Annotated in this window: 45 protein-coding genes and 3 pseudogenes (1 of these 48 running past the window's edge); 24 read left to right on the top strand and 24 right to left on the bottom strand. The window is 71.3% G+C overall.

What is annotated here, in order from left to right:
• Window positions 1–631, bottom strand: partial view of a glycoside hydrolase family 48 protein gene (locus AB0B89_RS07035; RefSeq protein WP_358549331.1) — the beginning only. The gene continues 2273 nt to the left of window position 1, outside the view; 631 of the gene's 2904 nt are visible here — the first part of the coding sequence; the start codon lies at window positions 629–631; the stop codon falls past the left edge of the window.
• 474 nt (window positions 632–1105) lie between these two features.
• Here AB0B89_RS07035 and AB0B89_RS07030 point away from each other — a divergent pair, with 474 nt between their 5' ends.
• Window positions 1106–1357 (top strand): DUF6158 family protein, encoded by a 252-nt coding sequence (locus tag AB0B89_RS07030; protein ID WP_358549329.1) that lies wholly within the window; start codon window positions 1106–1108, stop codon window positions 1355–1357.
• A gap of 187 nt (window positions 1358–1544) precedes the next feature.
• Here AB0B89_RS07030 and AB0B89_RS07025 read toward each other — a convergent pair whose 3' ends face one another.
• Entirely contained in the window at window positions 1545–2864 is a 1320-nt protein-coding gene (locus AB0B89_RS07025) for an ice-binding family protein (RefSeq protein WP_358549326.1), read from the bottom strand.
• A 354-nt stretch (window positions 2865–3218) separates the two neighbouring features.
• A complete protein-coding gene (locus AB0B89_RS07020) occupies window positions 3219–4814 on the bottom strand; it encodes a cellulase family glycosylhydrolase (RefSeq protein WP_358549323.1) in 1596 nt (531 codons plus the stop codon).
• A 448-nt stretch (window positions 4815–5262) separates the two neighbouring features.
• Between AB0B89_RS07020 and AB0B89_RS07015 the strand changes: the two genes are divergently transcribed.
• Window positions 5263–7716 carry a glycoside hydrolase family 9 protein gene (locus AB0B89_RS07015; protein ID WP_358549321.1) on the top strand — a complete coding sequence of 818 codons (2454 nt, stop codon included), beginning with the start codon at window positions 5263–5265 and terminating at the stop codon, window positions 7714–7716.
• 65 nt (window positions 7717–7781) lie between these two features.
• Here AB0B89_RS07015 and AB0B89_RS07010 read toward each other — a convergent pair whose 3' ends face one another.
• Window positions 7782–8438, bottom strand: a complete 657-nt coding sequence (locus tag AB0B89_RS07010) for a ThuA domain-containing protein (protein ID WP_358549318.1) — start codon at window positions 8436–8438, stop codon at window positions 7782–7784.
• Between the two features lie 121 nt (window positions 8439–8559).
• Between AB0B89_RS07010 and AB0B89_RS07005 the strand changes: the two genes are divergently transcribed.
• Both AB0B89_RS07005 and AB0B89_RS07000 read left to right on the top strand, forming a co-directional pair.
• Window positions 8560–9621, top strand: coding sequence for an LLM class flavin-dependent oxidoreductase (locus AB0B89_RS07005; RefSeq protein WP_358549316.1), 1062 nt, complete (start codon window positions 8560–8562; stop codon window positions 9619–9621).
• A gap of 19 nt (window positions 9622–9640) precedes the next feature.
• Window positions 9641–11251, top strand: coding sequence for an AMP-binding protein (locus AB0B89_RS07000; protein ID WP_358549313.1), 1611 nt, complete (start codon window positions 9641–9643; stop codon window positions 11249–11251).
• Window positions 11252–11287: 36 nt separating this feature from the next.
• Here the strand turns inward: AB0B89_RS07000 and AB0B89_RS06995 are convergent, their stop codons facing one another.
• Window positions 11288–12223 (bottom strand): cyclase family protein, encoded by a 936-nt coding sequence (locus tag AB0B89_RS06995; RefSeq protein ID WP_358549310.1) that lies wholly within the window; start codon window positions 12221–12223, stop codon window positions 11288–11290.
• A 31-nt stretch (window positions 12224–12254) separates the two neighbouring features.
• On the opposite strand from AB0B89_RS06995, the gene AB0B89_RS06990 reads away from it, so the two are divergent.
• Entirely contained in the window at window positions 12255–13460 is a 1206-nt protein-coding gene (locus tag AB0B89_RS06990; RefSeq protein ID WP_358549308.1) for a serine hydrolase domain-containing protein, read from the top strand.
• Between the two features lie 32 nt (window positions 13461–13492).
• Here AB0B89_RS06990 and AB0B89_RS06985 read toward each other — a convergent pair whose 3' ends face one another.
• Complete coding sequence (locus AB0B89_RS06985) at window positions 13493–14233, bottom strand: SDR family NAD(P)-dependent oxidoreductase (protein ID WP_358549338.1); 741 nt, start codon at window positions 14231–14233, stop codon at window positions 13493–13495.
• Between the two features lie 276 nt (window positions 14234–14509).
• On the opposite strand from AB0B89_RS06985, the pseudogene AB0B89_RS06980 reads away from it, so the two are divergent.
• Window positions 14510–15241, top strand: a pseudogene (locus AB0B89_RS06980) (serine/threonine-protein kinase); the annotation flags it as partial.
• Between the two features lie 1415 nt (window positions 15242–16656).
• Here the strand turns inward: AB0B89_RS06980 and AB0B89_RS06975 are convergent.
• Window positions 16657–16797, bottom strand: coding sequence for a hypothetical protein (locus tag AB0B89_RS06975; protein ID WP_358549336.1), 141 nt, complete (start codon window positions 16795–16797; stop codon window positions 16657–16659).
• Here AB0B89_RS06975 and AB0B89_RS06970 point away from each other — a divergent pair.
• The 6 genes and pseudogenes from AB0B89_RS06970 to AB0B89_RS06945 all read left to right on the top strand — a co-directional run.
• Window positions 16757–16891: pseudogene (locus tag AB0B89_RS06970) on the top strand (PT domain-containing protein); the annotation flags it as partial. The gene AB0B89_RS06975 and the pseudogene AB0B89_RS06970 sit on opposite strands and share 41 nt — an antisense overlap.
• Before the next feature lie 121 nt (window positions 16892–17012).
• A complete protein-coding gene (locus tag AB0B89_RS06965) occupies window positions 17013–17378 on the top strand; it encodes a Zn-ribbon domain-containing OB-fold protein (RefSeq protein ID WP_358549305.1) in 366 nt (121 codons plus the stop codon).
• The gene (locus AB0B89_RS06960; protein ID WP_358549303.1) at window positions 17375–17728 is read left to right on the top strand and encodes a VOC family protein; all 354 of its coding nucleotides are present in this window, start codon (window positions 17375–17377) and stop codon (window positions 17726–17728) included. Before AB0B89_RS06965 ends, AB0B89_RS06960 begins: the two co-directional genes overlap by 4 nt.
• Before the next feature lie 71 nt (window positions 17729–17799).
• Window positions 17800–19389, top strand: a complete 1590-nt coding sequence (locus AB0B89_RS06955; protein WP_358549300.1) for a class I adenylate-forming enzyme family protein — start codon at window positions 17800–17802, stop codon at window positions 19387–19389.
• A 58-nt stretch (window positions 19390–19447) separates the two neighbouring features.
• Complete coding sequence (locus AB0B89_RS06950; protein ID WP_358549297.1) at window positions 19448–21502, top strand: acetate--CoA ligase family protein; 2055 nt, start codon at window positions 19448–19450, stop codon at window positions 21500–21502.
• A 59-nt stretch (window positions 21503–21561) separates the two neighbouring features.
• On the top strand, window positions 21562–22308 hold the full coding sequence (locus tag AB0B89_RS06945) for a glucose 1-dehydrogenase (protein ID WP_358549294.1): 747 nt from the start codon (window positions 21562–21564) through the stop codon (window positions 22306–22308).
• Between the two features lie 2 nt (window positions 22309–22310).
• Here the strand turns inward: AB0B89_RS06945 and AB0B89_RS06940 are convergent, their stop codons facing one another.
• On the bottom strand, window positions 22311–22817 hold the full coding sequence (locus tag AB0B89_RS06940; RefSeq protein WP_358549291.1) for an ATP-binding protein: 507 nt from the start codon (window positions 22815–22817) through the stop codon (window positions 22311–22313).
• A 335-nt stretch (window positions 22818–23152) separates the two neighbouring features.
• Here AB0B89_RS06940 and AB0B89_RS06935 point away from each other — a divergent pair, with 335 nt between their 5' ends.
• Entirely contained in the window at window positions 23153–24715 is a 1563-nt protein-coding gene (locus tag AB0B89_RS06935) for a hypothetical protein (RefSeq protein WP_358549288.1), read from the top strand.
• Here the strand turns inward: AB0B89_RS06935 and mptB are convergent.
• A complete protein-coding gene (mptB, locus tag AB0B89_RS06930; RefSeq protein WP_358549285.1) occupies window positions 24705–26174 on the bottom strand; it encodes a polyprenol phosphomannose-dependent alpha 1,6 mannosyltransferase MptB in 1470 nt (489 codons plus the stop codon). The genes AB0B89_RS06935 and mptB overlap by 11 nt on opposite strands.
• Before the next feature lie 614 nt (window positions 26175–26788).
• Window positions 26789–28564 carry a phosphatidylglycerol lysyltransferase domain-containing protein gene (locus tag AB0B89_RS06925; protein WP_358549283.1) on the bottom strand — a complete coding sequence of 592 codons (1776 nt, stop codon included), beginning with the start codon at window positions 28562–28564 and terminating at the stop codon, window positions 26789–26791.
• Between the two features lie 301 nt (window positions 28565–28865).
• On the opposite strand from AB0B89_RS06925, the gene AB0B89_RS06920 reads away from it, so the two are divergent.
• Window positions 28866–29933 carry an alpha/beta hydrolase-fold protein gene (locus tag AB0B89_RS06920; RefSeq protein ID WP_358549280.1) on the top strand — a complete coding sequence of 356 codons (1068 nt, stop codon included), beginning with the start codon at window positions 28866–28868 and terminating at the stop codon, window positions 29931–29933.
• Window positions 29934–29966: 33 nt separating this feature from the next.
• On the opposite strand, the gene AB0B89_RS06915 is transcribed toward AB0B89_RS06920, so the two are convergent.
• Window positions 29967–30626 carry a PaaI family thioesterase gene (locus AB0B89_RS06915; protein WP_358549277.1) on the bottom strand — a complete coding sequence of 220 codons (660 nt, stop codon included), beginning with the start codon at window positions 30624–30626 and terminating at the stop codon, window positions 29967–29969.
• Window positions 30627–30914: 288 nt separating this feature from the next.
• On the opposite strand from AB0B89_RS06915, the pseudogene AB0B89_RS06910 reads away from it, so the two are divergent.
• Window positions 30915–31283 (top strand): annotated as a pseudogene (locus AB0B89_RS06910) (CHAP domain-containing protein); the annotation flags it as partial.
• Between the two features lie 371 nt (window positions 31284–31654).
• On the opposite strand, the gene AB0B89_RS06905 reads toward AB0B89_RS06910, so the two are convergent.
• Genes AB0B89_RS06905 through AB0B89_RS06895 form a run of 3 tightly spaced genes read right to left on the bottom strand, consistent with a single transcriptional unit; the run spans window position 31655 to window position 34678 of the window.
• On the bottom strand, window positions 31655–32509 hold the full coding sequence (locus AB0B89_RS06905; RefSeq protein ID WP_358549274.1) for a TIGR03619 family F420-dependent LLM class oxidoreductase: 855 nt from the start codon (window positions 32507–32509) through the stop codon (window positions 31655–31657).
• Window positions 32510–32525: 16 nt separating this feature from the next.
• Window positions 32526–33536: an acyl-CoA dehydrogenase family protein gene (locus tag AB0B89_RS06900; RefSeq protein ID WP_358549271.1), complete on the bottom strand. Its 1011-nt coding sequence runs from the start codon at window positions 33534–33536 to the stop codon at window positions 32526–32528.
• Window positions 33533–34678, bottom strand: a complete 1146-nt coding sequence (locus AB0B89_RS06895; protein WP_358549268.1) for an acyl-CoA dehydrogenase family protein — start codon at window positions 34676–34678, stop codon at window positions 33533–33535. The genes AB0B89_RS06900 and AB0B89_RS06895 overlap by 4 nt, the downstream gene beginning before the upstream one ends.
• Window positions 34679–34875: 197 nt before the next feature.
• Between AB0B89_RS06895 and AB0B89_RS06890 the strand changes: the two genes are divergently transcribed.
• Both AB0B89_RS06890 and AB0B89_RS06885 read left to right on the top strand, forming a co-directional pair.
• Complete coding sequence (locus AB0B89_RS06890) at window positions 34876–35979, top strand: Zn-dependent alcohol dehydrogenase (RefSeq protein ID WP_358549265.1); 1104 nt, start codon at window positions 34876–34878, stop codon at window positions 35977–35979.
• Window positions 35980–36053: 74 nt separating this feature from the next.
• Complete coding sequence (locus AB0B89_RS06885; protein WP_358549262.1) at window positions 36054–36335, top strand: hypothetical protein; 282 nt, start codon at window positions 36054–36056, stop codon at window positions 36333–36335.
• Between the two features lie 47 nt (window positions 36336–36382).
• Here the strand turns inward: AB0B89_RS06885 and AB0B89_RS06880 are convergent, their stop codons facing one another.
• Complete coding sequence (locus AB0B89_RS06880; protein WP_358549259.1) at window positions 36383–38638, bottom strand: MMPL family transporter; 2256 nt, start codon at window positions 38636–38638, stop codon at window positions 36383–36385.
• Between the two features lie 138 nt (window positions 38639–38776).
• Between AB0B89_RS06880 and AB0B89_RS06875 the strand changes: the two genes are divergently transcribed.
• Together AB0B89_RS06875 and AB0B89_RS06870 are read left to right on the top strand one after the other, a co-directional pair.
• Window positions 38777–39343, top strand: coding sequence for a helix-turn-helix domain-containing protein (locus AB0B89_RS06875; RefSeq protein WP_358549257.1), 567 nt, complete (start codon window positions 38777–38779; stop codon window positions 39341–39343).
• A gap of 3 nt (window positions 39344–39346) precedes the next feature.
• Window positions 39347–42022, top strand: a complete 2676-nt coding sequence (locus AB0B89_RS06870) for a LuxR C-terminal-related transcriptional regulator (RefSeq protein WP_358549254.1) — start codon at window positions 39347–39349, stop codon at window positions 42020–42022.
• A 72-nt stretch (window positions 42023–42094) separates the two neighbouring features.
• On the opposite strand, the gene AB0B89_RS06865 is transcribed toward AB0B89_RS06870, so the two are convergent.
• The gene (locus AB0B89_RS06865; RefSeq protein ID WP_358549251.1) at window positions 42095–42835 is read right to left on the bottom strand and encodes a hypothetical protein; all 741 of its coding nucleotides are present in this window, start codon (window positions 42833–42835) and stop codon (window positions 42095–42097) included.
• A 209-nt stretch (window positions 42836–43044) separates the two neighbouring features.
• Between AB0B89_RS06865 and AB0B89_RS06860 the strand changes: the two genes are divergently transcribed.
• Window positions 43045–44376 carry an alkyl sulfatase dimerization domain-containing protein gene (locus AB0B89_RS06860; protein WP_358549249.1) on the top strand — a complete coding sequence of 444 codons (1332 nt, stop codon included), beginning with the start codon at window positions 43045–43047 and terminating at the stop codon, window positions 44374–44376.
• Here AB0B89_RS06860 and AB0B89_RS06855 read toward each other — a convergent pair.
• A complete protein-coding gene (locus AB0B89_RS06855; RefSeq protein ID WP_358549246.1) occupies window positions 44358–45185 on the bottom strand; it encodes an LLM class F420-dependent oxidoreductase in 828 nt (275 codons plus the stop codon). The two genes, AB0B89_RS06860 and AB0B89_RS06855, sit on opposite strands and share 19 nt — an antisense overlap.
• A 121-nt stretch (window positions 45186–45306) precedes the next feature.
• Here AB0B89_RS06855 and AB0B89_RS06850 point away from each other — a divergent pair, with 121 nt between their 5' ends.
• The 3 genes from AB0B89_RS06850 to AB0B89_RS06840 are packed head-to-tail and all read left to right on the top strand — an operon-like array spanning window position 45307 to window position 48307.
• Window positions 45307–46149 (top strand): alpha/beta hydrolase, encoded by an 843-nt coding sequence (locus AB0B89_RS06850; RefSeq protein ID WP_358549244.1) that lies wholly within the window; start codon window positions 45307–45309, stop codon window positions 46147–46149.
• Window positions 46150–46162: 13 nt separating this feature from the next.
• Window positions 46163–47410 (top strand): LLM class flavin-dependent oxidoreductase, encoded by a 1248-nt coding sequence (locus AB0B89_RS06845; protein ID WP_358549241.1) that lies wholly within the window; start codon window positions 46163–46165, stop codon window positions 47408–47410.
• Window positions 47411–47422: 12 nt separating this feature from the next.
• On the top strand, window positions 47423–48307 hold the full coding sequence (locus AB0B89_RS06840) for a TIGR03619 family F420-dependent LLM class oxidoreductase (RefSeq protein WP_358549238.1): 885 nt from the start codon (window positions 47423–47425) through the stop codon (window positions 48305–48307).
• On the opposite strand, the gene AB0B89_RS06835 is transcribed toward AB0B89_RS06840, so the two are convergent.
• The 7 genes from AB0B89_RS06835 to dxr form a co-directional block, all read right to left on the bottom strand.
• Window positions 48291–48686, bottom strand: a complete 396-nt coding sequence (locus AB0B89_RS06835; protein ID WP_358549235.1) for a DUF3037 domain-containing protein — start codon at window positions 48684–48686, stop codon at window positions 48291–48293. The genes AB0B89_RS06840 and AB0B89_RS06835 overlap by 17 nt on opposite strands.
• On the bottom strand, window positions 48683–49435 hold the full coding sequence (locus AB0B89_RS06830) for a HipA family kinase (protein ID WP_358549232.1): 753 nt from the start codon (window positions 49433–49435) through the stop codon (window positions 48683–48685). The genes AB0B89_RS06835 and AB0B89_RS06830 overlap by 4 nt, the downstream gene beginning before the upstream one ends.
• Before the next feature lie 44 nt (window positions 49436–49479).
• A complete protein-coding gene (locus AB0B89_RS06825) occupies window positions 49480–50322 on the bottom strand; it encodes a GNAT family N-acetyltransferase (RefSeq protein WP_358549334.1) in 843 nt (280 codons plus the stop codon).
• A gap of 47 nt (window positions 50323–50369) precedes the next feature.
• On the bottom strand, window positions 50370–51938 hold the full coding sequence (locus AB0B89_RS06820; protein WP_358549230.1) for an alpha/beta hydrolase: 1569 nt from the start codon (window positions 51936–51938) through the stop codon (window positions 50370–50372).
• Window positions 51939–52104: 166 nt separating this feature from the next.
• Window positions 52105–53166 (bottom strand): PP2C family protein-serine/threonine phosphatase, encoded by a 1062-nt coding sequence (locus AB0B89_RS06815; protein ID WP_358549227.1) that lies wholly within the window; start codon window positions 53164–53166, stop codon window positions 52105–52107.
• Between the two features lie 159 nt (window positions 53167–53325).
• Window positions 53326–54498, bottom strand: a complete 1173-nt coding sequence (gene ispG, locus AB0B89_RS06810) for a flavodoxin-dependent (E)-4-hydroxy-3-methylbut-2-enyl-diphosphate synthase (RefSeq protein ID WP_358549224.1) — start codon at window positions 54496–54498, stop codon at window positions 53326–53328.
• Between the two features lie 198 nt (window positions 54499–54696).
• Window positions 54697–55944: a 1-deoxy-D-xylulose-5-phosphate reductoisomerase gene (gene dxr, locus AB0B89_RS06805; RefSeq protein ID WP_358549222.1), complete on the bottom strand. Its 1248-nt coding sequence runs from the start codon at window positions 55942–55944 to the stop codon at window positions 54697–54699.
• Window positions 55945–56248: 304 nt separating this feature from the next.
• Here dxr and AB0B89_RS06800 point away from each other — a divergent pair, with 304 nt between their 5' ends.
• The gene (locus tag AB0B89_RS06800; RefSeq protein WP_358549219.1) at window positions 56249–57364 is read left to right on the top strand and encodes a trypsin-like peptidase domain-containing protein; all 1116 of its coding nucleotides are present in this window, start codon (window positions 56249–56251) and stop codon (window positions 57362–57364) included.
• Window positions 57365–57530 lie beyond the last annotated feature (166 nt).

Genomic DNA, 57530 nt, shown 5'->3' with positions numbered 1-57530 from the left:
TGGCGGTGAGCGAGTAGCTGCCCGCCGCGACTCCGGTCCAGCTGTAGGTGTACGGAGCGGTGGTGTCCGTGCCCAGCAGCGTGGTGCCGTTGTAGAAGTCGACCTTGGAGACCGTGCCGTCGCTGTCGGCGGCCGTCGCGGCCAGGTTGACCGTGGCGGGCGCGGTGAAGGTCTGGCCGGCGGTCGGTGAGGTCAGGCTCACGGTGGGCGGCTGGTTGACGGGGGTGCCGCCGTTGCAGGCGACGCCGTTGACCGTGAAAGCGGTCGGCTTACCGGCGTAGGTGCCGGTGTAGGAGCCGTTGAAGCCGATGTCCGTCGACTGGCCGTTGCCGAGGGCGCCGTTCCAGCTCAGGCTCTTGGCCGTCACGTTCTGGCCACTCTGTGTCCAGTCGGCGCTCCACCCCTGGGAGACCTTCTCGTTCCCGGGGAGGGTGAAGGTCAGGGTCCAGTTGGTCCAGGCGTCGCCCTTGTTGGTGACCTTGAGGCTGGCGCCGAAGCCGCCGCCACCCCAGTTGTTGTCGACATAGTCGACCGTGCAGGCTACGGCCGCGGAAGCCGGTACGGAGGCCAGGACGGTGAAGAGGCCGGCCGCCAGGCTGGTCAGCGCGACCCACACGCCACGTCTTTTCATCCGTGAACGTGGGAGCGCTCCCGCCCCTAACGATGATGTTGACATTCTGGACGTACTCCAAAGTGATGAAAGGCGATGGATGGTACAGAAGTTGGCGCAGCGTCGGTCTCGTACCGGGTGAGGATGGTGGTGTGATATGGGAGCGCTCCCACATCGGATTCTGGTGAGTACGACAAAGATGTCAATGACGTGTCAGGCAGATTTCAGCCCGTGGACACGCCTGGCCTCGCCAGCCTGCCCGTTCTTACGCGGGCCTTAGGCCTGGCGCCCGTCCGCTCCTGAAACTTTCAGGTCGATGATCCTCGGTCCGGGAAGCCCGCGCGGGCCCGGTCGCAGGTCGGTGGATCATGACAGGCCACCTGGTGGTGGCGGGGGAAGGACGTCCGGTGACCCCCTCCGGTTACGCAGCGAGTGTGAGATATGCCGCTTTGTCAGGAGGTGACTGATTCGGGTCCATGGGTACAAGGTGGTGTCATGAACAGAGTCGATCCGAGAAACCTGAGCGTGCGAGATCTGCGCGACGAGCTGAGAGAGCTCGAGGAGTCATGGACGGAGACGCTGCTGCGCGGTTCGGAGGACGCCCTGGACGACTTCGCGTCCCGCACGAGCGAGCTGGAGGAGGAGTTCGACCGCCGGCAGAGGGAGGACGCCCCGGCCGTGCCGGAGGAGACGGCCTCGGAGCGGACCGAGGGCGACGGCCCCGGCTCACCGCCGGCCCTCACCTGAGCCGGGCACAGGCGAATCCGAACACGAGAAAGCGGAAATCCGGGCGGCGGCGCCACGCCGGCGAAATAGCCGGGAAAAATGCCCTCGTAAGCGAGAGCCGTAACCCTCTGAGAATCACAGGCCCGGAAATGCGTGGGGCCCGTCCGGCGAAAGCGGACGGGCCCCACGGCTGTTTCAGGACCTCACGTCATCCGGTGACGCCGGCGTGCGGGCGCGGCTTGTAATAGTGGTGGTGCACGCGAGGCTTCTTGTGAGCCTTGTAATGCACCTTGTGGTGAACGGGATGGTGCCCGGACCCCGCGTGGTAGGTGGAGTGGTGCCCGCCGCCCCCGCCCTCGTGGATCACGCCGTGGAGCGTGTGCAGGGTCTGGACGGTGACGAGGCGACCGTGCTTCCTGTGATGGTGCTCCCGGTCCCCGCGATGGTTGAGGAGCGTCTTGTCAGGCTCGGCGTTCTCGGCCCCCTCCTTCGCCCCCTCCTTCGCCTTCTCCACACACTTCGGGCACGCGCTGTCGGGACCCACCCGCAGGACCAGCGGTGCCGAGTGGCTGGGGCTCAGCGTGGCCGTGCCGAGGTAGCTGGCGACGATCCGGCGCGCGCCTTCCGCCAGGTTCGGCTTGAGCGTGGCCTGCCCGCTCGCGTTGAGCGTCATCGTGCCCAGGCTGACGCCGTCGCTGGTGAAGATGACCTGGCCCGTCGGAATGGTCCCCCTGGCCGTTCTCACCGTCACGGTCAGGGTGATCGGCTTACCCTGGGACCCGGGGGTCGCGCACGACGAGGTCACGGTCGTGGTGGTGGGGATGATGGTCACAACCGGGCAGGCGGGCACGGTGATCGCGTCCGTGTCCAGGGTGACGGCGCCGTTGCGGGCAAGGACGCGGCCGTTCACGGTCACGCCGGTGGTCACGGTGATCGAGGTCAGCGCGAGGATGTTCCCGGCGAAGCTGGAGTTGGTCCCAAGAGTGGCAGAGCTGCCGACCTGCCAGAAGATGTTGCACGGCGAGGCGCCGTTGACGAGGGTCACCGTGCTCGCGGACGCGGTGACCAGCGTTGAGGCCGTCTGGAAGATGAAGACCGCGTTCGGGTCGCCTTGCGCGTCCAGCGTCAGCTTCCCGGTGATCTGGAAGGTGCCCGAGGCGGAGTTGTAGACACCGGGCGTCAGGGTGGTCCCACCCAGCTCCGTCGGCACCGTCGTGGCGGGAGTCCGCGAGGCGGCGTCGTTGTAGGCGGCGGTCAGGGAGACCTGCGCCGCGGCGGCGGCCGGGTCGCCCGCGTGCCTGGCTCCGGTGATGGTGCCGGGCGGAAAGCCGGTCACCGCCGTGCCGGGGCTGACGCCGAGATCCCCGGTGACGACCGTCGCGCCGGTGTTCGTGACCGTTGTCCCGGCCAGAACCCCGAAGGTCGAGGCCGCGCCGAGCGCGACCGGCGCGGCTTGGGCGCTCGCGGCATGCGGTGTCGCGACGACGACTCCCATCGCGACCATCGCCGGGAGAGCCGCTGCCAGCAAGGAACGGACGAAACGTCGTGGCCCGCGAGGCCGACTGGCATATTTCATAAAGCGGTCCTTTGCATTTGGTATTGCTATGTGAAAACGCATTGACGATGATGCGCCTCCGGATCCACCGTACTGACCGCCGGCGTCACCATCGTTATGCGACATGCGGAAGATTTAAATCCGGGCCCATCTGCCGATAAAAAGAAGATGTCACCCGGTGTTGGATGGCATGGGAGCTATTTAAGTGACGCGGTTTTTGTCCCGCGCGCGACATAAAGTTGGCTTTGGACGTGAAACGAGGGCGTGCCGGTTCTGGCACGCCCTCGTCGGCGTCGGCGGGCCCGCTGGGCCCGGGGGGGACCCGGGTTACGAGCAGATGATGTTCGACGGGCCGGGAGTGGAGGGTCCGTTGGCGGTGAAGCCCACGACGACCGACTGGCCGGGGGCGAGGCTCGCCGCGTAGGTCGGGGCCTTCGCCGTGAAGGTGGTGCCGCTCTGGGTGACCGTGGCGTTCCAGCCGCTGCCGAGGGTCACCCCGGACGGCATCGTCCAGCTCACGGACCAGTTGTTCCAGGTCGCGGTGCCGTTGTTCTTCACGGTGAGCCCGGCCTGGAACCCGCCCGACCAGGAGTTCGTCACCGCGTACGTCGTCCCGCAGGTGGTGGAGGTCGGGGTCGGGGTCGGGGTCGCCGAGGGTGAGGGCGAGGGGCTGCCGCCCCCGCCGCCGCCCGCGGGCGGGATGAGGTACGGCTGCAGGATGCTCTGCTTGGCCTGGTCGACGGTCGTCCAGTCGTCCTTCAGGATGCCGCCGGTGTCACCGGAGTTCGGGTTCCAGGACCAGTAGGTGAAGGACATGCCGTTCACGCCGGTGCCGGTGTACTTCATCAGCTCCTGGAGCCACACCTTGTCGATGTTGCTGGCCAGCGTGGTGCCGAACTCGCCGATCATGATGGGCGCGATGTTCTGCTTGTACAGGTAGCCCCAGAACTGGTCCCAGATGGCGGGCATGTTCGCCGGGTACGCCGGGTCGTCGAACCACGCCTGGTGGTAGACCGAGGTCGCGTACTCGTGGGGCGAGTAGACGAGCCGGTTGGCCACGTTCAGCCGCACCGGGAAGGCCCCGGCCTTGGAGAGGTTGCCGCCCCACCAGCCGCAGGGCTCGTCGGGGATGTTGTCCCAGGTGTTGGCGTTGCCACCGCTCGGGCAGCTCACGCCCTCCACGAAGATGAGCCAGTTGGGCTGCACCGACAGGATGGCGTTCCCGGCGCGCTCGGCTGCGAGCCGCCAGTCGCGGGCGGTGTCGCCGCAGCCCCAGCAGGAGCCGGTGCTCTGCGGTTCCGTGCCGTCGGCGTGCGGCTCGTTGTGCAGGTCGGCGCCGATGACGGTGGTGTTGCCGGCGTAGTGCTGCGCGAGCGACTTCCAGTCGTTGATCCACGTGGTCTCGGGGACCGCCGAGGTGTACCAGAGCGCGGTCTGCCCTGCCGAGGTGGGCCGGTGGCGGTCGAGGATGATGCGCATCCCCTTGCTCCCGGAGTACTCCACGACCTTGTCGAGGATCTGGATGGGCGACAGCCCGACGAGATCGGGGTTGGAGTAGGTGTTCACGCTGGTCGCGACCGCGCCGGGCTTGATGGCGTCGTCGGAGAACGGCACTCGGATGGTGTTGTAGCCGAGGCTCGCCATGAGGTCGAGCTGGCTCTTCCAGGGGTTGTTCGCCCACAGCCCGTGGAAGGTCTTGTTATCGGTTTCCATGCCGAACCAGTTGATGCCGGTCAGCCGGACGGTGGCGCCGGTGCTGTCGACGATCTTGTTGCCGCTGGTGTGGAGATAGCCCGTGCCGGTGCCGCCCGCCGCCTGGGCGGGGGCCGAGCCGAGCGTGACCGCCAGCGCGGTGGTGGCGGCGGTGGTCGCGACCACGGTGAGCGCGGCCTGCCACCTCCTGCCGCTCCATGGAGATTTCATCGGGTGCCCTTCATCAATGAGGCGAGGCGCGACGGCACCGCCGGGGGGCGTGGTGGTCGCGACCGGATGCGGCCGGGGTCGCCGGCCGGTGGCCGGACATGCCGGGCCGCGCTGTGCGACCGGGCCGTGCTCGTCATGCTTCGGCGCACTTTTCCGGCACGTCAACCGTGAGTGGAACCGTTCCCGCTATGACCTGCGCGGGCGTATGTAACTTTCATGCCGGGCGCCCGCGGCGGGGGGAAGGCCGTGAAACTTTCAGACCGCGCCGGCGGCCGGCCGCCGGGCACCCCGAAAGTTCTCCGTGGTCAAGGGATCGCCCGTCCTGCGGGCGCCTTCGTTCGCACCGGCGCCGCCCTTGTGGGAGCCGGGGACTTTCCCGAGTCTGGGAGCGCTCCCACCGGTCCCCCGGTCGGGATCGCCCCCCTCACATCCGCTGGGAGATGAACCTGTGAGACCTCATCCGCGCCGCCCCGGCCGCCGTCCCTGGTCCGGCCTGGCCGGCGCCGTGACCGCGCTGCTGGTCGCCGCCTCCGGAGTCACGGCGACCGCCTCACCTGCCCTCGCCGCGGGCTCCCAGGTCAAGGTCAACCAGGTCGCGTACGTGCCCGGCGTGCCCAAGCGCGCCACCCTCGTGACCACCCAGGGCACGCCGTCCACCTGGACCCTGAGGAACTCCTCGGGGATGGCGGTCGCCACCGGCCAGACCACCGTCAAGGGAGCCGACGCGGACTCGGGCGACACCGCCCAGCTGATCGACTTCTCGTCGTACGACACGCCGGGCACCGGCTACACCCTGTCGGTCGGCTCGGAGACGAGCTATCCCTTCGACATCTCGGCCGACCCGATCAAGAAGCTCCGGTACGACTCGCTCGCCTTCTTCTACCACCAGCGGAGCGGCATCCCCATCGAGGCCGCCTACGTGGGCGGCACGTACGCCCGTCCGGCGGGGCACCTGAACGTCGCGCCGAACCAGGGCGACAACAACGTCGGCTGCCTGTCGAGCTGTGGGTACACCCTCGACGTGCGCGGCGGCTGGTACGACGCGGGCGACCAGGGCAAGTACGTCGTCAACGGCGGCATCGCCGCGTGGCAGCTCGTGGACGAGTACGAGCGCGCGAAGGCACTGGGCGACGCGACGGCCCTCGGAGACGGCAAGCTGGCCATCCCCGAGCGCGCGAACGGGGTGCCCGACATCCTCGACGAGGCCCGCTGGGAGGTCGCCTTCCTGCTGAAGATGCAGGTGCCGGACGGCAGGGCGAACGCGGGCATGGCCTTCCACAAGATCCACGACGACCAATGGACCTCCCTCGGCACCGCCCCCGACCAGGACGGCCAGCCGCGTCACCTCCACCCGGTCAGCACCGCGGCGACCCTCAACCTCGCCGCGGTGGCGGGCCAGTGCGCGCGCGTGTGGAAGACCGTGGACGCGGCGTTCGCCGCCACCTGTCTCACCGCGGCCGAGAAGGCCTACGCGGCGGCCAAGGCCAACCCGGCCGTGTACGCGCCGGCCACCGACAGCACCGGCGGCGGCGCCTACGACGACAGGAGCGTCACCGACGAGTTCTACTGGGCGGCGGCCGAGCTGTACGCCACCACAGGCAAGGACGCCTACAAGACGGACCTGACCGGCTCGTCGCTGTACAAGGGCAGGAGCTTCAACGCCAGGGGCTTCGACTGGGGATCGGTCGGGGCGCTCGGCGACATCACGCTCGCCATCGTGCCCAACGGCCTGCCCGTCGCGGACGTCGCGGCCATCAAGTCGGCCCTCACCTCGACGGCCGACACCCTGCTGGCCCAGATGAACGGCCAGGCCTACCCCGCGCCGTACCGCGAGACCGACGGCACCTACGTCTGGGGTTCCAACGGCCTGATCGCCAACAACGGCATGGTCCTCGGGCTGGCGTACGACCTCACCCAGCAGGCGAAGTACAAGAACGGCGTCTTCGACACGGTGAACTACCTTCTCGGGCGCAACCCGCTGAACCAGTCGTACGTGGCGGGGTACGGCGAGCAGGCGGTGCAGAACGTGCACCACCGGTTCTGGGCCCACCAGTTGAACGCCTCCCGGCCGACCGCGCCCCCCGGAGCGATCTCCGGTGGCCCGAACAGCGGCCTGCAGGACCCGGTGGCGGCGTCCCGGCTCGCCGGATGCAAGCCCCAGAAGTGCTACGTCGACGACATCGAGGCCTATTCGGTCAACGAGGTGGCGGTCAACTGGCAGTCGGCCTTCGCCTGGCTGGCGAACTGGGCGGCGGAGAAGTCCGGGACCACGACCACCCCGCCGGGCGACACCCCGCCGACCGCGCCCGGCACCCCGGTGGCGAGCGGCGTCACCAAGAACGGCGCCACGCTGACCTGGACGCCGGCCACCGACGACAACGGCGTGGCCAGGTACGACGTGCTGCGCGTGCAGGGCGGCACCGCGACGACCGCGGGTTCGACCGCGACGACCACGCTGACGCTCACGGGCCTGACCCCCGCCACGGCGTACACGTTCGCGGTCGTGGCACTCGACACGGCCGGGCAGGTCGGGCCGAGGTCGGGAACGGTCACGGTGACGACGTTGCCCGACACCGGCGGCACCGCCGCCTGCAAGGTGACCTACAAGGCGAACAGCTGGGGCGGTGGTTTCACCGGCGACGTCGCGATAGCCAACACCGGGACCTCAGCCTGGTCGTCGTGGACGCTGAAGTTCACGTTCCCCGGCAACCAGAAGATCACCCAGGGCTGGTCGGCCAATTGGACGCAGAGCGGCGCCGACGTGACGGCGACGAACCTGTCATGGAACGGATCTCTGGCTCCCGGGCAGTCCACGTCGGCCGGATTCAACGGGTCCTACAGCGGGACCAACACCCCTCCGGCGGCCTTCACGGTCAACGGATCCACCTGTGCGATCGGGTAGATCATAGTCAGGACCCCGTAGTCAAGGACCGGGCGGGCGACCGGCCGGTCCGTCGTCCCAGGCCGTCAGGCGCGCTCCAGCAGCCAGCGGGCTGCACGCTGGAGCAACGTGCGGTGCGCGGGGCTCTCGTACGACCGCGCGTCGTGGCCGAGCGCGTCGTACACCAGCCGTCCCCGCCCCGCCGTGCGCGCCCACAGCAGCGGCTGCCCGAGCGAGGACGCCAGGGGCCGCACGCCGGCGCGCACGTCGAGGTCGCTGTAGACCTCGTCGACCAGCTCGAAGTCGTCCAGGCCGTCCACGATCGGATGGCCGCCGTGGACCTTGACCCGCGCCGGGCCGAGCGGTGGATGGTGGGAGACGCCCCAGGTCCACGACGCTCCCAGCATTCGCCGCCACGCGGGCCAGTCGTCGAAGCAGATCGCCGCCGCGTGCAACGCCAGAACCCCGCCTCCCCTGTCGAGGTGGCGGAGCAGCGCCGCCCGCGCCTCGGGCGGCAGCTCGAAGGACGACCCGCCCTCCTCCACCGACCATCCTCCGTCGCCGCAGCAGCGCAGCGCGTTGACGGTGATGAGCGAGAAGTCGCGGCCGCCGCCCAGCGCTCCCGCGATGTCCTCGGTGATCTCGGACTCGACGCCCACCTCGGAGAGCACGCCCGCGAGGGCCCCGGAGGTCACGGGGAAGTCGTGCGCCACGCCCCCGGAGAGGATCAGGTTCGTCGCCACGGGGACAGCTCATCACGAAGGCGCCACGCCCGCCAACCTGATACGCTCACCAAGCGAGCGCTTGGTTCACGCACGGGCACGACGACAGGGCATGTGGAGACGACCGCCAGGGGTACCGCCGATGAAGTTCTCGACCTTCCACCTCTTCCACCGGTTCGACGGCCAGAGCTTCAAGGACGTCTACGACTACCACCTGAGGCTGGTGGAGCTCGCCGAGGAGCTGGGCTTCCACGGGGTGCGACTGGCCGAGCACCACTTCCGCGACTACGGGGTGGTGCCGAACCTGTTCACGATGCTCGCGCACCTCGCCGCGCGCACCACCCGCCTGCGCCTCGGCACCGGCATCGTGGTGCTTCCCCTGCACAACCCCGTCCACGTCGCGGAGGAGGCGGCGCAGGTGGACGTCCTGTCCGGCGGCAGGCTCGACCTCGGCATCGGGCGCGGCTACCAGAGCTTCGAGTTCGAGGGGTTCGGGGTCGACCTGGCCGAGGCCCGCGACCGGTTCAACGAGTCGCTGGAGATGATCCTCGGCCTGTGGGGCAACGAGACCTACCAGCACGTGGGCAAGTTCTACAGGACCGGCGCCGAGGTGTCGCTGGTGCCGCGGCCGGCGCAGCTGCCGCACCCGCCCGTCCACGTGGCGGCCGTGTCGCCCGAGACGGTGACCATGTACGCCGAGCGCGGCCTTCCGATCCTCGCCGACCCCGCGGCGCCGTTCCACAAGATCGCCAAGGCGGCGGAGACGTGGCGGGCGACCGCGCGGGGGGCCGGGCACGACGTCGAGGCGGCCGAGCTGGTCGTGGCGCGCAGCGTGTACGTCGCGCCGACCGCCGAGCGTGCCCGCGAGGACCAGGCGAGGTTCGAGAAGATGTTCGACCGCGCCCGCATCTTCAACGAGAAGAGCGCGCCCATCGACGCCCGCACCGGCAAGGCGGCCCAGGGGTTCGAGTACTACCAGGACCGCTACCTCAAGGGCGGCTCGGTCAGCAACGAGTTCCGGTGGGAGCAGTTGGAGGTGATCGGCGACCCCGAGCGGGTGATCGGCCAGATCCGGATGCTTCAGGACTTCGGCTTCAGCGACCTCATGTGCGACTTCGGCAGCACGAGGCCGATTCCCATCGACGAGATGGAGAGCGTGATGCGGTTCTTCGCCGCCGAGGTCATGCCCGCGTTCCAGGATTGACCCCCGCCCAGGAGGCGCGATGAGCACCGTCCCCCACCCGGTCCCTCTCCCTGTCCCCCATCCCGTCCCTCTCCCCGGCCCCCGCCCCGTCCCCCACCCCGTCCCCGCGGACGTCCACCGGCTGACCCTGGCCGACGTCCTCGCCGAGCACGCCCGCAGCCGCCCTCACGTGACCGCGGTGGTCGACGGGGACGTGCGTCTTCGGTACCCGCGGCTCGCCGAGCGCGTGGAACGGCTGGCCGGCGCGCTCGCCGCCGAGGGGGTGGGCGCGGGAGACCGGGTGCTCTGGCTCGGCCGGAACTCCTGCCGCGTCCTCGAACTCCTGCTCGCGGCGGGCCGGCTCGGAGCGGTCTTCTGCCCGGCCAACTGGCGGCAGTCGCCCGACGAGCTGGCCTTCGTGCTCGCCGATCTCACCCCGAAGGTCGTCGTCTGGGAGCGGTCCGAGGCGATCGAGTCCGTACGGTCCGGGGCGGCCGAGTCCGTACGGTCCGGGGCGGCGAGGTGGCTGCTCTCGGGGGAGGAGTACGAGCGCTTCCTGGCGGGCGGCGACCCCGGCGCCACGGGGGAAGGCCCGTCCGGCGACGCGGCCCCGGTCCTCGCGCTCTACACCGCCGCGTTCGACGGCCGGCCGAACGCGGCCCTGCTCAGCCATGCCGCGCTCGTCGCGCACGCGGCGTCCCTGCTGCACGTGCGCCAGATGGAGCCCGGCTTCACCTTCCTCAACAGCGGGCCGCTGTTCCACGTGGGCACGATGATGTTCTGCCTGGCCACCCTGCTGGCCGGCGGCACGAACGTCTTCACCCCCGCCTTCGACGCCGAGGAGGTGTGCCGGCTCGTCGACGCCGAGGCGTGTACGCAGGCGTTCCTGTTCGGCCAGATGATCGACGCCGTGGTGGCGGCCAACGCCGGGGGCAAGTACGACCTCCGGTCCCTCTCCTTCGTCTCGCACTCGCCGGAGTGGGACGCCATGATCACGGTGTCCGACACCCCGTGGTGCCGGTCCAAGATGGGCGGGTACGGCCAGACCGAGGTCGGCGGGATGCTGACGTTCCTCGGCCTCGCCCCGGGAGCGGCCGGGTTCGCCGGCCGTCCCTCACCGCTGGTCCAGGTGCGCCTGCTCGGCGAGTCCGGCGAGGAGGTGCCGCCCGGCGAGGTCGGGGAGATCTGCGCGCGCGGCAAGTCGATCTTCTCCGGGTACTTCAACCGGCCCGAGCTGAACGAGAGGAAGTTCAGGGGAGGCTGGCACCACACCGGCGACCTCGGCCGCAGGGAGCCCGACGGCACGCTGACCTTCGTCGGGCCGAAGCTCCGCATGATCAAGTCGGGCAACGAGAACATCTACCCCGCCGAGGTCGAGCGCGCCCTCAAGTCGCACCCCGCGGTCGCCGACGCCGCCGTCATCGGCGTCCCCGACGACCGGTGGAGGCAGGCGGTGAAGGCCGTCGTCGTGCTCAGGCCGGACGCCCGGGCGGACGCCGAGGCCCTCACCGAGCACGTTCGCGGCCTGCTCGCCTCGTACAAGAAGCCGAGCCGCGTCGAGTTCGCCGAGTCCATTCCGAAGAAGGGCTTCACCCCCGACTACGACGCCCTGGACGCGCGCTACGGCGGCGGCGCCTACCCCGGCGCCTGACCCGGCGACCGGCCCCGCGACCCGAGTGGACCCGCCTCAGAGGACCGCCAGCGGGTTGATCGGGCTCCCCGTACCTCCCTCGATCTTCAGCGGGGCCGCGATGAACACGAAGTGCCGCCTCGTAGCGGTGGACCCGGCATCCGCGAGGGCGTCCGCCAGGTCTTCGAGCCAGAGCATCTCGGCCAGGTGGATGCCGTGCCGCCACAGGAAGATCATGTGCAGGTCGTCGTCCAGCCCCTCGTCGGCGAGCTGGCGGGCGTTGAGGCCGCCGATCGCGGCGTTGTCCGAGGCCACCAGCGCGACGTCGCGGGACGCGAGCCACCGCCCGCCGTCCCCCGCCAGGCCCGGCTGCCCCGACCAGTACTCCTCGCGCGACCTCTCCCACACCAGCGGCCATCCGGTGCGCAGGACGGCGACGTCGCCGGGCCGTACATCGGGGGCCATCTCCTCCAGCAGGTCGCCCGTCACGCGGAAGCCGACGGGCAGGTGGTCGAGGCCAAGGTGGCGGGGCACGTCGAAGAGCACCCCGCGCGCGACCACGCCCCCCACGGTCTCGATGCCGCAGCGCGCGGCGCCGTACGACCTGACGCGCGCGGCGGGATGCCCGTTGTACAGCGCCTCCCCCGACCACATGTGGCACAGGGCGTCCATGTGCGTCGTGGTGCCGTGGTGGGTGACGATCAGCGCGTCGTCGGCCATCCGCAGCCCGGCGCCGATCGCCCTGGCCCCGGCCGCGTAGTCGCCGCCGTCGACCGACATGAAATGCTGTGGCAGCGGCCGTCCCCTGAGATGGGGCACGGTCGCCGGCGCGGGCGAGGAGGTGGCGCCCCTGATGGGCATCGACAGGCTGATCACCTGGCCGGTGGACGCGGTGGCGAGCGCTTCGAGCACGGCGGCGGGGGTCAGAAAGTTGAGGGTGCCCCGCTGATCGTCTGGGCCGAAACGCCCCCAGTTGTTAGGCTCGGTAGCCAAGCAAGCGCTTCCTTTCTGATGGAGGTCCGGAATGACCGCTCACGGCGACTGCGACCCCCGCTTCGCCCGGGTGCGCGAGGTCTTCGAAGGCCACTTCGCCAAGGGCGAGGAGCTGGGCGCGGCCTTCGCCGTCCACCTCGACGGCGAGCCCGTCGTGGACCTGTGGGACGGCGTGGCCGACCGGCACACGGGACGGCCGTGGGAGCGTGACACCCCCGCGCTGGCCTGGTCGTGTACCAAGGCGGTCACCGCCACCGCGCTCCACGTCCTCGCCGAGCGCGGGCTGGTCGACGTACGAGGACCGGTCGCCGAGGTGTGGCCCGAGTTCGCCGCGAACGGCAAGGAGAAGGTCACCGTCGAGCACCTTCTCACCCACCAGTCGGGACTCCCGGTGATCGAGCGGGAGGTCCCGGTCGAGGAGTTCGAGGACCAGCCCGCGATCGCCGACCGGCTCGCGGGCCAGGCCCCGATCTGGGAGCCGGGCACCGCGCATGGTTACCACGCCCTGACCTACGGATTCCTGGTCGGCGAGGTGATCCGCCGCGTCTCCGGCAAGAGCGTGGGCCGGTTCGTCGCCGACGAGATCGCCGGGCCGCGCGGGCTCGACCTCTGGGTGGGGGCCCCCGACGACGTCGCCGCCCGCGCCGCCCGCCTGTCCGGCACGCGAACCGGCGGCGAGGCGGCCGAGGGCGCGACGGGCACGCGCACCCCGGCCGAACTGCCAGGAACGGGCCCCGGCGACCCGCTGTACGAGATCGCGAAGGCCTCGCTCGACAAGGACAGCCTGATGAACCGGGCCATGGGCAACCCGAGCCCCGGCAAGCTGAAGGGCGGCGCCAACCACCCGGTGATCCTGCGGGCGGGCTGGCCGGCGATGGGCGTCGTCACGACGGCGCGCGGGCTCGCCGGGTTCTACCGCGACCTGGTGGCGGGCGACATCATCAAGCCCGAGACCCTCGACGACGCCGTACGGCAGAGGGTGGGCGGGCCCGACCGGGTGATGTTCGTCGACAGCGCCTTCGGCCTCGGCTACATGCGTCCCTCGCTGACCTTCCTCACCCCGCCCAAGGGCGCCGAGACGGCCTTCGGCCACAACGGGCTCGGCGGGTTCCTCGGGCTCGGGGACGTGCGTCACGGGCTCGCGATGGGCTACACCATGAACAAGATGGCGAACAGCGTCAGCGGCAACCTCCGCGCCTACCGCCTGGCCGAGGCCGTCTACGACGCCCTCCCCTGACAGGAAGTCCGGCGGCGGCGGGGCGGCGGCGTTCACTGCATCGTGATTCCGCCGCTGACCGACAGGGTCTGGCCGGTGATGTAGGCCGCCCGCTCGGTGCACAGATACGCGACCAGCCCGGCGACGTCGGCGGGGGCTCCTAGGCGCCGCAGCGGTATGCCCCTGGCGATCTTGTCGACCAGGCCCGGCCTCTCGGCGTCCACCCTGCGGAGCATCGGGGTGTCGGTGGGCCCCGGGCAGACGACGTTGCTCGTCACCGCGCCGCGCGCCGCCTCCCTGGCCAGGGTCTTCGCCAGCCCGAACAGCCCCGCCTTGGTGGCGGCGTAGGCCCCCTCGCCGCCCGACCCGGCCCGCGCCCCGTCGGAGGAGATGAAGATCAGCCTGCCCCACGAGCGGGAGAGCATCCCCGGGAGCAGCAGCCGCGTGAGCAGCATGGGCGCCCGCAGGTTGACCGCCCACATCAGCTCCCACCCGGCCGGATCGCTGATCACGAACGGCTCCACGATGGACACCCCGGCGTTGTGCACGACGATGTCCACCGGCCCGACGCCCTCGCAGAACTCGCCGATGTCCTCGGGGTCGGACAGGTCGACCCTCATGGCGACCGCGAGGGCCGGCAGTCCTCGGGCGACCTCACGGGCGGCGGCCTCGTCCAGGTCGGCCACCACCACCCGGGCTCCGAGCGAGGCCAGGTCGGCGCAGATGGCCGATCCGATGGCGCCCGCTCCCCCCGTCACCACGGCGGTACGCCCGTCCAGGCACATGCCCTCCATCACCCGGCGAATCCTATCTACCTAGCACTTGCTTGGCCAGCAGATGGCGGCCCGGCCCAGACCGATGCGAGATCGATCGGCACGATATTTCCCCTTTGACCGAGCATTTGCTTGGTTTGGCGAAATACAGGCTAATACCTTGACATATGCTGAATCGGCATACCTTCCGTAATCGAATCGTCACACTGATGATCTACCAATGCCGTGACAATCGGCGTATCGGGTGAGACCTTCGTCTGGGGATACGGGAGCATCATCACCTCCGAGGGGAAAACGATGAACGCCTGGTCCGTTCCGGGATACCGGGAAGAACGTGTGCTCGGCTCCGGAGGGAGCGGCCGGGTCGTCCTCGCGACCTACAGCGGCACCGGCGCCCACGTGGCGATCAAGTACCTCAGCGACGAGCTCAGGGCCGACCCCCACTTCCTCGCCGCGTTCCGCGAAGAGGCCCGCACGATGGTCGAGATCGGCGACCCGAACGTCGTTCGCTTCTACGAGTACGTCGAGAGCCCCCTCGGCGCGGCCATCGTCATGGAGCTCGTCGACGGGGTCTCGCTCCGCAAGATCCTCCACGAGAACGGCTCCACCAGCCCCGAGGCCGCGCTGGTCGTGCTGAAGGGCTCGCTCCTCGGCCTGTCGGCCGCGCACACGAATGGCATCGTCCACCGCGACTACAAGCCCGAGAACGTCCTGGTCCAGGCCGATGGGTTCAGCAAGCTCGCGGACTTCGGCATCGCGACCCCCGCCGGCCGGCCGGGCGTGCCCTCGGGCACGCCGCCCTACATGGCGCCCGAGCAGTGGAACGGCGCCCCCGCGAGCCCCGAGACCGACGTTTACGCCGCCACCTGCGTCTTCTTCGAGTGCCTGACCGGGCACAGGCCGTACCGCGCCGACCACGTGGCGGCCCTCAGGCACCAGCACCAGACCGCGCCGATCCCCGTGGAGGACGTGCCCGGCTCGGTGCGCTCCCTGGTGGCCCGCGGCCTCGCGAAGAACCCCGCCGACCGTCCCGCGACGGCGAGGGCCTTCATCGGCGAGCTGGAGATCGCGGCGATCGCGGCCTACGGGCCCGAGTGGGAGGAGCGAGGCCGTCGCCACCTGGCCGAGCTGGCGGCCCTGCTCGCGCTGTTCTTCCCCCTGGCGGAGCCGGCGCCGCAGGCGAGCACCAGCCTGGCTCAGACCGTGCTGCGCAGGCCGCTGCGCCAGACCTCCCGCGTGCTGATCGGGAGCGGCATCGTGGTGGCCGGCGTGGTGATCGCCGTGCTCGCCGCCCACCGCCACTCCACCGTGCGCGACGTCGCCCTGACGACCTCCCCCAAGCCGACGGTGCAGGCGGGACTCGGTGACCCCACCGGCGACCCGGCGAAGCCGCTGACGAAGAGGCCGGCGACGGCGAGCCCCGGTCCGTCGGTCTCCGTGACGCCGAAGTCGTCCCAGGTCGTCCCCGTGACGCCGGCGACCCCGCAGGGCAGCCCCCCGGCGAGCTCCGGGCCCGGCTCCGATCCCACGACCACGCCGACGCCCACGCCGACCCCCTCCCCCACGCCGACGCCCACTCCCACGCCCACCGCGCTCTCGGTGAGCGATCTGACGGTCGTCGCGTTCGACGGGAAGACTGCCACGGTGCGGGTACGGACCTCGGCCCCGCGCGACGTCACCCTCACCGCGCGGTTCGCCCAGGGGGCCTCCCCCTCCAAGCTCATCGCGGGCGCCCCGAAGACCCTGGTCCTCACGGGCTCCACCTCCTACACCCGGCCGATCGACGCGGGGTTCGCACCGCCCGCCTGCGGCCAGACCGTCTACCGGCAGGTCACCGTGTCGACCACGCCCGCGGCGGCGGACGGGTCCGGCGAGAGCAAGGTCGTCACGGTGAAGGGCGACCCGTGCCCGCCGCCCTCGGTCGGCGAGGTGTCCGTCGACTGGAACGGCCGCACCGCCGAGGTCGGCGTACGGGCCGGCGGGCCGGGGCCGGTGCGCGTGACCGCGGAGTTCACCCGCAGGGACGGCGAGGGCTCCGCCAAGGTGGTGGACCGCGCGAGCCGCACCCTCACGGGCGACACCTCCTACAAGCTCTCGCTGCGCGGCGCCCTCGGCGAGGTCCCGTGCGGCACGACCGCCTCCTTCGGGGCGAGGGTGACCACGGAGCCCGCCGCGGCCAACGGGACCCAGTTCAAGGAGGTCCGGGTCTCCGGGCCCAGGTGCGCGCCGCCGACGGTCTCGATCACCTCCTGGGACGGCGGCACGCTCACGGTCCGGGTCAAGAACGCGACGGCCGACCCGGTGAAGCTCTCGGCCTCCTTCGAGCAGGCCCTGACCGTGGGCGAGCGCACCGTGACCCGCACGGCCTCCCGGCAGGCCACGCTGTCGGGGGACACGGCCTACGACCGGGTCTACACGGTGCGGTTCGCGACTCCCGCGTGCGGTTACAGCGACGTCAGGCGGGTCACGGTGAACGTCGGTTCCGCGCTCGGCACGGCGAGCGACAGCGCGAGGTCGGCCCGCAAGGGCGACCCCTGCGCCGAGCCGACCAGGGAGCCGACCAGGGAACCGACCAAGGAGCCCACCCAGGAGCCGACCAGGGAACCCACGAGGGAGCCCACCCAGGAGCCGTCGCCGGACCCGTCCGGCGACCAGGGCGACGGCCCCGTCCTCACCTGACCTGCGGTCACGCGCCTCCCTGGCCTCGCCCGGCCGGGAGGCGCCCCGCCCCTGGACCACTGGACCACCGCCGGCGTCGGCCCCTTGTCACTCAACCAAGCGTGCGCTAGCTTGGCTTGCGATGACCGGTGACGCCTCGCCCTACTGGGACGCCTGCCGCCGCCACGAGCTGGTGGTCCAGGCCTGCGCGGCCTGTGGCGGGCGCGTGCATCCGCCCGCCGCCGAGTGCCCTCACTGCGGGTCGGCCGGCCTCTCCTTCGCGCCCGTCTCCGGTGAGGCCGTCGTGCACACGTTCACGGTCGTGCACCGCAGCTTCGTCCCGGCGTTCCAGGGGCGCGAGCCGTACGTGCTGGCCTGGGTCGACCTCCCCGAGGGCGCGCGCGTGTTCGGGCGGATCGTGGACTGCGCACCCGAGCGGGTGCGCGTCGGCATGCCCGTCCGGCTTACTTTCGATCAAGACGATCTACCCCAGTGGAGGCCAGCGTGAGCACGCACGCCCAGAAGCTCGGCAACGTTCTGATCCCCGTAAGCGACCTGGACAAGGCCGTCACCTTCTACACAGAGGCCCTCGGCCTGACGCTGAAGTTCCGGGACGGCGACCGCTTCGCCGCACTGGACGCGGGAGGCGTCACGATCGCGCTCGCCGCCCCGGCCGAGCAGGTCGCGGGATCCGCCACCGCGCCGTCGTACAAGGTCGGCGACGTCGCCGAGGCCGTGCGCGACCTCACGGCGTCGGGGGCCGAACTGGTCAGCGGCCCCGAGGCCGGCCCGCACGAGATCAGGGCCGTGCTGCGCGACCCCTCCGGTAACGTCCTGGTCCTCTATTCGTCTCTCTGACCCGTATTCATCTCTGGATCCGAGCCGCCCACCTCCGAGCACGAGCGTTATCACCTTGTGGAGGCCGTCCCATGGCGCGACCGCATGGCACCCCCTACGGCAACTACGGATACGCCCTGCTCACCGCGAACGCGCAGCGCACCCCGGACAGGGTCGCGCTGACCTACTGCGGTGAGCAGAACTTCACCTACGACCAGCTGAACCGGGTGGTCAACCAGCGCGCCCACGCGCTCCGCGCGTCCGGGATCGGGGCGGGCCTGCGGGTCGCCGTGCTGCTCAACGAGACGCTGAAGGTCGCCGAGGTGTATCTCGCGCAGGCCAAGCTGGGCGCGCTGACCTCGGCGCTCAACCCGTACTGGCCCGTGGAGACGCTGCGGGACGTGGTCGCGCACTCCGAGTGCACGGCGTTCGTGTACGACGCGACGGTGGAGCAGGTGGTCGCGCGGATCCGGCCGGAGCTACCGGGCGTGACCACCTGGATCAAGGTGGGCGGCCCCTCCGGCCATCCCGGCGTGGCCGACCTCGACGCGCTCACCGCAGGCGCCTCCGAGGACGAGCCCGAGCTGGGCGGGTTCTGGGACGACCCGCTCGCGCTCTACTACACCTCCGGGACGACCGGCCTGCCGAAGGCCGTCGTCCACACGCACGCCTCCTCGCTGGCCACGGCGCAGATCTGGCTGGACGTGCCGCGCGACCCCGGGTCGGTCTTCGGCACCGGCGCGATCATCTGGGGCATCGGCTTCCCCGCGATCGTCGGGCCCGCCCTCTACACCGGCATGCGCCTGGTGCTTGAGCAGGACTGGGGCCCGGCCAACTTCCTGCGGGTGGTCCCGAGGGAGCGGGTCACGCACGTCTCGCAGATCCCCTCCTTCTACGCCGCGCTGCTCGGCGCCGACGACCACGCGGGCGCCGACCTGTCGACGCTCCGGGTGATCATGCTGGGTGGCGAGCCGCTGACCCCCGCGCTGCTGGCCCGCATGAAGGAGCGGCTGCCGGACGCGAGCGTCTACAGCTACTACGGCCAGACCGAGGCGCCGTACACCTGCTTCGGCCGGGTGGACGACGGCGGCGCCCCGCTCGGCTCGTCCGGCCGCGCGAGGACGGGCTGCGCCGTACGGGTCACGGGACCGGACGGCGCGCGCGTCGTGGGCCGGGCCGGCGAGATCAACCTCGCGGGCCCGCACCGCATGACCGGCTACGACAAGCTCCCGGAGAGGACCGCCGAGGTGCTGCGCGACGGCTGGTACGTCGGCGGCGACCTCGGGATCATCTCCGAGGACGGCGTCCTGACCGTGCTCGGCCGCCGGGAGGACGCCATCCTCAAGGGCGGTCAGTGGAGCCAGCCCGCCACCGTGGAGGAGGCGGCCGTCGCCGTGGACGAGGTGGCCGAGGCGGGCGCGGTGGGCGTGCCCGCCCACGCCGAGGGCCGGGACGCGGCGCCGCAGAGGATCCTCCTGGCGGTGGTGGCCAGGGCCGGGCACTCCCTGGACGCGGAGAAGCTCGCCGCCACCCTGGCCGAGAGGCTTCCCGAGCACCAGCGGCCCGACCACATCGTGGTCGCGGGCGAGCTGCCGCACTTCCAGGACGCCTCGGGCGGGCCCGGCAAGCTGCTGCGCCGGGAGATCCGCGAACGCTACCAGCACCTCGTGGACCAGGCGTGATCCCTGAGCACGAGGTCAAGGCCCTGCTGCGCGGCGTCGGCGTGGCCGTCCCCGTGGGGTGACGGCCACCGGTCCGCGGGAGATCGCCGAGGCCGCGCGGGGGCTCGCTCCCCCGCTGGTCCTGAAGGCCCACGGCCCCGGCCTGACGCACAAGTCGGACGCGGGAGCCGTGCGGCTGGGGCTGGGGTCGGCGGCGGAGGCGGCGGGCGCGGCCGGCGAGATGCGCGAGCACCTGGCCGCGCACGGGATCACGCCGGACGGGTTCCTCGTGGAGGAGCAGGCGGCCCCCGGCGTGGAACTGATCGTCGGGCTGGTCCGCGATCCCGGCTTCGGGCCCGTGGTACTCGCCGGGCTCGGCGGGGTGTGGACCGAGGTGCTGCGGGACACCGCCCTGCGGCTCTGCCCGATCGACGAGGCGGGCGCGCGCGAGATGCTGGCGTCGCTGCGGGGCCGTCCCCTGCTCTCCGGCCACCGGGGCGCCCCGGCCGTGGCCATGGACTCCCTTGCCGCACTCCTGGTACGGCTGGGCGGCGCCGGCGGGCTCTGGGAGGATCTCGACCTCGGCGAGTTCGAGCTGAACCCGGTGATCGCCTCCGCGGGCGGGGTGGTGGCCGTGGACGCGCGGTACATCCCTGACGGCCACGGCGGACCGGACGCGCGGCCGGAGGGTCCGGGCGCGCCCGCCGACTTCACCGCGCTCTTCGAGCCGGGGAAGGTCGCGGTGGTCGGCGCGTCCACCACGCGGCCGGGCTTCGGCAACATGTTCCTGGAGTTCTACAAGCTCACGGGCGTCCCCGTCGTCGCGGTTCACCCGCAGGCGGACGAGATCGCCGGCGTGCCCGCCGTGCGGACGGTGGCGGACACGGGCGCCGACTACGCCCTGGTCGCCGTGCCCGCCGCGCGCTGCGCCGAGGTCGTACGGCAGGCGAAGGGCATCCCCTTCGTCCAGGTGATGAGCGGCGGGTTCGGCGAGCTGGGCCGTCCTGACCTGGAGGAGGAGCTCACCGGCGCCGCCCGCGAGGCGGGGACGCGCCTGCTCGGCCCCAACTGCATGGGCGTGTACAGCCCGCGCGGCGGGCAGACGTTCGTCGGCGGGCCGCAGGGACCGCCGGGGAGCGTGGCCGTCATCTCCCAGAGCGGCGGCCTGGCCGGAGAGGTCATCAAGGTCGGCGAGCGTCGCGGGCTGGCGTTCAGCCGGGTCGTGACCGTGGGCAACTCCGCCGACGTCACCCCCGCCGAACTGCTGCGCTGGCTCGCGACCGACCCCGAGACCTCGGCCGCCGGGCTGTACCTGGAGGATCCGCGCGGCGGCCGGGCGCTGTTCGAGGCGCTGATGGCGGTGCGCGGGCGGATGCCGGTGGCGATGCTCGTCGGGGGCCGCAGCGCGCAGGGCCGGCGCGCCGCCGCCTCCCACACCGGGGGCCTCGCCGGGGACGGCCGCGTGTGGCGGGCCGTCGCCGACCAGACCGGGGCGACGCTGGTGAACTGCCAGGACGACCTGATCGGCACGCTGGCCTTCTTCCAGGCCCACGCGGCGCGCGCCGTGCCGGGCGACCCGGAGGTGCTGGTCATCGGGGCGAGCGGCGGGGCGAACGTGCTGGCGGCGGACGTCCTCGACGGGGCGGGGCTCGCGCTCGGCCCGCTCCCTGATCAGGCGCGGGAGGCTCTCACCGCTCTCGGCGCCGGGGTGGGAAGCTCCCTGGCGAACCCCCTGGAGATCCCCGTCGGGCCCCGGGCCCCGGCCGGGCTGGTCAAGGAGGCGATCGGCGCGATCGTGGCGCGGCGGCCGTACCCGGATGTGGTGGCGCACGTGAACGTGCAGAGCTTCTTCACCTACGGCGACGCCGCCGAGCCGCTCTACGCCTACGCGCGGCACCTCGCCGAGGCCCAGGCCCTGCTGCCCGGCACCCGGGTGACGCTCGTGGCCCGCAACGGGGAGTGCGCCCCGCCGGGCGTCGAGGACGAGGTACGGGCCATCGTCTCGGCCGCCGGCGTCCCCGTGTACCGCTCCGTGGAGGCGGCGGCCGTCGCCGTGGCGGCGGGCAAGCGGTTCGCGCGCGCCCGTACCGGCGGCCCGTCCCCGGCCAGCGGCGGGGCGGCCATCGAGACCTGAACCGCCTGCGTCCGGACCGCCGGCGCCGGGCTCCGCACTTCGAACTCCGGAGGAACTTCATGGGGATACTCGACGGGAAGGTCGCCCTCATCACGGGCGGGGCACGGGGCATGGGAACCTCCCACGTCCGCCTGTTCCTCGCGGAGGGGGCCCAGGTGGTCTTCGGCGACGTGCTCGAAGAGGAGGGCAAGGCGCTGGCCGAGGAGACGGGCGCCATCTACGTGCGGCACGACGTGACCCGGCCCGAGGAGTGGGCCCACGCCGTGTCGGTCGCCACCGGCGCCTACGGCAAGCTCGACGTGCTGGTGAACAACGCCGGGATCCTGCGGTTCCGGCGGATCGCCGACATGACCGTGGAGGAGTACGAGCGCGTCCTCGACGTGAATCTGAAGGGCACCTGGCTCGGCGTGAAGTCGGTGATCGAGCCCATGAAGGCCGCCGGGCGGGGGTCGATCGTCAACATCTCGTCGGTCGAGGGGTTCATCGGGGCCGAGGGGATGTCCGCCTACGCGGCCTCGAAGTTCGGTGTGCGCGGGGTGACCAAGTCGGCGGCCCGCGAGCTGGCCAAGTCGAAGATCCGCGTCAACTCCGTACACCCCGGGGCCATCGACACGCCGATGGTCGCGAGCCCGGAGCTGGCCGAGGTGGACGGCGAGGCCTTCGTCAAGGCCATGGTGATCAAACGCTTCGCCAAGCCGGTCGAGGTCTCGCACGTGGTGGCGTTCCTCGCCTCCGACCGGTCCAGCTACTGCACGGGCAGCGAGTTCACGGTCGACGGCGGCCTGCTCACCGGGGCGGGCTACTGACCCTATGGCGGCGGCCTGGCGTTGCCGGACAGTTCGGACGGCGCTGACGGCGCTGACCGCTCAGACGGCACGGACGGCCCGGATGGCGCACAGGGCTCGAAAGGCTCGGCCGGCCGCAGGACGCACGTGAACCAGATGGTCTTGCCGCCTCCCGCGGGGACGTGCTGGACGCCCCATAAGTCGGTGAGGGCGGTGACGATCCGCAGGCCGCGCCCGTGCTCCAGCTCGGTCCCGGCGGCGCGGACGCGGGGCCATCCTTCGCCCCCGTCGGTGACGGCACCGGTCAGCATGCCCGGACCGGCGCGGAGAGCGAGGTGGATGGGGGGAGCGCCGTGGATGATGGCGTTCCCCAGTAACTCGGTGACGACGACCACCACATCGTCGACGAGGTCGTGAAGATTCCACTCGGTGAGCGCCTCCCGGACCATCGCGCGGCACTTCGCCGTGACGCTCGGGTCGGCGGGCAGCTCCCAGCGGGCCTCACAGGGGCAGGATGGGATGCCGGTCATCACGAATCTCCCTGGCCTTTCGCTCGGGGACGCATCGGCCTCGTGACGGCCCCCCGCAGTGGATCGGCGGGATCTGCGTAACGGGGCGGACCTTTACCTTCAGGCGGGCGGCGTCCGCCTCAACAGGCGCTCGGAAGGGGTGCGTCTGTAGGGCCGGGCGAGGGAGCGTGCGCCCGGACGCCCTGTGGGGACAGAAACCGGCGCTCTGGCCGCCGATTCCTGACAACCCTCCGTAGCCGATTGATTGTTCTGGCTACTCTCGGTGTCGGCAATACGCATCCACGGGGGTCGGAGGGTACGCGATGCCACGTAAGCCACGCAGCCTCAAAGAGGAGATGGACCGCCTTACCGCCGAGCTTCGCGAAAGGGGGTCGACCTGGGCCGAGATCGCCCGAGAGTACCAGCGGCGCTACCGCCTCAACTCGCGGCAGGCCTTCCGGGAGGCCCATCGCTTCACGCAGGACCGCGTCGTGGACGAGTGGAAGGCGCTGTGGCCGTCCGAGCCGTTCAGCGTCCGCAAGCTCGGCTCATGGGAGGCGTGGCCCGGCCTCACCGGCAACGAGCCTCCGGTCGCCGGGCTCAACCGGCTGGCCCGCATCTACGGATGCCGGGCGTGCGACCTCGTCGACGGCGAGGACCACACAGAGAGCGACCAGAACGCGAATGTCCCCCGCAGGCGGGATGTCCCGCCCGCACCAACCACCGTTAGCCTCACATTTAGCGACATTAAGGGCATTTTGCCCACTCAGCCGCTCCGTGAGCCGATGTCTCCAGGAGAACTGCGTGATCGGGAGTTCCAGCAACTCGTCCACGCCTTCACGGATTGGGCAACGCAGATGAATCGACGTGACGTTCTCGCGCTGATCGGAGCGGCCGCCACCTCCGCCTACGCCTCGCCGGTCCTCGACCGGCTCGACAGTGACGAGTCGCAGCGCGTGACGATGGCGGCGGCCAGCCCGAACCGGGTCGACGACGCGACGATCGGGCATATCGACGCGGTGCTGCGGCACTGCATGCGCCAGGAGGACGCGCTCGGGCCCCAGGTGACCGTGGCGACCGTGCTCGCCCAGGAGCACCTCGTCGTCTCGCTGCTCTCCGCGGGGGCGCCGGAGCAGATGCGGTCGAAGTTACTCTCGCTGCTCGCCGACATCCGCCGCTGCAACGCGTGGATGCTGTTCAACCTCAACGACTTCAAGGGCGCCGACTACTACTACTCGCAGGCGAGGAACGCGGCGCACCAGGCCGACGACGACGCCATGTGCAGCATGGTCCTCGCCAACTGGAGCCAGCTCGCCACCTGGCGGGGCGATCCACGCCTCGGGGTCGAGCACGCGCTGGGCGCCCTGGCCTGGGGCCAGCGGGCGGGCAGCAAGCTCCTGACCGCCTACGCCTGCGACGTCGGCGCCCGCGCGTACGCCGCCGTGGTGAGGCGCTCGGCCAAGGGCGAGCGCCGCAAGGACCACACGCGCTGCTTCCGGTCGGTGGACCAGGCCCAGCGGGAGCTCCACGGAGCCGACGCCGGCGATCCGGGCGCCCGGCTCGTCCCCTTCTACGGGGAGGGCCAGTACCTCTCGACCAAGACCGGCTGCCTGCTCGACACGGGCGACCCGGCCCAGGCGCTCCAGGTGGCGGCTACCGCGGCGGCCGGCATCGACCCCGCCTTCGTGCGCAACGTCGCCTACATCCGCCTCAAGACGGCACAGGCCCACCTCCACCTGCGCGACATCGAGAAGGCGTGCGAGGAGCTCGGCGAGGCGGCACGCCTGGCCGGGCACAACACCTCCCCGCGCCTGGTCCGCTCGGTCGTGGAGACCCGCGAGAAGCTCGGCCCGTGGCACCGCACCCGCAGCGTGGCGGCCCTGGACGAGCGCCTGCACGCCGCCCGCCTCATCGCCTGAGCGTCCGCGAGCGGAAGGCGCCCGCCAGGCTCAGCACGATCACGCAGAGGATGATGAGGTCCGCGGCCAGCGGGGCGACCCACGGCCGGTAGGTCTCGGAGATCCACTGGGACATCGCGCTGGGCCGCAGGACGCCGGAGGCCCCGGGCAGGTAGATGAGGCCGGTCACCACCCCTCGGGCGACCAGCAGCCCGTCGAGTCGGCAGGCCGGCATGAGGGCCAGCAGGGGGAACAGCAGCGCGTCGTACCAGGGATGCTGCACGGGTGAGGTGAGCAGCCAGCAAAGGCACCACGCCAGCGCGGGGCGTACGGAGGGCAGGTCAGGCGGCCCGGGGGGAAGCCGCCAGCACAGCAGGAGCCCGATGAGGAAGGCGGCGCCGAGGGCGAGCCTTCCCTCCAGGGCCGACGGCTCCATCCCGAGGCCGAGCGCGTCGGTGATCACGCGCCACGGGTCCGCGAGCGAGTGAGAGCCGATCTTGCCGGCCACGTTGCCGAATGCCTCCGGGCCCTGCGTCGCGTACGCCCCGACCAGCGCCGCGAGCACGCCCATGCCCATGCCGGCGAACGTGGTCGCCGACCGGCGGGCCGCCCACGCCAGGCCCGCCCCGGCGAGGATGAACGGCGCCTTGACGGCGGCCGCCGCGCCGAGCAGGGCCCCGGCCACAAGGCCCGCGACCGCTCCGCCCCGCCGCAGCGCCAGGAAGGCCGCGAGCAGCGGGAACACTCCGAGGCCGTCGACGTGGCCGCCCAGCACGACGTGCCACAGCATCAGCGGGTTGAGACTCCACAGCAGGTGGACGCGGACGCGCCTCTCGCGGCCGGGCCCCGCCAGCCGGTCGAGGACGATGGCGGACAGCAGGAAGGCGAGGGCGGTCATCAGCTTGAGCGCCAGCACGGTGCCCGCCATCGAACCGCCGCCGAGCCGCGAGGCCGCCAACTGCGCCCATGTGGCCAGCGGCCCGTACACCGATGGGGCGTGGCGCCACGCGAGAGGGGCCAGCTCGCCGACCGGGTCCCCGATCTCGTGCAGCCACGCCGGGGTGGTCACGTACGGGTCCTGCCCGAGGGCGGCGATGCGACCGTAGACCGCGTAGTTGAGCACGTCCGTCGACCCGGCGGGGGGTACGAGCGCGAGGGCGACGACGGAGGTCACCGTGCCGGCGAGCAGGAGCCCGCGCGCGGGACGCCACCCGCGGCGCAGCCCGTACAGCGCGACGCCGACGCCGAGCCCGCCGGCGATGACGACCGTCCAGCAGAGCTGGATCACCAGCGCGTCCTCGGGGGCGGCCCGGAACGACCAGGGCGGATCGCCGCCGCCGAGCTCGGGCACCGCCGCGGACGGGCCGAGGAGGGCCACGGCCAGCATGACGGCGATCGCGAGGGCGATCAGGACGAGTCCCGCGTGCCCGGCGAGGCGCGCGCGCCGGGGCGGGAGGTGGACTTCCGGCCGCCTCGTCATCGGCGGCAGGGAGACGGGTCGAACCGACGTCGGCACCGGCCAATCCTCCAGGGGGGAGCTACCACGATGGTCACGCCGTCGCGGCGACAAGGCCGCGAGACGGCACACGCGCCGGGCCTGCCGCATGATCGGCTCCTACTGGGATCGCGACCGGATCGCCGACCTCACGGTAAAAGCAGCCGGGTCAACGGCAGCTTGGCGCAGCATTAACGTGTTGCTTACCTTAAGCGAAGATCGCCCGAGATGATGCCTCATTGAGTTGATAGTCCTAGCTCCTGGGAGAAGCGGTAGCATCGTGATCGGCACAGTTCAGTGGGGGGCGGGACGACGCCTTTCCCCGGCGTTTCGCGCGGGCGCGCATATCAGCGTCCGGTTAACTTAGATCAGCGCACGGTTAACGCGGAGGGCCGCCCTTTCCATCGGATAACCGGAATGCTCGTCACTATCATTCACGTCCGGCAGATGACGCCGATGCGCGTTCAGATCGTTATCGTCGCAGAAATGCGGCTTTATGATGCTCGATGCCTGACACACCGTGTTTCCCGTGCGTTTCACGTCGCATGCGAACTGTAACCACTCAGCAAGCCCGCTATAAACGAATTTTTCCCCGATTTTTACGGCGAAACCGGTAGCGGACCGCCGGATGGGGTGGGACCGGGCGGGAGCGACCCGGAGCGGTGCTTGCGCCCGAAGGGCAGCTTGGGCATGCCGACGGTGAGGAACGCCTCGGCCTGGAGCGCCGAGATGCCGATGCGCGGCAGGTCGCGGGCCGTGGGGTACACCAGGAACCTCGGCTCCCAGTAGGGCCGGAACTTGGCGTTGAACTTGTACAGCGACTCGATCTGGAACCAGCGCGACAGGAACACCAGCAGGCCCCGCCAGGCCCGCAGCACCGGGCCCGCGCCGAGCCGTTCGCCCCGTGCGAGCGCCGAGCGGAACATGGCGAAGTTGAGGGAGACCCTGGTCACGCCCATGGTGGGCGCGGCCTGCAGGGCCTTGACGATCAGCAGCTCGTTGAGCCCGGGGTCGGCGTCGCGGTCGCGGCGCATCAGGTCGAGGGAGATGCCGTTGGCGCCCCAGGGGACGAAGTGGAGGATCGCCCGGATGTCGCCTCCTGGCAGGCTCCTGCCGTCCTCGCTCGCCTTGTGCGCCGTGACGACCACGCAGTCGCCGTCGGCGGGGTCCCCGAAGCGGCCGAGGGCCATCGAGAACCCGCGCTCGGTCTCGGTGCCGCGCCAGGCGTCGGCGGCCGTGCGGATCTGCTCCTTCTCCTCCTCGCTGAGGTCGCGGACGCGCCTGACCAGGCACTTGTAGCCCGCCCGCTCGGTGCGGTTGACCATCTGGCGGACGTTGCGCATGGTGCGGCCTTCGAGGGTGAAGTCGGCGACCTCGACGATCGCCTCGTCGCCGATCTCCAGCGCGGACAGCCCCGCCTCGCGGGTCCAGACCTCGCCCCCGGCCTCGCTGCACCCGATGACCGCGGGGACCCAGGCGTGCCGCCCGACCTCCTCCATGAAGCGTTTGATCGCCCCCGGCCACGCCTCGATGTCGCCCACGGGGTCGCCGCTGGCGAGCATCACGCCCGCGACGACGCGGTAGGCGATCAGGGCCTTGCCCGAGGGGGAGAAGATCACGCTCTTGTCGCGCCGCAGCGCGAAATAGCCCAGCGAGTCGAGCTCTCCGTGGCGGGCGAGCAGGCCGCGCACCCGCTTCTCGTCGTCGGCGCTGAGCGCCGCCACGGGCCTCTCAGGACGGAGCGCGAGGTAGAGCGTGGTGATCGCGGTGAGCGCGCCGAGCCCAGCCAGCGAGTAATACACCAGGTCAGCGGTACGGTCGAGAGAGTATTGGACCGGCCCTTCCATGCCGAAGAGACCGAGGAGAACATGCTGGAACCGCTCGCCGTTGGTCGGCTCGCCCACGATGATCGCCGGGTGCACGCCGACGATGACCCAGCCGATGACGATGTCGAGCAGGCCGAGCGCGAGGAAGTTCCACAGGGCCCGCCAGCGTGACCGGGGATCCGACAGGGCATGGAACTCACGCCGATTGATCAGGAGAACGATGAAAAGCACCAGGCTGATGGCGGCGGTGGCGGAGTGCCGCCAGCGCAGGGCCTCCACCAGTGCTCCAAGGGGCAGGAGCACCACCACGGCCCGCCAGGCCCGCACCTTACGGCGGCGCAGGGCGTGGGCGAGCATGACGAGCAGCACTCCCACCAGGATCGAGGCCGCCGCGGCGAGCGTGGTGACCGTGCCCGGGAGGATGCCCGCGATGGCGCTGACGCGGCTCCGGCGGAAATGCGGAACCACACCTCTGACGATGTCGAGTATCCCGATGGCGAGCGCGGCGTATCCGGCTGCCGCCGGCACCCACGAGCGCGACGCCAGCATTCGCGAAAGGCGTGTCCGATCCCTCACGTCAAGACACACTAGAGGGTGAGGTCCGTGCGTTGTGCATCCGGGAAGTGATACATCCTTACCCTGGCCTTATATCGATTGAGTAACTTTTGCTGGGCACTACCCTAAAAGATGCTGGGTGTGGGACCAAGACCGGGGGAGAGTTAGATTGGGACTCACAGCAACAAAGCTGGAGCTTCTGGTGGGCCTGCTCTCAGTAGCAGCGCTCGTCGCGTCAGTCTGGTGGATTTGGCCGAGGCTGAGCGCACGCACCTGGCCGGCCGTTATCGGGCGTGTGGGAGTTCTTCTGGGAAACCAGGTTCTCACCCTTTTCGCGCTCGCGCTCGTCATGAACAACTATTTCGGCTTCTACAGTAGCTGGAGCGACCTTTTCGGCACCGACGGCGGTTCCGCCGCGCCCATCGTGACCGACGCCGAGACCGGGCACGGGGATCCCGGCACGTCGCCGTCCAAGGGCGTCCAGATCATCAGCAGCGCGCACGTACCGTTGATCACCACCAAGAAGGGCCACTCCGGGGGCAGGCTGGAGCAGGTCGTCATCTCGGGGGCCACCTCGAAGCTGAGCTCCCCCGCGTACGTGTACCTGCCCCCGCAGTACTTCGAGAAGAGGTTCGCCCACACGCGCTTCCCGGCGATCCTGGCGCTGACCGGCTACCCGGGCGACGCCCGCAACCTGGTCACCCGCATGAACATCCCGACCGTGGCCGCCAAGGCGATCGACCGCAACGAGATGGTGCCGACGATCATGGTGCTGATGCGCCCGACCGTGGCGCCGCCCCGCGACACCGAGTGCATGGACGTGCCCGGCGGCCCCCAGGTCGAGACGTACTTCACCAAGGACCTGCGGGACTCGATGGCCGGCGCCTTCCGCGTGGGGACCGACGCCGCCAACTGGGGCGTTCTCGGCGGGTCCACGGGCGGATACTGCGCGCTGAAGATGAGCATGCGCCATCCGGAGGCCTTCTCCAGCGCGGTGTCCCTCTCGGGCTACTTCAAGGCGCCCATCGACGCCACGACCGGTGACCTGTTCGGCGGCAGCCGGAGGCTCCAGGACGAGAACGACCTGATGTGGCGCCTGGCGAACCTCCCCCACCCGCCAATCTCCGTGCTGGTGACCAGCAGCAGGAAGGGCGAGTCGAACTACAAGACGACGCTGGCGTTCCTGGACGCGGTGAAGCCCCCGATGCAGGCGTCCTCGCTGATCCTGCCGAGCGGCGGGCACAACTTCAACACGTGGAACCGCGAGGTCCCGCAGGCCCTGCCGTGGCTGGCGCAGCAGCTCCACGTGCCCGTCGGCGAGGCGCCCGCCACACCCGGCGTCACGCCCTCTCCGGCGTCCTGATCGCGTGAGGGGCTCACCCGCCGCTCACGCGCGTCAGGCGTTGACGGCCCCTTCGACGGGCTCGTCGCCGCTCACCCACTGGGTGGGCGTGATGAACAGGCCCGTGGCCTCGACCAGGGTCGTCCCGTCCTGTGAGGCGATCGTGCCCTCGGCCCAGGTCTTGCGCCCCTCGGCGCGCGAGACGCCCGCGGAGGCCACCAGCGGCTCGCCGTAGGGGGCGGGCCGCCGGTACCTGATGCTCAGCGTGCCCGTCACCCCCGCCCTGCCGGACGTGGCGACCGCGTCTCCCAGCAGGTGGTCGAGGATCATGGCGGTCACGCCGCCGTGCACCGAGGCGGGCGGCCCCACGTGGGCCGGCCGGAAGACCACCTCGGCCCTGGATCCGCCTTCGGCGGGCCTGTCGATGACGAGCGGGAGCGCGTGGGGGTTGCACTCGCCGGTGACGGCGTTGCCCATGTGCCGGAAGCGGCCGTCCGGGCCGAACTCGTGCGGGAGCGGGGCCGCGCGCCGGGTGGCGTTCAGCCGCTCGGTCAGCGCCACGAGGCCGGCGGTCACCGACGTCAGCTCGTCCTCGGGCACGTCCGTCACCACGACCGCGTCGACGAGGTCCCGCACCTGCTGGGCGAGCACGGCGAGGGCCGCGAGACGGGCCTCGCCATCGGACTCCTGGGGCGTCACGAGATCGGGCATCATGACGCCGATTCTAGGGCGCGTCACCGAACGACATTCGAATCTGACCGCTTTAGTCATGTTTGGGTAAAAGAATCCCATTCGAGGAATGTCGCGCCGACGGGCCGTACCGGGACGGAAACCCCTACGGGCACGGGCTTCCGGGCGAGCGGCCCCCGTGGGGACGCCAAGCGAGGGTCAAGTTGGCACCCTTTTGACCTGGGCTTTTCCTGACTAACGTCCTCCACCACAGCACGGAACACCCGACGTGCCCCAGCGTCGGTCGTACAAGCGGAAGGTCCCTCACTTCCTATGTCGCCTGAAGTCCAGAAGATCCTTGATTTGCTCAAGACCCAGCTCGGCTACAGCGAGCAGGGTGGCGGTTACACCAAGTTCGGAGACTGGTACGGCAACACGGTCGAGTTCGACTCCGACTACTCCGCCCAGCCCTGGTGTGACATGTTCCTGTCGTGGGCGGCCCACAAGCTCGGCTACGACAAGTGGTTCGGCCAGTTCGCCTACACCGTCGACCACGCGAAGTGGTTCATCGACCACGACGCCTGGGGCTCCACCCCCGAGCCGGGCGCCGTGGTGTTCTTCGACTGGGGAGGCTCGGACGTCGTCGACTACATCGACCACGTGGGCATGGTCCTCTCCGTCGACGGTGACACCATCCACACGATCGAGGGGAACGTCGACGGCCAGTTCGTCCGGGAGAAGGTCAGGGACCAGAGCTACGTCGTCGGCTACGGCTACCCCGGCAAGGTCCAGGCCAAGATGGCCGCCCAGCCCGTCCTGGCGAAGGCCTCCTTCACCGGCGCCTCGCTCGCGGGCCCCTCGCAGAAGGACGCCGCGTCCGCGATGAGGCTGACGGCGGCGGAGTTCCGGATGCCGTCGGTCCCCACCGGCCCCGCGCCCCGGCAGGCCGACCCCGGCATGGGCGCGCTGGTGGTCCCCCTGCTGATCGCCGCCCTCGTGCTGGTCGCCTACTTCAAGATCACGCGCGCCTCCGTACGGCTGGCGCTCGCCGCCGCCCGGCGAGGGCCGGGCGCTCAGTCCACGGCCCGGTCGCCGAGGCCGTACCGGGCGGCGAACTCCGCCAGCCTCGCCACCGCCTCGCGGCCCCGCGTCCAGGGCCGGACGATCATGCGGTCCACGCCGAGCGCCTCCCAGCCGCCGACTTCGCCTGGCCCCGACAGCGAGTAGGCGTGCACGGTGACGGAGAAGGGATCCGCCGAGCCGTGGGCGCGCCGCAGGGCGGTGAGCCGGTCGAGCCGGGGACGGATCGACTCCAGCGTGTGCGGCATGCTGATCCAGCCGTCGCACAGGGTGGCCGCCCGGCGCAGCGCCGCGACCGACTCGCCCCCCGCGAGGATGGGCAGCCGCTCCTGGACCGGCTTGGGCTCGAAGGCGACCTCCGGGAAGGCGAAGAACCTCCCGCTGTGCGCCACGACCCGCTCCGACCAGAGCCGCCTGGTCACCTCGATGGCCTCGTCCAGCCGTGGCCCGCGCGTCGCGAAGTCCACGCCCGCCGCCAGCCACTCCCCCGGATACCACCCGGCGCCCACCCCGCAGATCGCCCGGCCTCCCGAGACCACGTCCAGGGTGGCGAAGGCGCGGGCCGAGACGAACGGGTGCCGCAGGGCGTACAGGTGCACCGCCGTGCCGAGCCGCACCCGTGAGGTGAGGGCGGCCAGCCAGCACAGGTAGGCGGGCGCGTCGAAGAGCGGGGTCGCCGGTGAGATGCCCGGCCTTTCGGTTCCGGGATAGACGGCCTGCGACAGGTCCGTGGCGAAGACGAGATGCTCGGGCAGCCATACCGATTCGAACCCCAGCTCGTCGGCGGCCACGGCCGCGTCCTTCCAGGCCGCCGGGTGCAGCAGGCCGAGCGGGACGCCGAACCTCACGGTCCCGCCCCCGCGGTCACGGCCATCTCCGCAGCTCGGGGGTGCCGAGGATCGCCGACCTGAGGCGCGAGCGGTGCAGGCCCGTGTTCCCGTAGGCCGACGCGAGCGACCAGACGCGGGCGAGCCACAGCCGCAGGTCGAGCTCGTCGGTGTAGCCGATGGCCCCGTGGACCTGGAGCGCGACCCGGGCGGCGCGGTCGGCCGCCTCGCCCGCCGCCGCCTTGGCCGCGCTCACGTCCCGGTCGGCCGAGGGCAGGTCGCGGTCGGCGGCGAGCGCCGCCGCGTAGACGAGCGGCGCGGCGAAGTCGATCGCGATGGCGACGTCGGCGAGCTGGTGCTTCACCGCCTGGAACGTCCCGACGGCCGCGCCGAACTGCCTTCGCGTCCTCGCGTAGCCCACCGTCGTCTCCAGCAGGTGCCGGGCCAGCCCGATGAGCTGCGCCGCGACCGCGACCGTCACCCCCCGCAGGGCGCCGGGTCCCGCGTGCGCCAGGCGGGCTCCGGGCGAGGGGTCGAAGGCGACGGCGAACAGCCTGCGGACCGGATCCACGCCCGGCTGGGGAGTGAGCCGCGCGCCGCCCGCCGGCACGGCGTACAGCTCGCCGTCCTCCTCCAGGATCAGCAGGTCCGCGAGGTCGGCGTCCGGGGCGTACACCTGGTCGCCGAGGCGCACGCTCACGATCGTCGTGCCGGCCGCCACCCCCGGCAGGGCCGACGAGGCCGCGGCCGGGTCGGCGGCGAGGAGTACGGGCGCGGCGGCGACGGTCTCGGCGACGGGGCCGGGCAGGGCGGCCCTTCCCGTCTCCTCGAAGGCCAGCACCGCGTCGGTCATCCCGAGCCCCATGCCGTCGTGGTGTTCGGGGACGAGCATCCCGAACAGCCCGGCCTTCGCCAGGTGTGACCAGGCCGGCGTGCGGTCGCCGCCCAGCCCCGCCTCCCGTACGGCCCGCGCGGGGCAGTGTGCCCGGAGCACGTCCCTGACGGTGACCGCGAGGGCGAGCTGGTCGTCGCTGAACGCGAAGTTCATCGCGGCAGTCCGAGGACGCGCTCGGCGATGATGTTCCGCTGGATCTCGTTGGTGCCCGCGTAGATCGGGCCGGCGAGGGAGAACAGGAAGCCGTCGAGCCACCGCCCGCCGTCCGCGGAGTCGGGCGCGCCGCCGGAGAGGAGCCCGCGCTGGCCGAGGAGCTGGAGGGCGAGGGTGTGCATGCGCACGTCGAGCTCGGACCAGAAGACCTTCCCCATGCTGGACGCCGAGCCGATCTCCTCTCCCGCGGCGAGCCTGCGGGCGGTGCCGAAGGTGTGCAGACGGTACGCCTCGGCGTCGAGCCAGGCCCGCGCCACCTGGTCGGCGAGCACGGGATCGGGGTTCAGCGTGCGCGCCAGCCGTACGAGGCGGTCGGCGGTGGCCAGGAAGCGGCCGGGGCTCCGCAGCGTGAGGCCGCGTTCGGAGGAGGTCGTGGCCATGGCGATGCGCCAGCCCTCCCCCGGCGAGCCGAGCACCTGATCGTCCGGGACGAAGACGCCGTCGAAGAACAGCTCGGCGAACCCGTGCTCGCCGTCGAGCTGAGCGATCGGGCGGACCGTGACGTCGCGGAGCGGGAACATGAAGTAGGTGAGGCCGCGATGACGGGAGGACCCGGGATCCGAACGGAACAGGCCGAAGGCCCAGTCCGCGTAGCCGGCCCGGGAGCTCCAGGTCTTCTGCCCGTACAGGCGCCAGCCGCCGTCCACCCGCTCGGCGCGCGAGCGCAGCGAGGCGAGGTCGCTGCCGGCCTCGGGCTCCGACCAGGCCTGGGCCCAGACGTCGTCGGCCCGTGCCATCCTGCCGAGGAACCTGTCGCGCTGGGCGGGGGTCCCCGTGGTGAACAGGGTGGGCGCGAGCAGGAAGATGCCGTTCTGGCCGACCCTGCCGGGCGCGCCCGCCGCCCAGTATTCCTCCTCGAAGATCAGCCACTCGACCAGGGACGCGTCCCGCCCGCCGTACTCGCGTGGCCAGCTGACGACGGAGTAGCGTTCGGCGGCGAGCAGGCGCTCCCACTCCCGGTGCGCCTCGAAGCCCTCGGCGGTGTCCATGGAGGGGAGCGGAGGATCCGGCACGTGCGCCGCCAGCCAGCCGCGCACCTCGGCCCGGAAGTCCTGCTCCGCCCGTGTGAAGTCCAGATCCACATGTCCTCCGTAGATCGCGGCCCAAACTAGCGCACGTTTGGTCGCACGCAGAGTAGGTTCGAGCTGTGAGGGTGTCAATGGACCCCGGGCGAGGCCGTCCCATGCCAAGCAATTGCTTGCTTTGATCACACCGCCTCGCTAGCGTTCGGACCAGAGCCATGAAGACGCGTGGACACAGGTGGGACGGAGCCCGGCGGATGTTGATGCGCGCAGCCGTACTGACCGAGTTCGGGTCCGAGATGGAGATCCGGGACATCGAGATCGCCGCCCCCGGCCCCGGCGAGGCGCGGGTCAAGATCGCGGCCTCCGGCGTGTGCGGCTCCGACATCAAGGCCCTGGACGGCAAGAGCCCCGTCGTGCGCGAGCTTCCCTTCGTCCTCGGCCACGAGAGCGCGGGCGTGGTCGAGAGCGTCGGCGAGGGCGTGACCTCCCTCCGGCCGGGCGACCACGTCATCGTCGCGATGAACGGTCCCTGCGGGCGCTGCCGCGACTGCGGCGCGGGCCGCTTCCACCTGTGCGGGGATCCGGCGCGGATGGCCGCCATCATGGGCACGATGGGCGACGGCACCACCCGCCTGAGCGTCGACGGCACGCCCGCCAAGACGATGATCGGCATCGGCTCGTTCGCCGAGTACGTCGTCGTCGGCGAGCGCATGTGTGTCAAGATCGCCAAGGACGCGCCCATGGACCTGATGTGCCTGCTCGCCTGCGCGGTGGTCACCGGGGTAGGCGCGGTGCTCAACGTGGCCGAGGTACGGCCCGGGTCCAGCGTCCTTGTGGCCGGCTGCGGCGGCGTCGGGCTCAACGTCGTTCAGGGAGCCGTCCTGGCCGGGGCCACGACGATCATCGCGGCGGACGTCGCCGAGCCCAAGCTGGCGCTCGCGGGGAAGTTCGGCGCGACCCACACGATCCTGGTGGACGACCTGCCCGCGCAGGTGGGCGGCATCGTGCGGGGCGGCGTCGACTACGCCTTCGACGTCACGGGCGTGGCGGGCGTGCTCGCCACGGCGTTCGCGGCCACCCGGCCCGGGGGCACGACGGTCATGGTGGGCAGCCCGCCCGCCGGAACCACCGTCGGCGTCGAGGCCTCCCTGCTGTTCGCCTCCCGCCGCCTGATGGGCACCCAGGGCGGCGACGCGGCCCCCATACGCGACCTGCCGATGCTGGCCGAGCAGTACCTGCGCGGCCGTCTCGACCTGGACGGCCTGGTCAGCGAGCGCGTCCCCCTCGACCAGATCAACCGGGCGGTCGAGCACGTGCGCGGGGGCGCCGTCGCCCGCAGCGTCATCGTGTTCGACTGAGTCATCGTCTTCGGCCGGGGGCCCCGGCGCGGTACTGTCGGCATCGGTTCGGCGGGCGGCGGAGAGCAAGGGACATGGCGACGGAGTTCGAGCTCGGCGACTACATCCTGGTGCAGGACGGCAGGACCCTTGAGGTCTTCCACCGCACCCTGTCCGAGAGCAGGCGCTACCACGTGGCGTTCCTCGGGGTGGACGTGAAACCGCGCGGCGATGGGTTCCGGGTCAGCCTCGGCGCCAGGAACGGAGACGACGTCGTCAACGGGGTGAGGCTCCAGATGGACTCCGAGCAGTTCACCCGTTTCCGGGAGTTCATCGCCCTGGCCATCGCGGCCCGCGACCGCACGGACGTCCCGTAGCCCAGCGGACGTCCTTGTGCCCAGACGTGTGCCCGCCGGGCACGGGGTCAGGTCCGGCCGGTGGTCACGAGCTCCTTGCCGGGGCCCTGTGTCACCGGTCGCTCGTCATCGTCCTCGGCGTGGTCGGCGATCGACAGGTTGGGCAGGATCCGGTCGAGCCAGGGCGGGCACCACCAGTTGAGCCGGCCCAGGAGCACCATCGTGGCCGGCACGAGCAGCCCGCGGATGATCGTCGCGTCCACGGCGATCGCGACGGCGAGCCCCACGCCGAACACCTTGACCAGCGGGTCCGGGTAGGCGATGAACGCGACGAACACCACCACCATGATCAGAGCCGCGGACGTGATGACCCGGCCCGTCGCCCCGAGCCCCTCGGCGACCGCCCGCCGGTTGTCCCCCGAGCGCAGGTACGCCTGGCGGACCGAGGTCAGCAGGAAGACCTCGTAGTCCATGGACAGTCCGAACAGCACGGCGAACAGCATGAGCGGCACGTACGAGTCGATGGGCACCGTGAAGAAGAGCGTCGTCAGGAACGACCCGTCCATCGACACTGGCGGGTCCATGCCGACCAGGCCGCTGCCGAGCCCGTACGAGAAGACGATGGCCAGCGCGCCGAACGCCGCGCCGAGCGAGATGAGGTTCATCAGCGCCGCCTTGGCCGCGACCAGAGGCGCGCGGAAGGCGAACAGCAGGAGCAGCGCGCTGAGCAGCACGACCACGCCGATCACGGCTGGGGTGCGCTCGGCGATGCGGTCGCTCGCGTCGGCCATGCCCGCGACCTCGCCGCCGACGTGCAGCCGCACACCGGGCACGTGCAGGCCGCGGACCGCGCGGACCACGTCCCCCGCGCGGGGGTCGCTCGGGGCGTACTCCGGCACCACCTGGAACAGCACGGACGTCCCCGAAGTGTTGATCTTCGCGGGCGCCACGTGCGCGACGCCGGGCACGTACGTCAGGCGGTTCTTCAGGTCATTCACCACCGGGGCCGGCGGGTCGCCCGCCGCGACCTTGGAGTCCAGCTCGCCGACGACGATCAGCGGGCCGTTGCTCCCCGGGCCGAACCCGGCCTGCGTCAGCTCGTACGCCCGCCGCGCGGGCTGCCCGCGGTCGGCGTAGCCGTCGTCCACCGGGCCGAGCTTCAGCGCCAGGGCCGGGGCGGCGAGCGCGCCGAGCACGACCGCGGAGACCGCGAGCACCCGCCACGGGCGCCGTGCGACCCAGGCGCCGAGCCCGGCCCAGCCGTTCACCGGGGCGTGCGCGCTGCGGCGCCGGGGGCCGACGAACGGCAGGCGCAGCGCGTTGATGCGGTGGCCGAGGAGGCCGAGCAGCGCGGGCACCAGGGTGAGCGAGGTGAGCACCGCGCACACCACCGATATACCGGTGATCCAGCCGAGCGTGCGCAGCATCGGGAAGCCCGCGAGCATCAGCGCGGTGAGCGCGATCACGACGGTGCCCCCGGCGAACAGCACCGCGCCGCCCGCGCCCGCGGTCGTACGGCGGACGGACTCCTGCACGGGCACGCCGTCGGCGAGCAGCTTCCGGTGCCGTGACAGCAGGAACAGGGCGTAGTCGATGCCCACGCCGAGCCCGATCATGGATGCCATGACCGACGCCTGCTTGGGCACGTCCACGATGTGACCGAGCACGCCGATGACGCCGAGACCGACGCCGAGGCTGATGATCGCGGTGAAGACGGGCACCAGCGCGGCGACGAGCGTGCCGAACGCGAGGAGCAACACCAGCAGGGCGCAGGCCACGCCGATGATCTCGCTGGACCCGGTCTTGATCTCCTTGTCGGCGGGGGTCCCGCTGTCGGCCGGGACCGCCTCGATGCCGATCTCCCGCACGGGCTGCGCCGCCTCGGAGATCTGCTTCGAGGTCTCCGCGAGCTTGCTCGAATCGTTGCCGGACAGCCGGACGGTGATGAGCCCGATCACCAGGTTGGAGGAGATCCCGCCCGTGCGGTACGGCCCGTCCACCTGGACCACGTGGGGGACCTCGCGGACCTCGGCCATGGCCTTCTCGACCGCGCGCTTGCGCTCCGCGGTCAGCAGCGAGCCGTCCTTGGAGTACAGGACGAGCTGAACGGTGCCGCCGGGGTCGTACCCGGGGCCGAAGCCGTCGCGCATGAGATCGTGGGCGCGCTGGGCGTCCGTCCCCGGGATGGAGACGTTGCTGTTGACGGGACGGCCGAACACCACGGTGCTCAGCGTGAGCGTCCCCGCGAGGATGATCCACGCCGCGAGCACGATGCGGCCGTGGCGCGCGCACCAACCACCCAATCGACCAAGCAAGCTAGCCATCGGTGACCGTCCCAGACACTATTGATTAATTCCGAAACACACGTGAAACGTCCGGTTCTGTACGGCCGTGCAGGACGTCCGTTTAAGAGCTTAGGCGCGATTATCCTGAAATGCTCCACCGCGCTGAGAAGTGAGACCATGACCACATTCGACCGTGGCGGCGACACCCGTAGCCGGATCCTCGCCGCCGCGCGCCAGCTGTTCGCCGAGCGTGGCTACGCCGCCACCTCTCTCGCCGACATCGCCGCCCGCGTCGGGCTGACCAAGACGGCCGTGGCCTACCACTTCCACCCCAAGGACACGCTGGCCGCGGAACTGATCGCACCGGCGGCCGACGACCTGCTCGCGCTGCTCGGAGGTGATTTCGGCGCCGACCCGCGCCATTTCATCGAGCCGCTGACGGATTTCGTCGTGCGCCATAGGGCCGTGATAAGGCTGCTCATGGAGGATATCGGCGGAGCCGACGACGCTCCTCCCGGGTCCCCGGGAGAGACCATCCGGGCCTTCCGCGACGAGATCTACGCCCGGCTCGCCGGGCCGTCACCCGGCAGCGCCGCCCGGATCCGGGCCTGGGCGGTCATGGGCTCCCTTCAGTCCGCCGTGGTGAAGACCACCGACCTTCCGCAGGAGACGGTACGAGGACCGCTGCTCGCCTCCGCCCTCGCCGTCCACGACGCGGCCCTGGCCGGCGACCAGGGCCGGTGACGCGTGGACGAACCCCCCACCTCCGCGTACGCCCCCACCCCCATCCCCGGCCCCGCACCTGACCCTGCCGATCGGCCGGCCGTCCTGCGCCGGTTCGAGGCCGCGCTGCTCCATCCGCCCGTGACGCTGCTGATCCACGGCGAGGCGGGCATCGGGAAGACCCACCTGCTGGCCGAGACCGAGGCGCTCGCCAGGTCCATGGGCTACCGCGTGCTCCACGGCCAGGCGCGCGACTTCGGAAGCGGCCTCGCCTACGCCTCGCTCGCCGACGCCCTCGGCCCCCTCCACGCCGACCCGGCCGCGCGCGAGCCGCTCAAGGAGTTGCTGGACGCCATCGACCAGGCGGCGCTCGGCATCACCGGCGCCGCCCCCGTCGTGCGCACCGCCAACCTGCTGGAGGGGCTGCCGGGCCGTACGTTCCTCGCCGTCGACGACCTGCACCTGGCCGACGCCGACACCCTCGGCGTGCTCTCCTACCTCCCCCGCCGGGTACGGGGCCTGGCCGTCGCCGGTACGGCGAGACGCCTGCCCGCGATGGACGCCGACCTGGCCGTCCGGCTCAGCCCGCTGTCACTCGACGAGGTCACCGCGCTGGTGACCAGCCTGCTCGGCCGTACCCCTAGCGAGTCGATCCTGCGCCACGTCCACGACGAGAGCCGGGGCAACCCGTGGTTCGTCCGCGAGGCGGTGCTGACGCTCGTACACGGCGGCGCGGTCCAGTCGGCCTACCCGGGACCGCGCAGGGGCGCGATACTCGGCCGCCTGTTCCAGCGCGACCAGGGCGGCCGGAACCTCGCCAAGGTGCTCGCCGCTCTGCGCCGCACCCGTCCGGCCGGCATGGCCGACCTGGACGCGCTGGCCGAGGTCGCCGGCCTCGACGCCGCCGAGGCGGAGCGCGCGTTCGACGGGCTGGTGAGGGACGGCCTGGTCGTGGGTGCCGGCGAGGGCACGTACGAGTTCGCCCACCCGCTGGTCGCCGAGGCCCTCTACGCCGACCTCGGCCCGGCCGAACGGCGCCGGGTCCACACCCGCATCGCCGAGCTGCTCCACCGGCAGGGTCTCAGCGGGACGCGCCGGGTCCTGGAGTGGGCCACCCACCTCGCCGAGGGCGGCACGAGCGCCCAGGCGCTGCCCGCCATGCTCCGCGCCGCCGAGCTGACCCGCTGGACCGCTCCGCTCTCCGCCGGCCACTGGTACGGCAGGGCCGCCGAGCTGGCGCCGCCCGGCGAGCGCGGCGTTCTGCTGGCCAGGCAGGCGCTGTCGTACTGGAAGGGCTCCCGCCCCGTGGACGCGCTGCGCGCCGGGCGGGCGGCCCTCGCGGTTCTGCCCCCAGGACGCCGTCACACGCGCATGGCGCAGACGACGTTCAACGCCGCCCGTGCCATGGGCCAGTACGACGTGGCCCTGTCGATCGCCGCCGAGCGGCTCCCCTTCGCCGACAACCCGGCCGCCCTGCTCGCCCAGCAGGCCGTGGTGAGCACCCAGCTCGGCCTGGACTCGGCCGGCCTCGTGGAACGGGCATGGGAGGCCGTGCCGCGGTGTCCTCCGGAGGACCTGGTGATCACCCTCAGCGCCCTCGCCGGCGACGCGATCATCAAGGGCCGGTGGGAGGAGACCGAACGCGCGCTGGACACCCTCCTGTCGGCCTCGGCCGCGCTTCCGCCCGCGGGCCGGCTGGCCGCCCTGGAGTCGGCGGCCCACATCCTCGCCAGCGGCGGCGCGCGCACCCGTACGCTGGACCTGCTCGCCCAGGCCGGGCAGATCTACAGAGGGCTCGGCTGGCACGACATCGCGGGCCAGCACGCCCGCACGATGGCCGTGGTAAGGCGGCTCGGCGGCGAGTGGGAGCACGCCCTGCGTGACATCCGGTCCGACGCGGTCACCCTCACCGACGCCGGACTCTGGGAGAACGTGGCGCTGCTGCGCAACATCGAGCTCGACATCCTGCTCGACCAAGGCAGGTACGACGAGGCCGAGCCGCTCCTCGCCGACCCCCCGCCGAAATGCCCGCAGCACCTGTCGCTGCGGGCCGTGTTCAAGGCCAGGCGGGTGCTGGGCCTCGGAGACCGTACGACGGCCGCCCGGCTCCTCAATGAGGCGGTCGCGAGCGGACCGCCGGACGTCCTGCACCGCGCGCTCGGCGTCCGCGTGCTCATGCACAGCACGGCGCGAGAGCTGGACGCGGCCCGCGAGGCGGCCATCGCCCTGGCGGACGTCGTCAGGACCGGCACGCCCCGGGCGCGTATGATCTCCGAGCTGGCGTCGGCGGCGGTCTTCAAGGATGTCGAGATGGCCGAGGCCGTTCTGGAGGCGGCCAGGGCGGACGGCCTGAGGTTCGAGGAGGCCCGCGCACGCCTCGTCCTCGGAGCCCTCGGCGACGGCGCCCAGCTCGTACGGGCGCACGGGATCTTCACCGACCTCGGCGCGGCGCCGTGGCGTGAGCGGACGGCCCGCCGCCTCAGGGACGCCGGTCTCGCCCCGGCCCCCGCCGCCGCGCTCACCCCGGTCGAACGACGCGTCATCGAACTGGTCGCGACCGGCCTCTCCAACCCCCAGATCGCCGACGAACTCCACTACAGCCGCAAGACGGTGGAGGTCTACCTGTCCCGCGTGTACGCGAAGACCGGCCTGCGCTCCCGCGTCGAGCTGGCCCTGGCATACGAACGCGGCGAGGTCTGACTGCTCTTATTCGGGGGCTCCTGTATTCGGGTGCTCCTGTACCCGGGTGCTCCTGTACTCGGGGGCTCCGGGCTATCGCAGGAGGTGGAGGTCCTCTCCCCAGGCGTCCAGCTCCGAGCCGTGACCTGCCGCCCGCGCGAGCGGTTCCAGGTCGAGGAAGAGCCGGCGGGCGGCCTGCGGGGTGGCGTGCGACAGGACCGCTTCGAGAAGTGGCAGCAGCTCGTCGTGGCTCCACGGAAGGGGGCCGAGGGGATGGTGCCGCATTTCCCAGCCCAGGTACTTGTTATAGGGGCGGACCCGGCGATGGAGGGCGAACACACAGGTGAGCAAATAAGGAATGCTCTCCGCGGCGTCCAGGCGGGCCTCGGTCGCGCGTCCGTCCCGGTGGTTCTTCAGCCAGCGGTAGGCGGCGTTGACGAAGGCGCCGAGGGAGGCGGCGGCCGTCTGGTGGGCCTCCTCGGGTGACAGGGTTCCCTTGACGGACACCAGTTCCCCGATGAGACCGTCCGCCCGGTCTTTGAGTACGCGGGCATGGGTGAAGGAGTACCTGTTCCACTCCCATCCGGAGCCTGGCATGGCATGCGTGCGAAACTCCTCCAGGGACATGACCACGACGTCCAACCGGGAATCACGGCGCTCTTGGGTGGCCGCGCCGCCATCAGCGGTGATCAGATAGACGTCATAGTCGGACCGATGCGTGGCCATGCCCTGCCGCGCCTGCGACCCACTGAGTACGGCCCCGGCGACGGCGGGATCGGCACTGACCCGGGCGAGCAGGGCGGCGAATTCTTCTCCCGCCGAGGGGTTGGTCACTGTGGGATTCCAGCACCTCCCCCCTCCGCGCGACAAGCCGGTTCTCAGTCTTCCGCCCCTTGAGGAATCGCACGTTCCGCAAAAGACTCATCCACCGCAGCGCCGCCTGGAGGTCCCCGGCTCACGAGACCGTCGATGAACGGTAAAGATCCAAGGTGTAGGGAGCTCCCTACTGCTGCCCGGCGGGGTGTCCGCGACAGGCTTGGACCATGACAACACCGATCCTCGACCATGCGGACAGTGTTTGGGGCGGGTCGGTGACGCCGCAGGAGGTGCCGCTGCGGGACCTGCGCTCGAGGGGGGTGCAGGAGGTGGCCGATCGCGTGGTCATGTGGCCCGCGTTCGGCAACGTCTACGGCATCCGGGGCGATGGCGGCCTGGCTCTGTTCGACACCGGCAACAACGTGGACGCGCGGAACATGCACGCGGCCATGAGGGCCTGGTCGGATGAGCCAGTCCGCTACGCCGTCTTCTCCCACGGGCACTTCGACCACGTCGCGGGCATGGATCCCTTCGACGCGGAGGACGGCCCCCGCCCGAGCGTCATCGCGCACGAGAACGTCGCCGCCCGGTTCACCCGGTACGCCAGGACGGCCGGCCACAACACGGTGATCAACCAGCGGCAGTTCGGCTTCACCCAGATGACCTGGCCGACGGCCTACCGGCAGCCCGACCTGACCTACCGCGACGAGATACGGGTCTCGCTCGGCGACGTCACGTTCGAGATGCACCACGCGCGCGGGGAGACCGACGACGCCACCTGGGCGTTCCTGCCGGAGCGCGGGGTGCTGCTGACCGGCGACCTGTTCATCTGGGTCACCCCGAACGCGGGCAACCCGCAGAAGGTGCAGCGGTACCCCGACGAGTGGGCGGTCGCGCTGCGGAAGTTGGCCGCCCTGGACGCGGAGGTGCTGCTGCCCGGCCACGGCCTGCCCATCGCCGGGGCGGGCAGGGTACGGCAGGCGCTGACCGACACGGCGGACTACCTGGACAGTCTGGTCGAGCAGACGCTGGAGATGATGAACGCCGGCGCCCGCCTCGACGAGATCATCCACACCGTGAAACCGCCCGAGGCGCTGGCGGACCGTCCCTACCTTCAGCCGCACTACGACGAGCCGGAGTTCGTCGTGCGCAACATCTGGCGGCTGTACGGCGGCTGGCACGACGGGAACCCCGCGCACCTCAAGCCGGCGCCCGACGAGGTGCTGGCCTCGGCCCTAGCCGAGCTCGCCGGGGGCGCCCCGGTGCTCGCCGCGCGCGCCGCCACCGCGGCGGCGGACGGGGACCTGCGGCTGGCGTGCCAGCTGGCCGAGCTGGCGATGCAGGCCGACCCGGGCGACCACAAGGTGCACGAGGTCCGGGCCCGCGTCTACGCGCTGCGCGTGCGGCAGGAGACCTCGACCATGTCGCGCGGGGTGTACACCTGGGCCGCCGCCGAGTCGCGGAGCGTGACCACCCAGAAGGACCTGCTCGACGTGTACCACGAGATCGCGAGCGGTCAGATGTGGTGGGTGCCCCGGGCTCAGAGCAAGGAGGAGTAGCCGTCGAGCATCGGCAGCACGGTGTCGGCGGAGGCGGCCGGGAGGCTGCACACGACCTCCTCGATGCCGAGCCCGGCGTAGTAGTCGAGCTTCCCCTGGCTCGGCACGGTCCCGAACGGGATCACCCTGACCGTCGCAGGGTCCCTTCCGGCCTTCTCGTACGCCTCGCGAAGGGCCGGGAGCGCGTCCTTCACGCCCTTGCCGCCTATCGGTATCCAGCCGTCGGCGTACTCCGCGACGTGCGCGAACATCTTCGGGCCCGCCGCGCCCCCGATGTAGACCGGTGGCCCGCCGACCGGCTTCGGCCACGACCAGGACGGCTCGAAGCGCACGTGCCGTCCCTCGAAGCCGGCGACCTCCCGGCTCCACAGCTCCTTCATGGCCAGTACGTGCTCACGGGCGACGTCACGGCGCGAGCCGTACGACACGCCGTGGTCCTCCATCTCCTCGACGTTCCAGCCGAAACCGACACCGAGGACGAAGCGCCCACCCGACAGGTGGTCGAGGGTGGCGACGGCCTTTGCCGTGACGAGGGGATCGCGCTGCGCCGCGAGCATGATGCCCGTGCCGACGGTGAGGCGCTCGGTCACGGCCGCCGCGTACGCGAGGGCCACCAGCGGGTCGAGGGTCCGCTTGTACTCCTCGGGCAGCACGTCCTGCCCGGAGGCGGGCGGGGTCCTGCGGGAGATGGGGATGTGGGTGTGCTCGGGCACGTACAGCGAGGAGAAACCCCGCTCCTCGGCCGCTCGTGCCAACTCGGCGACGGGCATGGCCTGATCGGTGGTGAACATCGTGACGCCCAGCCGCATGACGCCGTCCTCTCCCTCAAGAACCCTGTGACGAACCCCGCGTGGTTAAACAAGCGATTGCTCGGTTAGCATTCCTAGGGTAGCTTGCCTGGCGGGAAGTCCTCATAGGAAGGGCGCTCAAATGGCATTCGCCGATGTCGACGGCGTGCGGCTGTTCTATACGGATGATACGGATGACACGAGCGACCCGGGTGACACCGATCGCGCGAGTCACGGCTCGGTGCTGCTGCTCGTCCACGGATGGGGGTCGGACTCCCATGAATGGTCACATCACATCCCGAAGCTCCGTGAGCGGCACCGCGTCATCGCCGTCGACCTCCGAGGCCATGGATACTCCTCCTCCCGCGACACCGGCAACACCCCGCGCCGGATGGCCGCCGACCTCGCCGAGTTGCTCACCGGGCTCGGCACGGGCCCGGTCGTGGCCGTCGGCCACTCCATGGGCGGCCAGGTGGTCTCCCATCTGGCCGTCGAGCATCCCGAGGCGGTGCGCGCGCTGGTGACGGTCGATCCCGGGTACGGCTTCGCCGAACCGCTCGCCTCGGGCTTCCCCGCCATGGTGGCGGCCCTGCGCGACGGGGACACCGGCGCCGTGGCCGTCGAGATCGACCGGTGGTCGTACACGCCCGCCACTCCCCCGCTCATCAGGGAGTGGCACCGCAGGCGCACGCTCGCCACTCCGCCCCACGTGCTCGTGGAGGCGTTCGAGGCGATGTTCGCGGTGCCCGGCGCGATCGGGGTGCGGCCCGGCTCCGACGGCTACCTGGCACGCAGGGACCGCCCGGTGCTGAGCTTCTGGTTCGACCCCCGTCAGGCCGCCTGGGAGTCGGGCCTGTTCAAGGACCCCCGCTCGCGGACCGTGGTCTGGGAGGGCAGCGGCCACCGGCTGCACGAGGAACGCCCGGCGGAGTTCCTCCTCGTCGTCAACAACTGGCTGAAGGCGCTCGCCGGCGCTCGCGCATGAGGAGACGTTTGCCGTGAAATTTTCCATAATGCTCAACCCGCAGATCCCCGGCTCCGGGTACAGCCAGGAGGAGAACGCCCGGGCCAGGCGCCCGATCGGCCGGGACACCGAGTCGTACCAGAAGCTGCTGCACGAGGTCCGCGAGATCGCCGTCCACGCCGACCAGATCGGCTTCGACGCCCTCATGATGACCGAGCACCACTTCCATTCGGAGGGCTTCGAGTTCTCGGTCAACCCGCTGATGGTCCTCACCGACCTCGCGGCGCGCACCGAGCGCATCCTGCTGGCGCCCCTCGGCCTCGTGCTGCCCGCCTGGGACCCCATCCGGGCCGCGGAGGACGTCGCGCTGCTCGACCAGTTCTGCAAGGGACGCCTCCGGCTCGGCGTGGCGCGCGGTTACCAGAACCGGTGGATGAACGTCCTCGGCCAGCGCTGGCACGCCTCGGCGGCCCGGTCGGACGGCTCGGCGTCGGACAACCGCAACTTCGACGTGTTCGGCGAGATCCTGCACATCATGAAGCTGGCGTGGACGCAGGAGACCCTGCGCTACAAGAGCGAGACGCTCGACTACGAGGTGCCCTCGCCCTACGACGGCATCGAGGGCTGGCCCGCGCTGGAGTGGACCAAGACCTTCGGCGCCCCCGGCGAGGTGTCCGAGGACGGCAAGCTCCAGGCGGTCTCGGTGAGCCCCCGGCCGTACCAGGACCCCTATCCCGAGCTGTGGCAGCCGTTCACGATCAGCGACCGGTCGGTGATCAGGGCCGCGCAGGAGAACATCCTGCCGTGGATGTTCACCCCGAACCCCGACGAGCACGCCGCCAAGGCCAAGCTCTACCAGGAGGAATCGGCCAAGTGCGGGCGCGACTACAAGCTGGGCGAGCACACCGGCATCCTGAAGGTCGTCGGCATGGCCGACACCCGTGCGGAGGCCATCGCCACGTACGGCCCGATGCAGAAGGACTTCGCCGCCTTCTTCGGGCCCTTCGGCTACCTGGAGGTCCTGCGCAAGCAGGAGGACGACCGGCACAAGCCCATCTCCCCGGAGAAGGGCGACTACAAGCGCATGAACGAGGTCGAACTGGCCCTGCTCGGCACACCCGACGACGTCAAGCGCGGCATCCAGCGCATGCTCGACCGCATGCCCGACCTGGAGTGGTTCGGCCTGTTCATGCAGGGCCAGCAGGGGGTGCTCCCGCTCGACACGGTCAAGCGCAACCTGGAGATGTTCGCGACCAAGGTCATCCCCGAGTTCACCGGCTGAGAACGGGACCGCATGCGCTTCTGGCTGGGTGCGTCGTTCACCGACACCGACCAGTTCATCGAGCTGGCCAAGGCGTCCGAACGGTGCGGCATCGACACCCTCACCCTTTCCGACCACATCTTCTTCGCCGACTACCGCTCGCCCTACCCCTACTCGCGAAGCGGCGCGCCGCGCTGGAACGCCGCGACGCACTGGCCCGACGTCTGGGTCACCATCGGGGCGATGGCCGCCGTCACCGAGCGCCTGCGCTTCGCCCCCAACGTCTACATCGCGCCCGCCCGCGACCTGTTCACCGTCGCCAAGCAGGTCTCCACCGCCGCCGTGCTCTCCCGCGACCGGGTCTCGTTCGGCGTGGGGGTCGGCTGGTGCGAGGACGAGTTCCTGCAGACCGGGCAGGACTTCCACACCCGTGGCAGGCGGCTGGACGAGATGATCCCGGTCCTGCGCGAGCTCTGGACCGGCGGCACCGTGGAGCACCACGGCGCGCACTACGACTTCGGCCCGCTGTCGATCGCGCCGGTGCCCTCGCGCCCGGTGCCGTTCCTGGTCGGCGGTGACAGCGAGGCCGCGCTGCGCCGGGCGGCCCGCGCCGGGGACGGCTGGATCGGCAACCGCGTGTACTCCGAGGCCGAGCTGGACGTCGTGCTCGCCCATCTCCGCACGTATCTGAAGGAGTACGGCAGGCCGGAGGACGACCTGGAGATCATCGCGGCGCTCGGCGTCATGCCCGACCCGGAGACCTACCGCAGGATCGCCGGGAAGGGCGTCACCGGCACCCTGGCCGCCCCGTGGTGGCTCGCCACCCCCGAGGAGAAGGCCGAGCACGGCGAGGGCACCCTCGACCTCAAGATCGCGACCATGGAGCGATTCGCGGAGGAGATCATCGCGCGGATGTGACCCTGCGGACGAGCCGGTCGAGCAGGGCCTCCAGCTCGGCGGCCGGATCGGCGGTCAGTCCCGCGTGGACGGGCCCCGTCTGGACGATCGTGCTGCGAGGCGCGGTGAGCCAGCGGAACCGGCTGCCGAGCGGCTCCCCGCGCAGCGGTCCCGCGTCCTCCGAGCACGCCCGCTCGTACGCGGCCAGCGCCCGCCGCAGCCCCCCGAGGTCCACGCTGTCGTCCAGGGCGCGCAGCCGGGCCTCGTCCAAATCCGTACGGGCGCACAGGTAGCCGCACGGCTGGGAGTAGACGATCACACCGGCGTTGATCAGCTCGCCTCTGACCACGCACGGCACGACGCGGATCACCGCGTACTCGTAGACGTACAGCTCGCTCATCGCGCCACCGCCGGGAGCCAGGCACGCGGGCCGTGGGCGCGGGCCAGCAGATGGTCGACGTACGCCCGGCGCACGGCCGCCGCGTCCTCGAAGCCCGGCTCGCCGTCGAGCCACTCGCCGGGGACGAGGTCCACGACCGTACGGAGCAGGTCCTCGGTGATCCGGCCGGGAAGCTCGGCGTCGGCCTCCTCGATGCGCGTCGCGAACGGCGCCAGCACGTGATCGCGGGCGTCGAAGGGGCGCTGCGGGTCGGCCGTGCGCCAGTTGTGGTGGAACCACAGGGCGGCGCCGTGGTCGATCAGCCAGGTGTCGCCGTGCCAGACCAGCAGGTTCGGGTTGCGCCAGCTGCGGTCCACGTTGTGGATGAGCGCGTCGAACCAGAGCACCCGCGAGGCGAAGGCGGCGTCGGGGGTCCAGGCGAGCGGGTCGAAGCCGAGCGCGCCGGGGAGGAAGTCGACCCCGAGGTTGTGCCCCTCGCTGGCGTTGAGGAGGTCCTGGATCTCCTGATCGGGCTCCCTTGCCCCGATCTGCGGGTCCAGATCGACGATCCTCAGGTCGGGGGTGCGCAGGTCGAGCCCGCGCGCCAGCTCGGCACAGATGATCTCGGCGACGAGCACCCGCCGCCCCTGCCCCGCACCACGAAATTTCACGACATAGGTACCAAGGTCATCTGCTTCGACGACGCCCGGCAGCGACCCGCCCTCCCGGAGCGGGGTCACATAGCGCGTCGCGGTCACCTGTTCGAGCACTCGCCCAGGGTACCGACGCCCAGGAGCGCGAGATCAGCACAGGATCAGAACAGCACGGACATGAACGTGTCGACCTCTTTGAAGCCCACCCTGCGGTACGCCGCCCGCGCCGGGGCGTTGAAGTCGTTGACGTACAGCGTCACCGTCGGCGCGAAATGCCGCAGGGTCTGGTCGACGACCGCGGCCATGCCCGCCACGGCGTGGCCACGCCCGCGCCGGTCCGGATGCACCCACACGCCCTGGATCTGGCAGACCTGGGGGGTCACCGCCCCGACCTCCGCCTTGAAGACGACCTGGCCGTCCTCGATGCGGGCGAACGAGCGGCCGATGCGGATCAACTCGGCGACCCGCGACCGGTAGAGCGCGCCGCCGTCCCCGAGATCCGGGGAGACGCCGACCTCCTCGGTGAACATCGCCACGCATGCGGGGAGCAGCGTGGCGAATTCATCCGGGCGTACCTGACGTACGAGTGGATCGGGGGGGACGGGCGACCGCGAGGAGGTGGACATGACCGGCTGGGCCCAGCGGATGGCCCGTGCCGGTCCCCAGTAGGGCTCCAGCCGCTCCCAGATCTTCTCGACGGCGTCGGCCGGGCCGACGATCGACGAGCAGCGGCGGCCCTGCCTGCGGGCACGGTCCGCGAAGGCCTGCACGGCCTCGGGCCCGGCGTTGACCGGGACCAGGTTGGCCCCGGCGTAGCACAGTGAGGTCAGCCCGCCGCGCGGGCCGAATCCCCACATCTGTCCGCCGAGCCGGGCCGGGCTCAGCCCGACGGACCGGACCCGGGAGGCGACGAAGACGTTGGCGACGGGGTCCGCGTCGAGTATCGAGAGCACCTCTTCGCGGTCCTGATCGTCGAGCACGCGCGACGCCGATGTTCGCAGCATCACGGGCTTAGCCTACGCGACCGCCCCGATTTTGGAACGAACCGACCCTACTGGCCGAGAATCACCTTCGTCAGCCTAAGGTGGCCGGGCCCCGCCGACATCGGGACGATCGGCCGGGGCTCGGGCCCGGTCGGGCAGGTGGCGTCGGGCTGGTGCCCGGGAGCCTGCGCCGCACCGCCGGGAACGCTTCCGTCCCGCAGGTACGCGGCGAGGTAGCGATCGACGCAGGTGTTGCCCCCCAGGGACACCCCGTGGTTGCCCCCGGCCTCGACGACCAGCCGCGAGCTCGGGAACCGGCCGCGCACGCGCAGCGCTCCGGGGTACGGCGTGGCCGCGTCCTGCCTCGACTGGATGAGCAGGACCGAGGGCAGGTGGGCGACGCCGCCCACGCGGACCGGCGTCCCGCCCTTCTCCGGCCAGAAGGCGCAGGGAGCGTTGTACCAGGCGTTCGACCAGGCCATGAACGGCGCCTTGGCGTTCACCTTGAGCGTGTCGGACCACCAGCGCGACCAGTCGCGCGGCCACTCGGCGTCGCGGCACTGGACCGCGAGGTAGACCGCGTAGTTGTTCTCCGCGGCCGCGTCGTGGTCGACGTGCTGGTTGTACGCGGCCACCAGGCCCTCGGGCTTCCCCTTCTTGACGTAGCCGGCGAACGCGCCGGCGAACTGCGGCCAGACGGCGTTGGTGTACCCGCCCACGGTGAAGATGTCGTCCAGCTCGCTCGGCCCGACGAGCCCGCCCGCCGGTCGCGCGCCGAGGTGCGCGCGCATGGCGTACCACGCCGCCGAGACCTCGGTCGCGGTGCGGCCGAGGTGGTAGACGTCGTTGTGCCGGGACACCCAGTCGAGGAAGTCACGGTGCCGCCGGTCGAAGGCGTAGTCCTGGGCGATGTTGGAGTCGTACCAGACACCCTCGGGGTCCACCACGCTGTCCAGCACCAGCCGCCTCACCCGGTTCGGGAACAGCGTCGCGTAGACGGCGCCGAGGTAGGTCCCGTACGAGTAGCCGAGGTAGCTGAGCTTCTGCTGCCCGAGCGCCTGCCTGATCATGTCCATGTCGCGGGCGGAGTTCTCGGTGGTGAGGTGCGGGAGCAGCCACGACCAGCGGCTGCCGCACGCCTCGGCGTACTGCTTGGCCCGCGAGAGCAGCGCGGACTCCGCCGCGTCGTTGCTCGGCACCTGGTCGACGCGGGGAGCCGCGAAGTGCTCCTTGGGGTCGGCGCAGGTCAGCGCCGGCTCACTGCTCCCCACGCCCCGCGGGTCGAACCCGATCACGTCGTAGCGAGCCGAGACGTCCTTGGGCAGCGCGGCGGCGACGTACCGCGACAGGCCCACGCCCGACGCCCCAGGCCCGCCGGGGTTCACCAGGAGCACGTGCCCATGAGAGGCCGACCCCTTGATGCGGTTGAGCGCCAGCCCGATGGTCGGCCCACCCGGCTTCGCGTAGTCGAGGGGCACCCTCACGGACGCGCACTCGACCTCCACCACCGATCTCGGCCCCTGGCAGGGCCCCCAGGCCACGCCGGCACGTGGAGCCGCCGACGCCCCACTGGTCCCTCCTGTCAGCCCGGTGACCAGCACCGTCATAATCGCCGCTACGCCGAAGACCCGCTTCACACGTCACTCCCTCTGCTCTTGTGGCAGAGGGTGATGCTTCCGGATCAGAGCGTACGGCCACCGGTGACCCGGCCCAATGTTTACCGATCCGTAGTCGGCCGATTGCGGAACGTGGGACCGGGAGATCCGTCGCAGGGATCATGATGATCAGCGCTTCAGGACGGGTTCACCCGGGCTCTCGTTCGGGCAGGCGCTGGATCGCGACCATGGCGGCGTCGTCGCCGAGCCGCCCGCCGACGTAGGCGAGAAGGTCGTCGCGCACGTGCTCGACCAGCGTCTCCGGGCCGTCCCCCGGCCACGCCGTCACCCGCTCGGCCAGCGGGTAGAAGACGCCGGCGTCGCCGCGGGCCTCGATGACGCCGTCGGTGTACAGCAGCAGGGTGTCACCGGCCCTGAAGTCGAACGTCTGGACGTGGTAACCGGGTTGGGAGAGCTCCCCGAGGCCCAGCGGGGGCGCGGGCTGGGCGACCTGAAGGGTCATGACCTGACGGTCGCGCAGCAGCAGAGGCGGGGGGTGCCCGCAGTCGATCACCTCGACCACCTGCCGGTCGTCCGGGATGTCCAGCACCGCCGCCGTGATGAAGTTCTCGCAGGCGTCCGCGAACTCCTCCGCGTGCTCCTCGAGATCCGCCCGCACGCTCTCGTCCAGGTGGAGCACGACGTCGGGCAGGGTCGCGTGGCGGCGGGCGGCCTCCCGGAACGCGCCGAGGAGCAGGGCGGCGTCCGACACCGAGGGAAGGCCCTTGCCCCTCACGTCCCCGATGACGACGCGGGCCCCCGTCGGTGTACGGGCGGCGGCGTACAGGTCGCCGCCGATCTGCGCCTCCTCCTCGGCCGCCAGGTACACCGAGGCGAGCCGGAGCGGCCCGAGACCCGCGGGCAGGGGCCGCAGCAGGGCCCGCTGCGCGGCCTCCGAGACCGAGCGCACCCGGATCAGCTCCTCCTGGTGCCGGTCGCGCACGAAGGAGAAGATCACAAGGAACGCCGAGACCACGACCAGGGCCGCCAACTGCGTCTGCATGGGCCGCGTGGCCAGCATCTCACTGTGCAGGCCGAGCAGCACCTCGTCCGCGATGGTGACGACGCTCACCAGGCCGGTGAGCCAGGGACCCGCGAACGAGGCCGTGATCGCGGGAGCCGTGACCAGAAGAGGACTCAGCGTGATCTCTCGCGGGGTGATGACGTCGGCGAGGGTGATCGCCGCGATCAGCGCGAGAGGTATCGCCACCAGCGCGTTACCGGGCCACCGCGACCGGTGAAGATCCGACAGGCTCTGCCGAAATGGCACTCTTCCTGCATACACCCACACGTCCCCGCCCAGGAAGAGCACTCCCTCCCCTGCCGGGCGAGACGCTCCTCGCAGCATCCGGCCCGGGGACCGGCGGAGTCAGCGGACGAAGACCTCCGGGCCGGGAGCGTCCTCGTCGTCGTCGAGGTCGACGTCCACGCCCATCTCCTCGGCCAGGCGCAGGGCCTCCTCGATGAGGGTCTCCACGATCCGGGACTCAGGGACGGTCTTGACGACCTCGCCCTTGACGAAGATCTGGCCCTTGCCGTTGCCGGAGGCGACGCCCAGGTCGGCCTCGCGGGCCTCACCGGGGCCGTTCACGACGCAGCCCATCACGGCGACCCGCAGGGGCACCTTGAGGCCGTCGAGCCCCGCGTGCACCTGCTCGGCCAGGGTGTACACGTCGACCTGGGCCCGCCCGCACGACGGGCAGGACACGATCTCCAGCCCGCGCTTGCGGAGGTTGAGGGACTCCAGGATGCCGATGCCGACCTTGACCTCCTCGACCGGAGGCGCGGACAGCGAGACGCGGATCGTGTCTCCGATGCCCTCGGCCAGCAGGGCCCCGAACGCCACCGCCGACTTGATCGTGCCCTGGAACGCCGGGCCGGCCTCGGTGACGCCGAGGTGAAGAGGGTAGTCGCACTGCGCGGCGAGCTGGCGGTACGCCTGGATCATGACGACCGGGTCGTGGTGCTTCACCGAGATCTTGATGTCGCGGAAGCCGTGCTCCTCGAACAGCGAGCACTCCCACAGCGCCGACTCGACCAGCGCCTCGGGCGTCGCCTTGCCGTACTTGGCCAGAAGGCGGGGGTCCAGGGAGCCGGCGTTCACACCGATGCGGATGGGGGTGCCGGTGTCGGCCGCGGCCCTGGCGATCTCGCCGACCTTGTCGTCGAACTTCTTGATGTTGCCGGGGTTCACGCGGACGGCCGCGCAGCCGGCCTCGATCGCCGCGAAGACGTACTTCGGCTGGAAGTGGATGTCGGCGATCACCGGGATCTGCGACTTGCGGGCGATGGCCGGCAGCGCGTCGGCGTCGTCCTGCGAGGGCACCGCCACCCGGACGATCTGGCAGCCCGACGCCGTCAGCTCCGCGATCTGCTGGAGCGTCGCGTTCACGTCGGAGGTGAGCGTCGTGGTCATCGACTGGACCGAGACGGGCGCGTCCCCGCCCACCGGGACCGAACCGACCATGATCTGCCGCGACATCCGCCGCTCGGCGATCGGCTTGCTCCGTACCGAGGGAATCCCCAGATCAACAGATGTCATATTTTCCAGCACCTTGGTGGTCGGCGACGCGCTAAGACCTACCCAGTTTAGGTACCCCGGCCGACCAGCGAGTTACGGATGTCGAGAAAGCCGCTTACCGGAGCATTGGAAGCTGGTGCCCAACTTGCCCAGCTCACCCGGCCGCCGCCCCTCCGCCCGGCCGTCCCTCCGTCCGCCCGGCCGTCGTACCCGGCCAGGCTACCCGGCCGTCAGCTCCCGGGCCCTGGCACGGGCCCAGGCGTCCGCGTCGAGCACCTCGGCCACCGAACCGGCCGGCGACACGGCGTGCTCCCCGACGACCGCCGCGATCGTGTCCACGATGCCGAGGAACGGCAGCTTCCCCGCCAGGAAGGCCTCCACGCAGACCTCGTTGGCCGCGTTGTAGACGGCCGGAGCCGTGCCGCCCTGGGAGCCGACGTGCCGCGCCAGCGCCACCGCCGGGAACGCCTCCTCGTCGAGGGGCTCGAAGGTCCAGGTGTGGGCGGTGGTCCAGTCGACGGCCTTGGCCGCGCCGGGGACCCGGGACGGCCACCCCAGAGTGAGCGAGATCGGCAGCCGCATGTCGGGCGGGCTGGCCTGCGCGATGGTCGAGCCGTCCACGAACTCCACCATCGAGTGGATGACGGACTGCGGGTGGACGACCACCGTGATCCGCTCGAAGGGGATGTCGAACAGCAGGCTCGCCTCGATGACCTCCAGACCCTTGTTGACCAGCGTCGCCGAGTTGAGCGTGATCACCGTGCCCATGTCCCAGGTGGGATGCTTCAGCGCCTGCTCGGGGGTGACCTCCGTCAACTCGGCCCGCCTGCGGCCGCGGAAGGGCCCGCCGCTCGCCGTGACGACGAGCCGCCGCACCACCTCCGGGTCGTACCCGGACGGCCCGGCGGCCCACAGGCACTGCGCGAGCGCCGAGTGCTCGGAGTCGACCGGCAGGATCTGGCCCGGACCCGCCAGCCGCTTCACCAGCGGGCCGCCGATGATGAGCGACTCCTTGTTGGCCAGCGCCAGCACCCGCCCGGCCTCCAGCGCGGCGAGGGTCGAGGTGAGGCCGACCGCTCCGGTGATGCCGTTGAGGACGATGTCGCAGGGCCAGGCGGCGGCCTCGGCCACTCCCTCGGGACCCGCGAGGATGCGCGCCGGCCCGATCGCCTCGCGCAGCGCGGGAACGGCGCGCTCGTCGGCGACGGCCACCACCTCGGGGCGGAACCGCTCGACCTGACGGGCGAGCAGGTCGACCTGCCCGCCGCCCGCCACCAGCCCGGCGACGCGGAAGTGCCCAGGGTCGCGCTCGATGACGTCGAGCGCCTGCGTGCCCACCGATCCGGTGGAGCCGAGCACGACGATCGATCGCGGCTCGTCCGGGCCGGGGAGTGACACCGGGCCCACGAGATCGGCGGGACCGGCGGCGCCCGCCAGATCGGCCGGGTCTGCGAGAGGGGTCTGCATGTCCCCATTATCGCGGCGGCACGCTCCCCTCGCCGAGCCTCCGCCAACGTGCCCGCACGCGCCGGCGGTCCGATTTCCGTCACCACAGCGACGGGTGAGAAAGCAGCAGCTGAATGCCCGATTCCCGCCATACCGGTCTCGGTGAATCGCGAGAAATGCGGCATTCGGCCCTACTACCTTCCCGCGTCAGGACATGGCACCCGATCACAGCGGGAGCCGGGCACGAGCAAGCACCCAGCGCGCCGCCCCCACGGGCACGACCCCGGCGCGTGCCCGGCGAGCGCGACAAAGCACGGAGGACCGCATGCATCGCAAGGCACGACGTCTCATCCCGATCCTGGCCATATCACCCCTGGCGGCGGCGGGGATCCTGCTGAACGCCCCCATCGCCGAGGCCGCGAAGCCGTCCGCCCCGCGGCCCGTCGTCCACGACGCCGCCGACAGCAAGACCGAGCAAGGCGTCGTGAAGCGGTTCTGGACCCCCGCGAAGATGGCCGCCGCCAGGCCGCTCGACCTCGTCAGGTCGCGTGGCGGGCGCACGACCACCGCGCCGAGCGGCGGGGCCGGCTCCGTGGCCCCCGGCTCCCACAGCGTGAAGCGCGCCGACACCCCGGCCGCGCCCGTCACGCCCACCACGCCGCCCCCGCCCGTGACCTCGGCCTCGCCCAGCGCCTCGCCCTCCCCGGCCGCGACCCCGTCCGCCTCGCCCACCCCCGTGTCCGTGATGGCCGCACGCTCGACGGGAGCCCCCTGGGCGGGGGGCGGCGCCATCGTGAAGACGGAGGGACGCGTCTTCTTCACCTACCAGGGACGCGGCGCCTCCTGCTCGGGCACCGCCGTCAGCAGCGCCAACAAGAGCGTCGTCCTCACCGCCGGGCACTGCGTGAAGCTCGGCGGCACCTTCCACACCAACTGGGTGTTCGTCCCCGGCTACAGAGACGGGGCCCGCCCGTACGGCACCTGGGTGGCCACCAACCTGCTCACCACGACCCAGTGGAACACCAGCGAGGACATGAACTACGACGTGGCCGCGGCCGTCGTCGCCCCGCTGAACGGCGAGCGCCTCGTCGACGTCGTGGGCGGCCAGGGCATCGCCTTCAACCAGGCGCGCGGCCAGCAGATGTACGCCTTCGGGTACCCGGCCGCGAGCCCGTACGACGGGTCGAAGCTGATCTACTGCGGCGGCAGGGTGTTCGACGACTACCTGATCTCCACCGACCAGGGGCTCAGCTGCGACATGACCGGCGGCTCCAGCGGGGGCGGCTGGTTCACGAGCTTCAACCGGAGCACCGGCCTCGGGACGCTGAACTCGGTGAACAGCTTCAAGTACAACTTCGCGCCGTACTGGATGTTCGGGCCGTACTTCGGTCCGGAGGCCCAGGCCGTCTACACCTCCGCCCAGAACCAGGACGCCACCTGATTTACCGAAAGTATCCGCAAGGGCACGTTCGGTAGTCCAAACTCGGGAGCCATGACCCCGATCCTCCCCCTGATCGCGCCGCACCGGGCAGGCGATCCAGCAGGACCTGGCGCCCCGCACGCTCACCGTCCCGCCCGGCCTGGAGGTCGCCCACCGCTACCTGCCC

This window comes from Sphaerisporangium sp. NPDC049002 (assembly GCF_040649355.1).
Taxonomy (GTDB): domain Bacteria; phylum Actinomycetota; class Actinomycetes; order Streptosporangiales; family Streptosporangiaceae; genus Sphaerisporangium.
Note: the sequence above shows the minus strand (reverse complement) of the source record. Positions and strands in the feature narration are given on the sequence as shown.

Excerpts from the sequence above, each read along its gene's own strand:
- AB0B89_RS06840 (WP_358549238.1), top strand. The coding sequence starts at position 47,423 with ATGCGCTTCTGGCTGGGTGCGTCGTTCACCGACACCGACCAGTTCATC.
- AB0B89_RS06925 (WP_358549283.1), bottom strand. The coding sequence starts at position 28,564 with ATGCTGGCGTCGCGCTCGTGGGTGCCGGCGGCAGCCGGATACGCCGCG.
- AB0B89_RS06825 (WP_358549334.1), bottom strand. The coding sequence starts at position 50,322 with ATGCTGCGAACATCGGCGTCGCGCGTGCTCGACGATCAGGACCGCGAA.
- AB0B89_RS07030 (WP_358549329.1), top strand. The coding sequence starts at position 1,106 with ATGAACAGAGTCGATCCGAGAAACCTGAGCGTGCGAGATCTGCGCGAC.
- AB0B89_RS07000 (WP_358549313.1), top strand. The coding sequence starts at position 9,641 with ATGAGCACCGTCCCCCACCCGGTCCCTCTCCCTGTCCCCCATCCCGTC.
- AB0B89_RS06940 (WP_358549291.1), bottom strand. The coding sequence starts at position 22,817 with ATGACCGGCATCCCATCCTGCCCCTGTGAGGCCCGCTGGGAGCTGCCC.
- AB0B89_RS06935 (WP_358549288.1), top strand. The coding sequence starts at position 23,153 with ATGGACCGCCTTACCGCCGAGCTTCGCGAAAGGGGGTCGACCTGGGCC.
- AB0B89_RS06890 (WP_358549265.1), top strand. The coding sequence starts at position 34,876 with ATGTTGATGCGCGCAGCCGTACTGACCGAGTTCGGGTCCGAGATGGAG.
- AB0B89_RS06855 (WP_358549246.1), bottom strand. The coding sequence starts at position 45,185 with ATGCGGCTGGGCGTCACGATGTTCACCACCGATCAGGCCATGCCCGTC.
- AB0B89_RS07005 (WP_358549316.1), top strand. The coding sequence starts at position 8,560 with ATGAAGTTCTCGACCTTCCACCTCTTCCACCGGTTCGACGGCCAGAGC.
- AB0B89_RS06945 (WP_358549294.1), top strand. The coding sequence starts at position 21,562 with ATGGGGATACTCGACGGGAAGGTCGCCCTCATCACGGGCGGGGCACGG.
- AB0B89_RS06900 (WP_358549271.1), bottom strand. The coding sequence starts at position 33,536 with ATGAACTTCGCGTTCAGCGACGACCAGCTCGCCCTCGCGGTCACCGTC.
- ispG (WP_358549224.1), bottom strand. The coding sequence starts at position 54,498 with ATGACATCTGTTGATCTGGGGATTCCCTCGGTACGGAGCAAGCCGATC.
- AB0B89_RS06800 (WP_358549219.1), top strand. The coding sequence starts at position 56,249 with ATGCATCGCAAGGCACGACGTCTCATCCCGATCCTGGCCATATCACCC.
- AB0B89_RS06850 (WP_358549244.1), top strand. The coding sequence starts at position 45,307 with ATGGCATTCGCCGATGTCGACGGCGTGCGGCTGTTCTATACGGATGAT.
- AB0B89_RS06835 (WP_358549235.1), bottom strand. The coding sequence starts at position 48,686 with ATGAGCGAGCTGTACGTCTACGAGTACGCGGTGATCCGCGTCGTGCCG.
- AB0B89_RS06860 (WP_358549249.1), top strand. The coding sequence starts at position 43,045 with ATGACAACACCGATCCTCGACCATGCGGACAGTGTTTGGGGCGGGTCG.
- AB0B89_RS06965 (WP_358549305.1), top strand. The coding sequence starts at position 17,013 with ATGACCGGTGACGCCTCGCCCTACTGGGACGCCTGCCGCCGCCACGAG.
- AB0B89_RS06885 (WP_358549262.1), top strand. The coding sequence starts at position 36,054 with ATGGCGACGGAGTTCGAGCTCGGCGACTACATCCTGGTGCAGGACGGC.
- AB0B89_RS07020 (WP_358549323.1), bottom strand. The coding sequence starts at position 4,814 with ATGAAATCTCCATGGAGCGGCAGGAGGTGGCAGGCCGCGCTCACCGTG.
- AB0B89_RS06880 (WP_358549259.1), bottom strand. The coding sequence starts at position 38,638 with ATGGCTAGCTTGCTTGGTCGATTGGGTGGTTGGTGCGCGCGCCACGGC.
- AB0B89_RS06915 (WP_358549277.1), bottom strand. The coding sequence starts at position 30,626 with ATGATGCCCGATCTCGTGACGCCCCAGGAGTCCGATGGCGAGGCCCGT.
- AB0B89_RS06985 (WP_358549338.1), bottom strand. The coding sequence starts at position 14,233 with ATGGAGGGCATGTGCCTGGACGGGCGTACCGCCGTGGTGACGGGGGGA.
- mptB (WP_358549285.1), bottom strand. The coding sequence starts at position 26,174 with ATGACGAGGCGGCCGGAAGTCCACCTCCCGCCCCGGCGCGCGCGCCTC.
- AB0B89_RS06990 (WP_358549308.1), top strand. The coding sequence starts at position 12,255 with ATGACCGCTCACGGCGACTGCGACCCCCGCTTCGCCCGGGTGCGCGAG.
- AB0B89_RS06875 (WP_358549257.1), top strand. The coding sequence starts at position 38,777 with ATGACCACATTCGACCGTGGCGGCGACACCCGTAGCCGGATCCTCGCC.
- AB0B89_RS06955 (WP_358549300.1), top strand. The coding sequence starts at position 17,800 with ATGGCGCGACCGCATGGCACCCCCTACGGCAACTACGGATACGCCCTG.
- dxr (WP_358549222.1), bottom strand. The coding sequence starts at position 55,944 with ATGCAGACCCCTCTCGCAGACCCGGCCGATCTGGCGGGCGCCGCCGGT.